The 57,671-nt window shown below is 40.1% G+C and carries 51 protein-coding genes, 1 rRNA gene and 1 riboswitch (1 of these 53 running past the window's edge); of the genes, 44 read left to right on the plus strand and 8 right to left on the minus strand.

The genetic code is table 11. The features are described from left to right. The first annotated feature begins 109 nt into the window (after positions 1 to 109). The 15 genes from rrf to purD all read left to right on the plus strand — a co-directional run bounded on the left by rrf (position 110) and on the right by purD (position 16,320). Positions 110 to 226: ribosomal RNA gene (gene rrf, locus EDD58_RS13310) — 5S ribosomal RNA — on the plus strand. 714 nt (positions 227 to 940) lie between these two features. Then, positions 941 to 2,176, plus strand: a complete 1,236-nt coding sequence (locus EDD58_RS13315; protein ID WP_131926502.1) for a dicarboxylate/amino acid:cation symporter — start codon at positions 941 to 943, stop codon at positions 2,174 to 2,176. A gap of 600 nt (positions 2,177 to 2,776) precedes the next feature. After that, positions 2,777 to 2,878: riboswitch (purine riboswitch) on the plus strand. Positions 2,879 to 2,978: 100 nt separating this feature from the next. After that, positions 2,979 to 3,470, plus strand: a complete 492-nt coding sequence (gene purE, locus EDD58_RS13320; protein ID WP_131926364.1) for a 5-(carboxyamino)imidazole ribonucleotide mutase — start codon at positions 2,979 to 2,981, stop codon at positions 3,468 to 3,470. Beyond that, positions 3,467 to 4,654, plus strand: coding sequence for a 5-(carboxyamino)imidazole ribonucleotide synthase (gene purK / locus EDD58_RS13325; protein WP_424321678.1), 1,188 nt, complete (start codon positions 3,467 to 3,469; stop codon positions 4,652 to 4,654). Before purE ends, purK begins: the two co-directional genes overlap by 4 nt. A gap of 13 nt (positions 4,655 to 4,667) precedes the next feature. Further along, positions 4,668 to 5,966, plus strand: coding sequence for an adenylosuccinate lyase (gene purB, locus EDD58_RS13330; RefSeq protein WP_131926366.1), 1,299 nt, complete (start codon positions 4,668 to 4,670; stop codon positions 5,964 to 5,966). Between the two features lie 45 nt (positions 5,967 to 6,011). Then, positions 6,012 to 6,731, plus strand: a complete 720-nt coding sequence (gene purC / locus EDD58_RS13335; protein ID WP_207903308.1) for a phosphoribosylaminoimidazolesuccinocarboxamide synthase — start codon at positions 6,012 to 6,014, stop codon at positions 6,729 to 6,731. Next, the gene (gene purS / locus EDD58_RS13340) at positions 6,724 to 6,975 is read left to right on the plus strand and encodes a phosphoribosylformylglycinamidine synthase subunit PurS (RefSeq protein WP_131926370.1); all 252 of its coding nucleotides are present in this window, start codon (positions 6,724 to 6,726) and stop codon (positions 6,973 to 6,975) included. The genes purC and purS overlap by 8 nt, the downstream gene beginning before the upstream one ends. Next, on the plus strand, positions 6,976 to 7,659 hold the full coding sequence (gene purQ / locus EDD58_RS13345) for a phosphoribosylformylglycinamidine synthase subunit PurQ (protein WP_131926372.1): 684 nt from the start codon (positions 6,976 to 6,978) through the stop codon (positions 7,657 to 7,659). It begins immediately after the preceding gene. After that, positions 7,643 to 9,931: a phosphoribosylformylglycinamidine synthase subunit PurL gene (purL, locus tag EDD58_RS13350; protein ID WP_131926374.1), complete on the plus strand. Its 2,289-nt coding sequence runs from the start codon at positions 7,643 to 7,645 to the stop codon at positions 9,929 to 9,931. The genes purQ and purL overlap by 17 nt, the downstream gene beginning before the upstream one ends. Further along, positions 9,901 to 11,316: an amidophosphoribosyltransferase gene (gene purF / locus EDD58_RS13355; RefSeq protein ID WP_131926375.1), complete on the plus strand. Its 1,416-nt coding sequence runs from the start codon at positions 9,901 to 9,903 to the stop codon at positions 11,314 to 11,316. The genes purL and purF overlap by 31 nt, the downstream gene beginning before the upstream one ends. Next, on the plus strand, positions 11,313 to 12,353 hold the full coding sequence (gene purM, locus EDD58_RS13360; RefSeq protein ID WP_131926377.1) for a phosphoribosylformylglycinamidine cyclo-ligase: 1,041 nt from the start codon (positions 11,313 to 11,315) through the stop codon (positions 12,351 to 12,353). Before purF ends, purM begins: the two co-directional genes overlap by 4 nt. Beyond that, positions 12,350 to 12,940: a phosphoribosylglycinamide formyltransferase gene (gene purN / locus EDD58_RS13365; RefSeq protein WP_131926379.1), complete on the plus strand. Its 591-nt coding sequence runs from the start codon at positions 12,350 to 12,352 to the stop codon at positions 12,938 to 12,940. The genes purM and purN overlap by 4 nt, the downstream gene beginning before the upstream one ends. A 21-nt stretch (positions 12,941 to 12,961) precedes the next feature. Then, the gene (purH, locus tag EDD58_RS13370; protein WP_243648752.1) at positions 12,962 to 14,494 is read left to right on the plus strand and encodes a bifunctional phosphoribosylaminoimidazolecarboxamide formyltransferase/IMP cyclohydrolase; all 1,533 of its coding nucleotides are present in this window, start codon (positions 12,962 to 12,964) and stop codon (positions 14,492 to 14,494) included. Positions 14,495 to 14,694: 200 nt separating this feature from the next. Beyond that, positions 14,695 to 14,970, plus strand: coding sequence for a hypothetical protein (locus tag EDD58_RS13375; RefSeq protein ID WP_131926383.1), 276 nt, complete (start codon positions 14,695 to 14,697; stop codon positions 14,968 to 14,970). 72 nt (positions 14,971 to 15,042) lie between these two features. After that, positions 15,043 to 16,320 carry a phosphoribosylamine--glycine ligase gene (gene purD, locus EDD58_RS13380; RefSeq protein WP_131926385.1) on the plus strand — a complete coding sequence of 426 codons (1,278 nt, stop codon included), beginning with the start codon at positions 15,043 to 15,045 and terminating at the stop codon, positions 16,318 to 16,320. 189 nt (positions 16,321 to 16,509) lie between these two features. On the opposite strand, the gene EDD58_RS13385 is transcribed toward purD, so the two are convergent. Further along, entirely contained in the window at positions 16,510 to 16,722 is a 213-nt protein-coding gene (locus EDD58_RS13385; protein ID WP_131926387.1) for a hypothetical protein, read from the minus strand. A gap of 324 nt (positions 16,723 to 17,046) precedes the next feature. Here EDD58_RS13385 and EDD58_RS13390 point away from each other — a divergent pair, with 324 nt between their 5' ends. Further along, the gene (locus EDD58_RS13390) at positions 17,047 to 17,604 is read left to right on the plus strand and encodes an RNA 2'-phosphotransferase (RefSeq protein WP_243648745.1); all 558 of its coding nucleotides are present in this window, start codon (positions 17,047 to 17,049) and stop codon (positions 17,602 to 17,604) included. 286 nt (positions 17,605 to 17,890) lie between these two features. Here EDD58_RS13390 and EDD58_RS13395 read toward each other — a convergent pair whose 3' ends face one another. Further along, positions 17,891 to 18,145, minus strand: coding sequence for a YgaP family membrane protein (locus tag EDD58_RS13395; protein WP_131926391.1), 255 nt, complete (start codon positions 18,143 to 18,145; stop codon positions 17,891 to 17,893). A 110-nt stretch (positions 18,146 to 18,255) separates the two neighbouring features. On the opposite strand from EDD58_RS13395, the gene EDD58_RS13400 reads away from it, so the two are divergent. The 4 genes from EDD58_RS13400 (at position 18,256) to EDD58_RS14960 (ending at position 23,051) form a co-directional block, all read left to right on the plus strand. Beyond that, complete coding sequence (locus tag EDD58_RS13400; RefSeq protein ID WP_131926393.1) at positions 18,256 to 20,028, plus strand: adenine deaminase C-terminal domain-containing protein; 1,773 nt, start codon at positions 18,256 to 18,258, stop codon at positions 20,026 to 20,028. 608 nt (positions 20,029 to 20,636) lie between these two features. Next, positions 20,637 to 21,983: an O-antigen ligase family protein gene (locus EDD58_RS13405; protein WP_131926396.1), complete on the plus strand. Its 1,347-nt coding sequence runs from the start codon at positions 20,637 to 20,639 to the stop codon at positions 21,981 to 21,983. A gap of 90 nt (positions 21,984 to 22,073) precedes the next feature. After that, complete coding sequence (locus EDD58_RS13410; protein WP_243648746.1) at positions 22,074 to 22,742, plus strand: 3D domain-containing protein; 669 nt, start codon at positions 22,074 to 22,076, stop codon at positions 22,740 to 22,742. Positions 22,743 to 22,901: 159 nt separating this feature from the next. Continuing rightward, entirely contained in the window at positions 22,902 to 23,051 is a 150-nt protein-coding gene (locus tag EDD58_RS14960) for a hypothetical protein (RefSeq protein WP_165875977.1), read from the plus strand. A gap of 59 nt (positions 23,052 to 23,110) precedes the next feature. On the opposite strand, the gene EDD58_RS13415 is transcribed toward EDD58_RS14960, so the two are convergent. Then, positions 23,111 to 23,977, minus strand: a complete 867-nt coding sequence (locus tag EDD58_RS13415; RefSeq protein ID WP_131926398.1) for a mechanosensitive ion channel family protein — start codon at positions 23,975 to 23,977, stop codon at positions 23,111 to 23,113. Positions 23,978 to 24,094: 117 nt separating this feature from the next. After that, positions 24,095 to 25,072, minus strand: a complete 978-nt coding sequence (locus EDD58_RS13420; RefSeq protein WP_131926400.1) for a metal-dependent hydrolase — start codon at positions 25,070 to 25,072, stop codon at positions 24,095 to 24,097. A 150-nt stretch (positions 25,073 to 25,222) separates the two neighbouring features. Here EDD58_RS13420 and EDD58_RS13425 point away from each other — a divergent pair, with 150 nt between their 5' ends. The 4 genes from EDD58_RS13425 (at position 25,223) to EDD58_RS13440 (ending at position 29,913) form a co-directional block, all read left to right on the plus strand. After that, positions 25,223 to 25,537, plus strand: a complete 315-nt coding sequence (locus tag EDD58_RS13425; protein WP_131926402.1) for a hypothetical protein — start codon at positions 25,223 to 25,225, stop codon at positions 25,535 to 25,537. A 15-nt stretch (positions 25,538 to 25,552) separates the two neighbouring features. Next, on the plus strand, positions 25,553 to 26,764 hold the full coding sequence (locus tag EDD58_RS13430; protein WP_131926404.1) for a WD40 repeat domain-containing protein: 1,212 nt from the start codon (positions 25,553 to 25,555) through the stop codon (positions 26,762 to 26,764). A gap of 37 nt (positions 26,765 to 26,801) precedes the next feature. After that, on the plus strand, positions 26,802 to 27,902 hold the full coding sequence (mutY, locus tag EDD58_RS13435; protein WP_243648747.1) for an A/G-specific adenine glycosylase: 1,101 nt from the start codon (positions 26,802 to 26,804) through the stop codon (positions 27,900 to 27,902). Between the two features lie 202 nt (positions 27,903 to 28,104). Beyond that, on the plus strand, positions 28,105 to 29,913 hold the full coding sequence (locus EDD58_RS13440; RefSeq protein ID WP_131926406.1) for a VanW family protein: 1,809 nt from the start codon (positions 28,105 to 28,107) through the stop codon (positions 29,911 to 29,913). A gap of 50 nt (positions 29,914 to 29,963) precedes the next feature. Here EDD58_RS13440 and EDD58_RS13445 read toward each other — a convergent pair whose 3' ends face one another. Further along, the gene (locus EDD58_RS13445) at positions 29,964 to 30,176 is read right to left on the minus strand and encodes a hypothetical protein (RefSeq protein WP_131926408.1); all 213 of its coding nucleotides are present in this window, start codon (positions 30,174 to 30,176) and stop codon (positions 29,964 to 29,966) included. A gap of 308 nt (positions 30,177 to 30,484) precedes the next feature. Between EDD58_RS13445 and EDD58_RS13450 the strand changes: the two genes are divergently transcribed. The 20 genes from EDD58_RS13450 (at position 30,485) to EDD58_RS13545 (ending at position 50,800) form a co-directional block, all read left to right on the plus strand. Next, on the plus strand, positions 30,485 to 31,153 hold the full coding sequence (locus EDD58_RS13450) for a hypothetical protein (protein WP_131926410.1): 669 nt from the start codon (positions 30,485 to 30,487) through the stop codon (positions 31,151 to 31,153). Between the two features lie 92 nt (positions 31,154 to 31,245). Continuing rightward, the gene (locus EDD58_RS13455) at positions 31,246 to 31,692 is read left to right on the plus strand and encodes a GNAT family N-acetyltransferase (protein WP_131926412.1); all 447 of its coding nucleotides are present in this window, start codon (positions 31,246 to 31,248) and stop codon (positions 31,690 to 31,692) included. A gap of 561 nt (positions 31,693 to 32,253) precedes the next feature. Continuing rightward, positions 32,254 to 32,487 carry a hypothetical protein gene (locus EDD58_RS13460; protein ID WP_165875978.1) on the plus strand — a complete coding sequence of 78 codons (234 nt, stop codon included), beginning with the start codon at positions 32,254 to 32,256 and terminating at the stop codon, positions 32,485 to 32,487. Positions 32,488 to 32,547: 60 nt separating this feature from the next. After that, the gene (proC, locus tag EDD58_RS13465; protein ID WP_243648748.1) at positions 32,548 to 33,423 is read left to right on the plus strand and encodes a pyrroline-5-carboxylate reductase; all 876 of its coding nucleotides are present in this window, start codon (positions 32,548 to 32,550) and stop codon (positions 33,421 to 33,423) included. A 249-nt stretch (positions 33,424 to 33,672) separates the two neighbouring features. Further along, positions 33,673 to 34,212, plus strand: a complete 540-nt coding sequence (locus EDD58_RS13470) for a DUF402 domain-containing protein (protein WP_165875979.1) — start codon at positions 33,673 to 33,675, stop codon at positions 34,210 to 34,212. A gap of 21 nt (positions 34,213 to 34,233) precedes the next feature. Beyond that, a complete protein-coding gene (gene lepB, locus EDD58_RS13475; RefSeq protein WP_131926420.1) occupies positions 34,234 to 34,764 on the plus strand; it encodes a signal peptidase I in 531 nt (176 codons plus the stop codon). 214 nt (positions 34,765 to 34,978) lie between these two features. Further along, the gene (codY, locus tag EDD58_RS13480) at positions 34,979 to 35,758 is read left to right on the plus strand and encodes a GTP-sensing pleiotropic transcriptional regulator CodY (protein WP_131926422.1); all 780 of its coding nucleotides are present in this window, start codon (positions 34,979 to 34,981) and stop codon (positions 35,756 to 35,758) included. 329 nt (positions 35,759 to 36,087) lie between these two features. After that, a complete protein-coding gene (locus tag EDD58_RS13485) occupies positions 36,088 to 37,875 on the plus strand; it encodes an ABC transporter ATP-binding protein (RefSeq protein WP_131926510.1) in 1,788 nt (595 codons plus the stop codon). Between the two features lie 18 nt (positions 37,876 to 37,893). After that, positions 37,894 to 38,301, plus strand: coding sequence for an ATP-binding protein (locus tag EDD58_RS13490; protein ID WP_165875980.1), 408 nt, complete (start codon positions 37,894 to 37,896; stop codon positions 38,299 to 38,301). Between the two features lie 479 nt (positions 38,302 to 38,780). Beyond that, entirely contained in the window at positions 38,781 to 39,740 is a 960-nt protein-coding gene (gene cyoE / locus EDD58_RS13495; RefSeq protein WP_424321679.1) for a heme o synthase, read from the plus strand. A 114-nt stretch (positions 39,741 to 39,854) separates the two neighbouring features. After that, positions 39,855 to 40,853 (plus strand): cytochrome c oxidase subunit II, encoded by a 999-nt coding sequence (gene coxB, locus EDD58_RS13500; protein ID WP_131926428.1) that lies wholly within the window; start codon positions 39,855 to 39,857, stop codon positions 40,851 to 40,853. Between the two features lie 103 nt (positions 40,854 to 40,956). Beyond that, positions 40,957 to 42,822, plus strand: coding sequence for a cytochrome c oxidase subunit I (ctaD, locus tag EDD58_RS13505; protein WP_131926513.1), 1,866 nt, complete (start codon positions 40,957 to 40,959; stop codon positions 42,820 to 42,822). Further along, complete coding sequence (locus EDD58_RS13510; protein WP_131926430.1) at positions 42,822 to 43,445, plus strand: cytochrome c oxidase subunit 3; 624 nt, start codon at positions 42,822 to 42,824, stop codon at positions 43,443 to 43,445. Before ctaD ends, EDD58_RS13510 begins: the two co-directional genes overlap by 1 nt. Positions 43,446 to 43,447: 2 nt before the next feature. Further along, positions 43,448 to 43,762 (plus strand): cytochrome C oxidase subunit IV family protein, encoded by a 315-nt coding sequence (locus EDD58_RS13515; protein WP_131926432.1) that lies wholly within the window; start codon positions 43,448 to 43,450, stop codon positions 43,760 to 43,762. 68 nt (positions 43,763 to 43,830) lie between these two features. Beyond that, positions 43,831 to 44,292 (plus strand): DUF420 domain-containing protein, encoded by a 462-nt coding sequence (locus tag EDD58_RS13520; RefSeq protein ID WP_131926434.1) that lies wholly within the window; start codon positions 43,831 to 43,833, stop codon positions 44,290 to 44,292. A gap of 170 nt (positions 44,293 to 44,462) precedes the next feature. Next, entirely contained in the window at positions 44,463 to 45,200 is a 738-nt protein-coding gene (locus EDD58_RS13525; protein WP_131926436.1) for a hypothetical protein, read from the plus strand. Positions 45,201 to 45,424: 224 nt separating this feature from the next. Further along, positions 45,425 to 46,144 (plus strand): ABC transporter ATP-binding protein, encoded by a 720-nt coding sequence (locus tag EDD58_RS13530; RefSeq protein WP_243648750.1) that lies wholly within the window; start codon positions 45,425 to 45,427, stop codon positions 46,142 to 46,144. A 137-nt stretch (positions 46,145 to 46,281) separates the two neighbouring features. Next, on the plus strand, positions 46,282 to 48,909 hold the full coding sequence (locus EDD58_RS13535; RefSeq protein ID WP_165875982.1) for an ABC transporter permease: 2,628 nt from the start codon (positions 46,282 to 46,284) through the stop codon (positions 48,907 to 48,909). A gap of 152 nt (positions 48,910 to 49,061) precedes the next feature. After that, positions 49,062 to 49,766, plus strand: coding sequence for a response regulator transcription factor (locus EDD58_RS13540; RefSeq protein WP_131926441.1), 705 nt, complete (start codon positions 49,062 to 49,064; stop codon positions 49,764 to 49,766). Then, positions 49,763 to 50,800, plus strand: coding sequence for a sensor histidine kinase (locus EDD58_RS13545; RefSeq protein WP_131926443.1), 1,038 nt, complete (start codon positions 49,763 to 49,765; stop codon positions 50,798 to 50,800). Before EDD58_RS13540 ends, EDD58_RS13545 begins: the two co-directional genes overlap by 4 nt. Positions 50,801 to 50,926: 126 nt before the next feature. Here the strand turns inward: EDD58_RS13545 and EDD58_RS13550 are convergent, their stop codons facing one another. The 3 genes from EDD58_RS13550 to EDD58_RS13560 all read right to left on the minus strand — a co-directional run. Continuing rightward, a complete protein-coding gene (locus tag EDD58_RS13550) occupies positions 50,927 to 51,976 on the minus strand; it encodes an alpha/beta fold hydrolase (RefSeq protein ID WP_131926445.1) in 1,050 nt (349 codons plus the stop codon). A 198-nt stretch (positions 51,977 to 52,174) separates the two neighbouring features. Then, positions 52,175 to 56,635 (minus strand): glutamate synthase-related protein, encoded by a 4,461-nt coding sequence (locus tag EDD58_RS13555; RefSeq protein WP_131926447.1) that lies wholly within the window; start codon positions 56,633 to 56,635, stop codon positions 52,175 to 52,177. 384 nt (positions 56,636 to 57,019) lie between these two features. After that, positions 57,020 to 57,671 carry the 3' portion of a CPBP family intramembrane glutamic endopeptidase gene (locus EDD58_RS13560; RefSeq protein WP_131926449.1) on the minus strand. It continues 356 nt past the right edge of the window, so 652 of the gene's 1,008 nt are visible here — the last part of the coding sequence; its start codon lies off the right edge, out of view; its stop codon occupies positions 57,020 to 57,022.

Below are 57,671 nucleotides of genomic sequence, written 5' to 3' on the forward strand. Positions count from 1 at the left end.
AGATACGAATCGGTCGAGGGCTTAACCTACTTCTTATCTTCTTCTTATGCAACATGTTCTTCCTTCACATTTTCAAGGTGTGAAACCTTCACACTATATTCAATACCTGTCTGGTGATGATGGCGGAGGGGACCCACTCGTTCCCATCCCGAACACGACCGTTAAGCCCTCCAGCGCCGATGGTACTCGGGGTGCAGACCCCTGGGAGAGTAGGACGTTGCCAGGCACTCAAAAAGCACTTGCTTCTAGCAAGTGCTTTTTTGTAACAAAGAAACTGATAAAAAGCTTACTGGGACAATCATCCGATTACAAATAAAACAGTTTAACAAAAACATGTATGTTTAAATAGATGATTGTATAAATAAATAAAAAGAAAATAATCAATAATTTTATAAATAGCTTTATTAACACAAGTTTGTCGGTTAATTTGCCTATAATCTCTGTATCTAGATCAATAAATATTATTGGAAAATAAGGATTAACTATTTTCATATAGTGGAAAATATAATATAATTAGTTCTTAGATGGGATCTCTCTGAGTTTCATGTATCTCCATCTTTTTTTCTCCCTATTACTTGACCAAGTAAATAGTTGACTTGAACAGTGAAAAGTTCAATGGTCTCAATTAGGGTGAAATTGAACGGTGCAATATTCGGGATTATTCGACTTCATTGATTATTTCGAATTATACTTCTAATTTCCTTTTCCTTGGCGAATTTATTGTATTGAATCTGTAGTGTCATTTGGCTGATCTTTCGTTTGAAATGATTTTGCACCGCTTCTGAGTAAATAGAAGGAGCGATCCTGCTTAGCTTCTTCACAAGGAACAAGTTCATGGAAAATGAAGATTGAGCTCTGCACTATAGAGGACATGGTGCAACAGCCTCAAGAGAGATCTTTTTTTGAATTAGATTGAAAGGTGAGTGATGTGATGAAAAAGATGTCTATGACAGTAAAAATTTTAATTGGGATTATTGCGGGTCTTATTACTGGATTGGTATTGCACTTATATTTTCCTGCCGTATTTACAGAGGTAAATGGTTGGGTTTTTGATCCGATTGGGCAAATATTTATTAAAGCCATTAAGATGATTGTGGTTCCACTGGTCTTCTTTTCGATTGCATCTGGAGCGGCTGGAATCGCTGATCCTAAGAAATTGGGACGAATTGGTAGCAAGACCATTATTCTTTATATGTTAACGACTGCGATTGCAATTACCTTTGCTCTTGGAATCGCTAACATTATTGATCCTGGTGAAGGAACTCAGATTCAACAGTCAACGGAGAAACCTGAAATCAAGGAAGCTCCAGATATTAAAGATACTTTGTTAAATATTGTTCCAGCTAACCCTGTGCAAGCAATGGCTGAAGCAGAAATGTTACAAATCATTACCTTTGCCTTGTTCTTTGGAATTGGAATGGCATTACTTGGTGAAAAAGTAAGTCGAGTTAAAGAGTTTATCGATCAAGCGAATGAAATTATGATCAAGTTAGTACAGATCGTTATGCAAGTAGCTCCTTACGCGGCATTTGCCTTGATGGCACGGGCGATTGGAGAAGCTGGTGTAGACCTAATCGCTTCGATGGGCTTGTATATGATTGCGATTATTGCAGCCTTAATCATTCATATGGGTGTTACTTATAGCTTCCTATTAAGCGTCTTTGCAAAAATGAACCCACTTCATTTCTTCAAGAAAGTGGCTCCAGCGATGGAGGTTGCTTTTACTACCAGTAGTAGTGCTGCGACTTTACCAGTGACATTGGAATGTGCAGAAAAAGGGTTAAAAGTTCCTAAGTCGATCAGTAGCTTTGTCATTCCATTAGGAGCGACGATCAATATGGACGGAACAGCAATTATGCAGGGAGTTGCTGCTGTCTTTATCGCACAACTTTATGGCATTCCACTTGATTTACAAGCACAGTTAATCATTATTTTAACTGCAACGTTGGCTTCGGTCGGAACAGCTGCTGTTCCAGGAGTTGGTTTGATTACCTTAGCCATGGTTTTAAATGCCGTTGGTTTACCTGTCGAAGGAATCGCGATTGTAATGGGTGTAGACCGTTTGCTCGATATGAGTCGTACGGCTACCAATATTACAGGAGACCTTTGTGTAGCAGCTGTAGTTGCTAAAGGTGAAGAAAAGCGGGAGAGAAAAACAGAACAAGTCGCCGCTTAATAAAAGAAATAAACTTTTTACAGCTACCTTATTCTAAAGGGTAGCTTTTTTTTGTTAAAAAAATGTTGTGGGTTAGATAGGGTTTGATGTATAACTAGTATCAATACCTCCTTGGTGTAAAATATTTTATGAGCGGTCAGTAGTGTTGATTGAGTAATATTTCCCTTCACTATTGAGCATCGGGGTTCGATTTTCCCCCTCCCTAAGCTAGTACTTTGCAAAGAAGAGGAAAATTTCGCTCCACCCTTTGATTTTGGGAGGAGGCAAAAGGTATAAAAGTCTCTCAAAGAAGAGTTTATCCCCTCTTTTCCTTCATCGAAGAGTTCCGCTAAGTTGTGGTACAAAGTCATTTCGTACGAAAGATCGACTCCTAACTCTGGTACATCGATATGACTGATAGGTGGCGCATGAATCCAAGATGTCAGGCCTCATCGCTCAGTAATCATCAAGGTCGTAACAGATCTTGATTTTTAGGGAAATGAACCTCAGCTTGAATGTATCCATCCTTTATCGCAGTAAAATACGAACGCTGTTTCATTGAACGATGCATAATGTTCGTTTTTATGTTTGACTTTCTGATCGCTTCCTTGTTACACTGAAAAAGGAAGTGATGATCTTTCTCATATAAGCTTAGGGATAGGGCCTAGGCGTTTCTACAAGGAAACCGTAAATTTCCTGGCTATGAGAAAAATCTCGTTTGGGTTCGTGTTGCCTGAACTGTAGATTTTTCCATTCATAGGGAAAAACTACAGTTGAGGCGTTTTTTTATTAAGGTGAATAGAGAACTTGTGAGGGATATGATATGAATCAACAACCAAGTGTCGGAGTGATCATGGGTAGTACATCCGATTGGCCTACGATGAAAAAAGCTTGCCAAGTGTTGGATGAATTGATGATCCCATATGAATCAAAAGTTGTTTCTGCGCACCGAACTCCTGATGAGATGTTTCAATATGCAGAGGAAGCGGAATCACGTGGAATTCAAGTGATTATCGCTGGTGCGGGAGGCGCGGCTCACCTTCCAGGAATGGTTGCCGCTAAAACTGTATTACCAGTTATTGGCGTACCGATTAAAACTTCTACCTTAAATGGTTTGGATTCTTTGTTATCAATTGTCCAAATGCCTGGTGGAGTTCCTGTTGCCACAGTGGCGATTGGAGATGCGGGTGCGGTCAATGCAGGTTTATTGGCAGCAGAGATGTTAGGCATTCATGATGGGAATGTTCGCATCCATTTGAAAGAACGTCGTCAACAGATCAGAGAACGAGTATTAAAGGATAGTGAGCTGGGATGAACATGACAAACACTCCTATTTTACCAGGGCTGACCATTGGTGTGATTGGTGGGGGCCAATTAGGTAGAATGGTTATTTTAGAAGGAAGGAAGCTAGGGCTTCGTTTTATCACCTTAGATCCTTCACCCCATTGCCCAGGTGGTCAAGTTTCAGATCGGCAGATTGTAGCGGCTTATGACGATTCCCAAGCGATGAAAGAACTAGCAAACGCATGTGATGTGATTATCTATGAGTTTGAAAATATCGATGGTGCGATGGTTCGCCGTTTGGAGGACGTGTGTGCGGTTCCACAAGGAAGTCGTCTGCTGGAAACGACTCAACATCGGTTGACTGAAAAAAAAGCGATCCAAGCGTCTGGAGTGCCTGTAGCTCCTTATCGAGCCATCACAGATCGGCATGAAATACTTAATGTGATGCAAGAATGGAACAGGTCTGTCGTTTTAAAAACAACCATGGGCGGATATGACGGAAAAGGGCAATGGATTCTTCAGCAGGAGGAAGATCTACAAACACTACCTGATGAGATGTTCACATCTGGACAGGAATATATTTTGGAGCAGTTAATTCCTTTTGTACGGGAGATTTCTGTGGTTGTTGCACGAAGTACAACTGGAGAAGTATCTGCTTTCTCACCAACAGTAAATCTTCATCGCAACCATATTTTACACCTGTCTGTGGCACCTGCCATGATCGAACAAGAGGTGATTCAACAGGCGAAAGAGTTGGCGATTCAGATTGCTGAACATCTGGAAGTGATTGGTTTAGTTGCGGTAGAAATGTTTATGTTACCTGACGGTTCATTGATTGTGAATGAATTGGCACCTCGTCCTCATAATTCGGGTCATTATACATTTGATGCTTGTGAGACTTCGCAATTTGCTCAGTTTTTACGAGCCGTATTAGGACTTCCTTTGGGGTCAACTCAACTTCATCAAACAGCTGTGATGGTGAATCTATTGGGTGAACATCAAAATGCTTTCTATAGCCAGTTTTCCCAGTTGTCTCAGGAAGTAAAAGTGCATTGGTATGGCAAAACAGAAGCGAAACGTGGACGCAAAATGGGTCATCTGACCTTTCTCACTGACTCAGTTTCAGAAGCCCTTCATCTCATAGAGAAGACGGGGATTTGGGAGCCACTTACCCTTAAGGAACTACATGAGATTGGATTAGAAACAATCAAGTAAAAGGAGTATGAAAATGATTGAACGTTATTCAAGACCAGAAATGACTGCGATTTGGACGGAAGAAAATAAGTTTCGTGCTTGGCTTGAAGTAGAAATTCTTGCTTGTGAAGCATGGGCTGAATTGGGAGTGATCCCTAAAGAAGATGTGAAACAGATTCGCCAACATGCAAAAATCAATGTCGATCGAATCTTAGAGATTGAACAAGAGACTCGTCATGATGTTGTAGCATTTACTCGTGCAGTCTCTGAAACCTTAGGACCTGAATCGAAGTGGGTTCACTATGGATTAACATCCACCGATGTTGTGGATACAGCTCTTTCTTATTTACTTCGACAAGCCAACGAAATCTTACTAAAAGATTTAGATCGTTTCATTGACATCCTTGCTGACAAGGCTAAAGAACATAAATATACGGTGATGATGGGACGAACCCATGGAGTTCATGCGGAGCCAACCACCTTAGGTTTAAAAATGGCTCTTTGGTATGAAGAAATGAAGCGCAATCGGGATCGTTTTGTACACGCAAGTGATTCGGTTCGTTATGGAAAAATGTCTGGAGCTGTTGGAACCTATGCCAATATTGATCCTTTTGTTGAGCAATACGTGTGTGAAAAGTTAGGTTTGCAAGCATCCCCAATCTCAACTCAAACCCTACAAAGAGATCGTCATGCTGAATACATGGCCACCCTTGCCTTGATTGCCACTTCGCTTGATAAATTTGCGACCGAGATCCGGGGATTACAAAAAAGTGAAACCCGTGAAGTGGAAGAGCCTTTCCGGAAAGGGCAAAAAGGTTCATCAGCGATGCCACATAAACGGAATCCCATCGGGTGTGAAAATATTAGTGGTTTAGCTAGAGTGATCCGAGGACATATGGTTTCAGCATACGAAAATGTTCCCCTCTGGCATGAAAGAGATATTTCCCATTCTTCTGTTGAACGGGTTATTTTGCCTGATTCTACGATTTTATTGAACTACTTACTCAATCGCTTTATGAATATTGTTAAGGATTTAACGGTCTTTCCAGAAAATATGAAGCGAAATATGGAGCGTACATTTGGCTTGATTTATTCGCAACGAGTCCTGCTCAGCTTAATCAATAAAGGATTGAAACGAGAAGAAGCCTATGATCGGGTGCAACGGTTAGCGATGCAAGCATGGGAAGAGCAACGCCCCTTCAAACCTCTTGTACAAGCAGATGATTTGATTGCAAAGCATTTAACATCTGAAGAGATTGATGATTGTTTTGACTATCAATATCATCTCTCCCAAGTGGATATGATTTTTAACCGTTTAGGATTGAATGAGTAACTTTGATTTTCACCTTACTTCTCTCTAAGAAAGGAGCTAGACATGATGAAAGAAGAAGCGATGTTGTACGAGGGGAAAGCCAAGCAGCTATTCCATACCGATGATCCTCAAGTGTTGCGTGTTCAGTATAAAGATTCAGCAACTGCATTTAATGGGGAAAAAAGAGCAACATTGGCTGGAAAAGGTGAGATGAACAATCGGATCAGCGCCATTTTCTTTCGATATTTAGAGGAAAATGGAGTAGCTAATCATTTCATCAAGACCCTTTCTCCATTGGAACAGCTTGTTCGTAAAGTAAAGATCATTCCATTAGAAGTTGTTGTTCGTAATCGAGTGGCTGGAAGTTTAGCTAAGCGAATCGGGATCGCAGAAGGAACCAAATTAAAGCATCCGATTGTGGAATTCTACTATAAAGATGATGCTTTGGGTGATCCTCTGTTAAATGAAGATCACATTGCTGTAATGGATTTAGCCACACCTGAGCAAGTGGAAGAGATGAAGCAAATCGGGCTCCAAGTGAATGATCTGCTCCAACTATTAATGTCTAAGCTCCAAATCATTTTAGTTGATTTCAAAATTGAGTTTGGTCTCGATGAGGAAGGTAAATTACTTTTAGCCGATGAGATTTCTCCGGATACTTGTCGTTTCTGGGATGAAGATACAGGTGAAAAATTGGATAAAGATCGATTTAGACGTGATTTGGGAAATGTGGTTGAGGCATATGAAGAAATTTTTTCACGGCTAGGGGGCCAAAAACATGTTTAAAGCGACCATTTATGTAACGTTAAAAGAGAGTGTTCTAGACCCACAAGGAGTGGCAGTTCAAGGAACTTTACATGCACTGGGTTATCAAAAAGTGTCTGATGTACGGATTGGAAAGCGGATGGAAGTCCTCATCGAGGCTAAGGATCGTCAAGAAGCAGAAGCACAAATCGCCGAAATCTGTGAAAAAGTACTGGCTAACCCAGTGATTGAAAACTTCCGTTTTGAGTTGGAGGAGGTGGCATAAATGCGCTTTGCCGTTCCTATTTTTCCAGGTTCCAACTGTGATATTGATTGTATCCATGCGGTGGAGGATGTTTTACAAGAGTCGGTGACAGCTGTTTGGCATCAAGACTCGGACTTATCTTCTTATGATGCGATTATTTTACCAGGCGGCTTTTCTTATGGTGACTACCTTCGGTGTGGAGCATTGGCTCGCTTTTCTCCTGTGATGGAGGGAGTTCGACAAGCAGCCGAACAAGGAAAGTTGGTCATCGGGATCTGTAATGGATTTCAAATTTTGGTGGAAGCAGGTTTATTACCAGGGGCTTTGATGCGAAATGACCATCTGAAATTTCGCTGTGAAATGACAACTCTTCGGGTCGAACAGATCGATACTCCATTTACCAATCTGTATCAACGTGGTGAGGAGATTCGGATTCCTGTGGCACATGGGGAAGGCAATTATTTTTGTGATCCTGAGACACTTGCAGAGTTGAAGAAAAATAGTCAGATTCTCTTTACCTATGCAGATCAAAACCCGAATGGATCGATCGAAAATATAGCTGGTATTTGTAATCAAAAAAGAAATGTATTAGGAATGATGCCCCACCCAGAACGAGCTATCTTTGATTGGATGGGCTCTGCGGATGGCACTCGTCTTTTTAAATCTATGCTTCAATATTGGAAGGAGAATGGCAGTGCAGCCTAAAGAAACGGTCGTTCAAACACTCGCTCATGAACCTACACCAGAAATGATTCGTGATCAACAGTTATATAAAGAGATGGGTTTGATGGAGAGCGAGTATAATCAAGTCATCGGTCATTTAAATGGTCGTTTGCCTAACTGGACAGAGATTGGGATCTATAGTGTGATGTGGTCTGAGCACTGTAGCTACAAAAACTCAAAGCCCCTTCTGCGTCGTTTTCCTACGAAAGGTTCTCGTGTTTTACAAGGGCCCGGAGAAGGAGCTGGCGTGATTGATATTGGGGATCAACAAGCAGTCGTTTTTAAAATGGAATCCCATAACCACCCATCTGCAGTGGAACCATTCCAAGGAGCGGCTACAGGAGTTGGTGGGATTATCCGTGATGTATTCTCTATGGGCGCTCGTCCGATTGCTCTTTTAAACTCATTGCGCTTTGGTGATTTAGAATCTCCACGGGTTCGTTATCTTTTTGAAGAAGTTGTCGCAGGAATTGCTCACTATGGAAATTGTATAGGCATTCCGACGGTAGCTGGTGAAGTCGTATTTGATGGAAACTCATATGAAGGAAATCCACTCGTTAATGCGATGTGTGTGGGAATTCTCAACCATGATGATTTACAAAAAGGGATTGCGACTGGTGTGGGAAATCCGGTGATCTATGTAGGAGCGAGTACGGGGCGGGATGGCATTCATGGAGCGACGTTTGCTTCTGAAGAATTAAGTGAGGACTCCGAAGAAAAACGTCCAGCGGTTCAAGTTGGCGATCCATTCATGGAGAAGTTGTTACTTGAGGCTTGTCTGGAAATGGTGGAAGCTAATATCTTATTGGGTATTCAAGATATGGGTGCGGCTGGATTGACTAGTTCAAGTGCTGAAATGGCGGCCAAAGGTGAGCACGGACTTGATCTCAACTTAGATCTTGTTCCACAACGTGAAACAGGGATGACACCATATGAAATGATGCTTTCCGAATCTCAAGAACGGATGCTTGTCGTTGTAGAACAAGGACGTGAAAATGAGATTAAAGCCATTTGTGATAAATGGGGTCTTCAGTCAGCGATTGTAGGTCGAGTGACTGCTGGAAATCGCTATCGGATTTTCCACAAAGGTGATTTGGTAGCTGATATTCCAGTGAATACTTTAGTTGATGATGCTCCTGTTTATGAACGAGAAGTAAAGGTTCCGGCTTATTATCAAGAAAATGAACACGTGGATGTCCTTTCGTCATTGACGAAGATTGATCCACAAGAAGCATTACAAAAAGTATTATCTTCACCCAATATGGGAAGTAAAAAATGGGTTTATCAACAATATGACCATATGGTTCGGACAAGTACCGCTGTTTGCCCGGGTTCTGATGCGGCAGTCGTTGTCGTTCGTGGTACAGAAAAGGCATTAGCGATGTCTGCAGATGGCAACGGACGTTATGTTTATCTAGATCCTGAGCAAGGGGGACGGATTGCCATTGCAGAGTCTGCACGAAATGTGGTTTGCTCAGGAGCCAAACCGTTAGGTGTGACAGATTGCCTCAACTTCGGTAGTCCTGAAAAACCAGAAGTTTATTGGCAGCTTTCTAAATCGATTGATGGTATGAGCGAAGCTTGTCGAGTCTTAGAAACGCCAGTCGTTGGTGGAAATGTGAGCTTGTATAACGAAATCAAAGGTACTCCCATTTATCCAACTCCAATTGTAGGCATGGTAGGTCTAGTTGAGAAACGAGAGCACATCACGACCCAAGCTTGGAAAAAAGATGGTGATGTGATCCTTCTTCTTGGTGATACCCAAGCAGAGTTGGGTGGAAGCGAACTGCAATACCTGATCACTGGAACGATTAGTGGTCGCCCACCACATCTAGACTTACAAAAAGAGAAAGTGGTTCAAGAAACGGTGTTACAGGCGATTCAAAAAGGCTGGGTACGCTCCGCGCATGACTTATCTGAAGGTGGACTAGCTCTAGCTCTTGCAGAAGCATCGATGGATGGGCAGTTAGGGGCTTCGATTCAGTTACAGACCGATCTTCATCCGATTGTTCAGCTATTTAGTGAAACACAATCTCGTGTCCTTCTATCTGTAGCTCCTGAGCATGTGGAAAAAGTGAAACAACTAGCCAATGAGCTAGGTATCACTGATACACAAATCGGTCATGTGACCCAAGAGCCTCGTCTACAGATTGAAGTCAATGAGCAAACAGTGATCCAAGAAGAGATTCAAGTGTTAACCCAATGGTGGGAGGAGGCGATCCCATGCAAGATGAAAGCATCTTCGACGAACTAAATGAAGAATGTGGAGTTTTTGCGATCGTGGGTCATCCCGATGCAGCGCAATTTACCTATTATGGTTTACATGCACTCCAACATCGTGGACAAGAGAGTGCAGGGATCGTTGCTACGGATGGAAAGCAATTTTCTTTTCACCGTGGAATGGGTTTAGTAACAGAAGTTTTCAATCAAGAAAATATAAAAAAATTTAAAGGGCATGTGGCGATTGGTCATGTACGCTATTCCACAGCAGGGGGAACAGGGCTAGCCAATGCCCAACCCCTTGTTTTCAATTACGCGAAGGGCGAATTGGCAATTGCTAGCAATGGGAACTTGGTTAATGCCGAGCAGTTAAGAAAAGAGTTAGAAGAGACAGGCTCTATTTTCCAAACAACTACAGATACAGAAGTTTTTGCGCATTTAATTGCTCGTTCCAATGCTCCCTCCATTGAAGAGGCAGTCAAAGAAGCATTAAATCGTGTTGTGGGTGCTTATGCTCTTCTCATTCTAACGAATAACCAGTTGATTGTGGCTACAGACCCACATCAACTTCGTCCTCTTTCTTTGGGAATGTTGAGCGATGCGTATATTTTTTCCTCTGAAACTTGTGCTTTCGATCTGATTGGTGCAGAGATGGTTCGTGATATTCAGCCAGGAGAATTGTTGGTCATCGATCAAGATGGATTGCGAACCAGTTATTATTCAAAGCCAAAAGAGCGGGCGATTTGTTCATTTGAATATGTGTATTTTGCTCGACCAGATAGTGATATTGGTGGGGTGAATGTACATGCCGCTCGTAAACGGATGGGAAGACAGTTGGCGGTCGAAGCACCCGTGGAAGCAGATGTGGTGACAGGAGTTCCTGACTCAAGTACGTCTGCGGCGATTGGGTTTGCAGAAGCTACTGGGATTCCATATGAATTAGGTTTAATTAAAAATCGTTATGTGGGAAGAACGTTTATCCAGCCGAGTCAAGAGCTTCGTGAGCAAGGGGTTAAGATGAAGTTAAGTGCAGTTCGCGGTGTCGTTGAAGGAAAACGGGTGGTTATGGTTGATGATTCGATTGTACGTGGGACCACGAGTCGTCGAATTGTGGGTCTATTAAAAGAAGCAGGTGCGACTGAAGTTCATGTACGGATTAGCTCCCCTCCAGTAACCCATTCCTGTTTTTATGGGATTGATACACCTGAACGTCAACAGTTAATTGCCTCCACACGATCCGTTGAAGAGATTCGTCAGGAGATTGGCGCAGATTCACTTGCTTTTATCAGTGCAGAAGGAATGGTAGAAGCGATTGGAAGTTCACATATAGGGAAGAATCAAGGACACTGTCTAGCTTGCTTTACAGGTGATTATCCGACAAAAATCAAGGGTGGAATGGTTCTGGAGGGAAAACGATGAGTGAAGCATATAAACAAGCAGGTGTCGATATCGATGCAGGGAATGAAACCGTTGATCGTATTCGCGCCCATGTACAAAGAACCCGTCGTCCTGAAGTATTAGGGGGAATTGGCGGGTTTGGTGGGTTGTTTGCCCTCTCTTCTCAATATAAGAACCCAGTTTTGGTGTCAGGAACAGATGGAGTGGGTACGAAGCTGAAGGTTGCGTTTGCACTAGATCGTCACGATACAATCGGGATCGACTGTGTAGCAATGTGTGTCAATGATATTGTTGTTTCAGGTGCGGAACCATTATTTTTCCTCGACTATTTAGCAACGGGGAAACTTTCTCCAACTCAAGCAGAAGCAGTCGTAAAAGGAATTGCTGATGGTTGTGAACAAGCAGGTTGTGCTCTGATCGGAGGAGAAACGGCTGAAATGCCAGGGATGTATGCTGCTGGAGAATATGATGTGGCCGGTTTTTGTGTAGGTGTTGTAGAAAAAGAAAACCTAATGACGGGAGAAACAATTCAGCCCGGTGATTGTCTCATTGGGTTTGCATCGAGTGGATTACACAGTAATGGATTTTCGCTGGCTCGCAAGATTTTATTGGAAGATCATCCTGTAAATTTAGATGAGCTTGTCCCTGGGACGAATCAAACGTGGGGAGATGCTTTGTTAGCTCCTACTCGCATCTACGTGCGTACCTTTTTAGAGTTAATGAAACAATATACGGTTAAAGGTGGGGCTCACATTACAGGTGGTGGATTGATTGAAAATGTGCCTCGGATGTTGCCATCGGGATGTCAGGCACAGATTGATCAGTCATCATGGAAAGTCCCTACCATTTTCACAGAGATAGCCCAACGAGGGAATGTATCTGATGAGGATATGTATCGCACGTTTAATATGGGAATCGGTCTAGTAATGATTGTACCTGCGAACGAAGCGGATGAAGTGATGCAAGTGGCTAATGCCATGGGTGAAAAAACAATGCTTATTGGGAAGATCACAGAAGGAAGTCAAGGAGTTGTTTGGTCAGGAGGAGCCACAGAATGAGTATCGCTGTTTTTGCATCAGGAAGTGGAAGTAACTTCGAGCAATTGGTTTGTTCTTCCAAAGGAAAAGAGTGGCCGATGTCCATCTCTATACTCATCTGTGACAAGCCACAAGCAAAGGTATTGGAACGGGCTGAGCGATTAGGAATTCCGGCTGTTCTGATCGAGCCTAAGCAGTTTTCTGATAAAAAAGCATATGAAGAAGCAATTTTACAAGTTTTACACCAGTATCGAGTCAAGTGGATCTTCCTAGCAGGATATCTTCGCATTATTGGATCGACGTTATTAAATGCTTATTCAGGCAGGATTGTAAATATCCACCCTTCACTATTACCCGCGTTTCCTGGACTTCATGCGATTGAGCAAGCTTACCAATATCAAGTGAAGCTTTCAGGGGTAACGGTTCATTTTGTAGATGAAGGCTTAGATACAGGACCGATTATTGCTCAAGTCCCTGTTCCATTGTATGAAACGGATACCTTGGAAAGTTTCGCACAACGAATTCACCAAGCCGAGCATCAAATCTATCCTGAAGTGGCTGTTCAGCTTCTTGCCAGTAGTGCTCACCCATCAATCCAAATCAAGTAGGGAGGAACTGTTTTGACTCGCATTCGCCGCGCTCTCATCAGCGTTTCAGATAAAACAGGCATTGTTGAATTTGCTAAAGAATTAACTCGTTTAGGTGTAGAAATTATTTCAACTGGTGGAACTTATCGTACTCTCCTCGAATCTGAAGTTCCTGTGACAGCTATTTCAGAAGTGACCCAATTTCCAGAAATCCTTGAAGGTCGTGTGAAAACATTACATCCAATGGTTCATGGAGGATTACTCGCTTTACGTGATCGCCCCTCGCACCAAGCACAATTAGAAGAGCACCAGATCCAACCGATCGATCTAGTAGCTGTCAATTTATATCCATTCCAACAAACGATTTCAAAAGAAGATGTCACTATGGAAGAAGCTATTGAAAATATTGATATCGGTGGTCCATCCATGGTACGCTCTGCTGCGAAAAATCATCGTGATGTTACGGTAATTGTTGATCCTGTGGATTATGACAAAGTATTAGCAGAAATTAGCGAGACTGGAGAAACGAACGAGAAGACACGTCAGCAGTTGGCGGCTAAAGCATTTGGTCACACAGCAGCCTATGATTCGATTATCGCTGGATATCTCAATCAACAGCTCGGAGATCAGTTCCCTGAACAACTGACAGTTACTTACCGGAAACAACAAGGGTTACGATATGGGGAAAACCCTCACCAACAAGCTTCCTTTTATCGTGAACCGATGGCGTCAAGTGGACTCATTGCCACAGCTGAACAGTTACATGGAAAAGAACTATCCTATAATAATATTCAAGATGCCAATGCAGCGATTGAACTGGTTAACGAATTTTCCGATCCTGCAGTAGTGGCTGTTAAACATATGAATCCGTGTGGTGTTGGAATAGGCCCCACAGTGGATGAAGCTTATCAAAAGGCGTATGAGGCAGATCCAGTTTCGATTTTTGGGGGCATTATCGCTAGTAATCGACCCATCAATGCAACAGTTGCTACCAAAATGAAGGAAATCTTCTTGGAGATTATTATTGCTCCTTATTTTGAAAAAGAGGCTTTAGAGATCTTAAAGACGAAGAAAAATTTACGTCTGATTGAGTTGGGACTCGACTTGGCGAAGCCACCATCTGTAAAATTAACTAGTGTGGGTGGTGGACTTTTAATTCAAGAAACTGACACTGCCACCGTGAGTCAAGAAGATTGTGAAGTGGTTACCGAACGGACACCTAGTGAAGAAGAGTGGAAACAACTCCTCTTTGCTTGGAGAGTAGTGAAACACGTCAAGTCAAATGCGATTGTCTTAGCGAAAGGCTCACGTACACTTGGAGTAGGAGCTGGACAAATGAATCGGGTTGGCTCTGCGGCGATCGCCATCCAACAGGCGGGATCTGAATCTGTAGGTTCTGTGATGGCAAGTGATGCATTTTTCCCTATGCCAGACACGGTGGAGAACGCAGCCAAAGCGGGAATTACTGCGATCATTCAGCCGGGTGGTTCCATTCGTGATGAGGATTCGATTCAAGAAGCCAATAAACATGGAATTGCGATGGTATTTACTGGCGTTCGCCATTTTAAACATTAATTTTATAGATTTTATCCCCATCCTTTGTATTAGGACAAAGCGTCCCCAAAACAAAGGATGGCTCCTTTTTATCTGCGGAAATTAGGTGCTTAGCCCTAAAAATGCTCTATGGATCACTTTCAATCAGTTGTAGACATGCTTCGTATCGAAAAGGGGTTCCTTTGCGTATACTATGAAAAAATGCAAAGGGGGAAGCCCTCGTGCGTCTACTTACTTGGGCGATCTTTTGGATTGCTAGTGTTATATTAGTAACAGGTGTCATTTCCTTTATTTCTTCTAGCTTTGACTGGACATTATGGCAAACTCAACTGCGAATGGCTGCAGGACTCTTTTTCTTGATCTCTTTGGTTGTGGGTGGAGTGTTAACTACTGATGCAGCATATCGAAAACGCTCACGAGCTTTTTATCGAGAAGAATGGTCGTTTATTTGTATTATTGTCACTATCAGTCTATTTGGTATAAGTTTATTCATGTAGGATTCGCCCAGTAAAGGTATGGGCGATGTTTATGTGTAAAAAGAGACAAGCATTGGGGGAGGGGATGTTTTTTTGCGTATTTTAGTAGTAGGTAGCGGAGGTCGTGAACATGCGATCATCTGGAAGTTGTCACAAAGTAAGAAGGTTTCAACCATTTTTTGTGCTCCAGGGAATGGAGGGATTAGGCAATTAGCCACTTGTGTCCCTATAGAGGCTACGGATCTAGAAGGTTTAGTTTCTTTTGCTAAAGAAAAAAAGATCGACTTGACTGTTGTCGGACCTGAAATCCCATTATTAGAAGGGATTGTCGATCGTTTTCAACAAGAAGGTTTGGCCATCTTCGGACCCTGTAAAAAAGCTGCTCAAATTGAAGGAAGTAAACGATTTGCTAAGGAAATGATGAAAAAGTACAAGATTCCTACAGCAAAGTTTCGCTCTTTTACCAATCCTGACAAGGCCAAATCCTATATTAATAAACAAGGAGCTCCCATCGTCATCAAAGCAGATGGACTAGCAGCAGGAAAAGGGGTTGTCGTTGCTGGAACCATCGAGGAAGCCGAAGAGGCGATTTCAGATGCCATGGAAAAGCAGGTTTTTGGTGATGCAGGAAATACAGTTGTTATTGAAGAGTTTCTCCAAGGTCAAGAAATTTCACTCATGGCTTTTGTAGATGGTTCCACGTATAAGCCGATGGTCGTTGCCCAGGATCATAAACCTGCATTTGATGGGGATGAAGGTCCAAATACGGGTGGAATGGGTACTTATTCGCCTGTCCCACAAATTCCAGAGGCTGTAGTTCATGAGGCGATTCAAACGATTCTCGAGCCAATGATTCATGCTTTTCAACAAGAAAAGATTCATTATCAGGGGATTTTATATGTTGGGTTAATGGTTACCTCAGACGGACCTAAAGTAATCGAGTTTAATGCTCGTTTTGGTGATCCGGAAACCCAAGTTGTTTTACCAAGACTTCAAACAGATTTATTGGAGATCTTGCTAGCAGTCACAGAAGGACGACTTGATGAACAAGAGGTACATTGGGTTGAAGAAGCAGCTGTCTGCGTGGTGATGGCCTCAGGAGGATATCCAGGGGCATATGAATCAGGATATATCATCTCTGGTTTGCCTCGTAAAAGAAAAGATAGTGTTTGTTTCCATGCAGGAACAAAGAAAGAGGGAAGCAATATTTTAACAGCAGGTGGGCGTGTCTTAGCGGTGACTGGATTAGGTCAGGATCTGATGGAAGCACGAGAGAAAGCTTATCAGCTAGTTAAACAAATTCATTTTAGTCATGTCTACTATCGTACAGATATAGGTCTTAAGGCACTGACGACGGTTGATGAAAGTTAGTCTTGAATTTAAAAATCATATGAAATTTATGATCTTAAAAACTATAAATACAAAGGTTTACTAACATTAGGTTTAAATTATATTTCTGCAATTTTTATTAGAAACATACTGAAAAGACAAACAGAAGTAACCATTATTGGTTACTTCTGTTTGTATAAAGGAAACGAAGGTGATCCCTATGTTCATGTGTTAGCCGATTTTTGTGGTTTCTTTTTCGCCTTGAATACTAATCCCGTTGACTGGAATCTTAAACCACCATCCACCTTGTGTCTTTTTCACTGGTTGATACCCAGCTTTTTTCAAAGAACGAGCGACTGTCCAACTGGCCGTATAAACGGTGGCGAGGTTGGTGGACTCATCAAACTGGATCACTGTTTCTTTTTCCATTTCGCTGAGCGACATTATTCTCACACTCCCAAACCGGTTTGGATTTTAAAAACCGATCATATGTTCTTGCTTGTAATCTTATTTTACACCACGTTGCCCTCAGTTTGCCACCTTCGATCTCTTAAAAATCAATGTACCCTTTTTTTCGACGGAAAGTTACAAGATGCCTTCTTTTTTTAAAATAAAAATTGACAAATTTTTTGACAAAACATTATCAAGATTCGATTTTTGTCGAAATTATATGTTAAACTGGTATGTGCTGAGGGCATCTGTCTTCAAGATTAACCCATTTTTTGAGTTGAAGGTTATTTAACAGCATGAAAAAGGTGGATCTTTATGGTGAGCAAAAGACATACCAGAGTGAGTAAATTCCTAAGTCTTATATTGAGACATCAACCCGAATTGGTCAACCTTTCTTTAGATGAAGCAGGTTGGGTTAATGTATCCCAGCTATTAGAAGGGTGTAGAAAAGCTGGGGTTAAAATCACACTTGAAGAGCTTAAAGAGATTGTTAGAACGAATGATAAACGTCGTTTTTCGTTTACACGGGACTTTAAATATATTCGTGCCAATCAAGGTCATTCTGTTGAGGTACAATTGGGTCTCCAGCCAACATCCCCTCCTATTACCTTGTTTCACGGAACGGCTAAGCATTTTCTCCCATCGATTTTTAAAGAAGGTCTACTGAAGAAAAAGCGACATCATGTTCACTTATCAGACCGGAGGAGTGCAGCAGTTGAGGTAGGAAAACGTCATGGATTTCCTATTGTGTTACAAATTGATGCTGGGAAAATGGAGCGAGAGGGAGTTGATTTTTATCGAACAGAGAATGGAGTATGGTTGGTAGATCATGTGCCACCCAAATATATCTGCTTTCCAACCGATCTAACTGAGTAAGTAGAGAGTAAAAAAACCATTTACTTCTGAATATACCATGTCAATCTTAATCAATAGAATAGGAATTGTGAACCAGACTTGTATTTTGTTCACATAACAGACATAATACTCAGAAAAATGTTTTTGTACATCTACCCCCTCAACTCATCTTGGAAACTATTATACAAAAAAGTCTGAATATAGACAAGGGATTTTCTTTTCTTTTTTCATAATACCTAAAATAAGTTCTCCCCTTAGAAAAGGGGAGCGAAAAATAAGGGTAAAAAGGACTTATTTAACTTGAAAACTATTGATCTTGAGAGAACATGGAGTCCAACGAGAGAGAAGGATTTGAATGATCCGTTTGCTTGGAAAGTGTTGATTTGCCAAATAAGGCAAGCATAGGACAATATCTTGTAATCCCTTCAGCCACTTTCATTGCTGACATCATGGCGAATAGAAAAGGGAATCCTCTTCTAGATCGGGAAGCACTCCAAGCTAACCCCACTAACCCACAACTGATGCGAATGATCGCGTCAATAGTACCTACATTTTTTTTCACTGATTTCAACTCCTTTCCGGCTCCGCAAAATTATTATTTGCTGATCAGGAGGGCTTATTCAAAGGAAAAAGGGAAAGTTATTGAAATAACTGGCGATTGGAGGGAGATTTTTGCGAATCACTTGCACCCAAACAGAAAAAAAATATTTGATGGATGTCGTAATGGGCAGAGATGTACCAACAGTATTGATCCGGGGTGGACAGATTCTAAATGTGTATACAGGACGGGTGGAACAAAAGGATCTAGTTCTTGCTGGAAGATGGATCGCATATGTAGGTGATTATACAAAGAGTGGTTGTATTTTCAATGAAAATACGAAGATTATTGATCTTGATGGACAAGTAGTTGTACCTGGTTATATTGAACCTCATGCTCATCCTTTTCAGTTATATCATCCACTTAGCTTAGCTGAAAAAGTGTGTGCCCATGGAACAACTACTTTGATTAATGATAATTTAGTTTTCTTTAGTCAACTTGAAGTGAATGAGTTCATTGCATTGATTGAGGAAATTGATAAGCGTTCTCCTGTTAAACAATTTTGGTGGGCAAGACTTGATGCCCAAACACATCTTTCCACCAAACAAAAACATTTATTTGCGAAAGAACGGGTTCAACCTTTAATCGATCATGAGCTAGTTTTACAAAGTGGTGAATTAACTGATTGGATGCCACTATTGTTGGAAGATGAAAAAATGCATGGTTGGATGAGTCAGACTGAACAAAATAGAAAAAGGATCGAAGGGCATGCTCCAGGAGCCTCTTTTCTAACATTATCTCGATTAGCAGCTGCGGGAGTGACAGGAGATCACGAAAGTATCTCTTTTAAAGAAGTATGGCAACGTCTCGAGTTAGGATATATGGTCACACTTCGACATAGTTCGATCAGACCCGACCTTCCTGTGTTGATGGAGCAATTAAGTAAAGAAAAAGATGTACCTTGGCACCGGCTTATGATGACGACGGATGGGGCAACTCCACCTTATTTAAAAAAGGGTTTTAGTGATTATCTGATTCGTACAGCGATTCAGCATGGATGCCCACCGATTCAAGCTTATCAAATGGTGACTCTTTTTCCTGCGATTTATTACCAATTGGATTCGCAATTAGGAGGAATTGCTCCCGGAAAATTGGCTGATTTCAATATTTTATCTTCTCTTGATGAACCAACTCCGCTTCAAGTCTATGTAGAAGGTGAAAGGTTAGCCGAGAATCAGAAGGTACTCCATTCATTTTTCGAAATGGATTGGAAGTCATATTCAAAGTTAAAGTGGAAGATGAATGTCAAAATCAAGCCTACTGCTTTACAAATTCCTCAAAAGGAACGCCAATCATTTCCAGTAATGAACTTGCAAAATCCTGTGATTACAAAAATGACGATCGAAGAGTTACCATTGGTGGATGGAAATGTACACTGGGATGATGATGATGATCGATGTTACACTTTTTTAATCGACCGAAAAGGGAAGTGGATGACACCTGGTGTAATACGAGGTTTTGGCAAAGGGATTGATGGAATCGCTTCCAGTTACACTAGTTCCAATGATTTATTATTAATCGGGCGAGATGTGCATGCAATGGCTCAAGCCGCCAATCAAGTGATAAAACAAAAGGGTGGAGTGGTTTGGGTTCAAAATAACCAAATCATCCACCAAATCCAATTACCGATCGCTGGTTCGATGAGTCCACATTCAGTTGATCAGTTGATTGCCGAATTAGATCCACTGATTGAAAATCTTCATCAGTTTGGACATCCGTTTGATGATCCCATTTACACTTTCTTATTTCTTTCATCGACTCATCTTCCACAACTCCGCCTAACTTCTGATGGATTAATGAGAGTTAAAGATAAAAAAGTGTTGGTTTCTTCATATCCGTTACCTTAATAAATCATCTGGTTACTAATCTTGTTTATATGGAGTGATTAGAAAATCTGCTGTGTAACCAATCACAGCAGATTTTTTCTGATCGAATAGTGAAGAAACGGGGATACAGGAAACATTATATAAAAGATGGAAAAAATACAAATAAGAAGAATGTGTTGAAACCAAAAGTAATCTTACTACGTTATGATATTTAAGGATATCTGTGTGATCTCATTCCATTGATACTTAAACGTTCTGTAAGCAAAATGAATTTCAAAAGCAATAGGAATCACCAGAAAAAGAAAGGGTGAAAAAGGTATAACAAAGGTAACCAGTTGATTAAAATAAGAAGAGTTTGTTGTTGAATTCGACTAGAGCAAACCCACTTGAATCAATTGACTAAAATACTCATAGAACCAATGAAGGATGAGTTCTGAATTTTTTGCTGTTGTTTGATGAACAGAGTTTAAGTTGAAATACCAAAGATAAATGGGTAAAATTGATACCCATAGTTGGCTGTGTTCGAATGTCTAGGCTTTGTTCGAGTAATCCTTGCTCTTCAGTAACGAGATCGCTATAATACAATAGGCGCTTTTCCTCATCTTTATAAAAAAAGGGAGTTCATTCTCTTGAAACCGGATATAAACAGAAAATTTGTCATGGGGTTAACCCAATTTTTATACTTATCCATTTTACTCTCACCCTTTGCTCCTCCAGTTGCCCTATTGGTGATTGGAGTTGCAACGATTTTACTATACAAGCAGAAGTGGAATTTTCTTGGTTGGCCAGAGGGGATTTTTTTGGGCTTTATGATTCTTTCTTTCGTGAGTTGGTTGTTTAACCCCTCTTGGTTCTACTGGATTCCGATTGGCATCATTCCAATTGCATTATTCGGAGCTTATTTCTTACTTACTTTATGGATTCGAGATATTGTGAAATGGACTTGGCAAGATGTTGAAAAAATGTATATTCACTTTTGGTTAGGAGGACTATATGTTGCTGCCATTGTGATTATTCAACAAGTGGATTGGGCTGTTTTAGATTCCTCATGGTTAGGTAACATATTAAAATTTTATAATGAGTTTCGTTGGCAATCAGAGCATTCAGTCAGAAGTGTAGGTACTGCTGGTAACTCCAACTTAGCAGCTGCGATGCTCATCTGTTTTACCTTGATGAGTATCTATGCTTCATCAGTTTTGCAAAAGAACTGGCAAAAGTTAGTTTCGTTTGGTGCTTTACTCCTTTTTTGCATCGCTATTTGGTGTACAGGATCACGTGGTGCTTGGGTTGGCTTAGTGCTCGGCTTAATTGTTCAAGTCTGGATGACAGGACATCGGAAGCGAACTGTAGCATTGACACTTTTTTTGATCATACTTGTATCTATCTATCCACAAGTAATCCCACGAAAAGATTCCCTGATTAGTACAGCTGAGGTTCGTTTTAGTGTTTGGTCAAATGCTTTTAAGGTTTTCCAAGATTATTGGCTCTTTGGAACGCTTCCTCTTCATTTCGGTCAAGTATTCTCAGAAAAAGCTGGGTTTTATGTTTACCATGCCCATAATGTAATTCTTGGGGTTGCATCTGAATTTGGAGTGATTGGATTAGCTTTATTCACATCATTAATTTTTACTACCTTGCGTCGTGCTAGACGGTGGAGAAAAAATGCAAATTCCAAAGAAGAAAAAAGACTTGCAGGTATGTTAATCTCTCAGGTTATTGCACTTTTGGGACATGGAATGTATGATTATCCGATCATTGCCCCACAAGTTGGCTTAATGTTTTTCTTAAGCGTTATCATTATTCATACTCAATATGAGCGTCGTTGTTTGAATCGACCCGAATGGAGCAGTCCAGACACTGAGCTGAATCCAAGATCACTTGCTTTGTCAAGGGCATCAGCCATCTTCCTTTACACCCGAAACCAATTGCGCAGTGTTTTTAATCACTGGATTGGAGCAGTGAAAAAAAGAGCCTAATCATGTGTTTGATTAGGCTCTTTTTTTGTATAAAATATCATTTTTCTGACAATGCTGTTACCATCTAGTTTTAACAAAGAGGTGGTAATGATGGGGAGTAGAAATTTACTTTTGCTTAGCTGTTTATCCATGTTAGTCATGGCTCTTGTCTTCTATCAGGGAAATGATTATCTCGTACCAGTAGACGCTAAAGAAAAAGAGTCGATCTCGATTACTGTCAAAAAAGGGGATACTCTGTACCGATTAGCTCGGACTTATGGAACGACCGTTGAGCAGTTGGCTAGAGAAAATAAGATTAAAGATCCAACTCGTATTCAAGTAGGGCAGGTTCTTTATCTATCCGGGACTAAGTTGAAACCATCATCCGAACAAAGACAGAAACAACCTAATACCCTTCAACAGAAAGATTCTGTTCCAGTTAGTTCTAGCATACCTACGCTTTCACGGGGACGGATGTTAGGCAATTTTACCTTAACCGCTTATACGGCTGGGCCTGAATCTACAGGAAAAAAACCAGGTGATCCTGCGTATGGAGTAACCTCAAGTGGTGCATTAGTTAGCGAAGGAGTAACAATCGCTGTTGACCCAAAGGTGATCCCAATCGGTTCACGCGTTTATATCGAGGGGATTGGTTATCGAGTGGCTCAAGATACAGGTTCAGCGATCAAAGGAAATCGTATTGATTTATATGTAAATGACCTTAAAGATGCACGCCAATTTGGGGTGAAAAAAGATGTACGTGTGGAAATAGTAGAATAAATGATGGGCTCATCACCTAGTGCTCCTCTGAGTACTAGGTTTTTTTATGAGAGTTACCGATGGATAACTGTTCAATTATCTTGGGATGAGTTAAGTTCTAGGAGAAAAATATGGTATGATCTAAAGAGTACTTGATCGGAGATTGAAGGAGGGTGTCCATTGGCTAAAAAGAAAGTCAAGATTAAGCGTGTCGCTGAGGTTGATGCAAATGGTGTTTTGATGCGTGATATGAAGCAGACAGCCATTTGGATTACGGTGGCTATCGTTGTCACAGGGATTTTAGCCGTTGCTCAAAAAAACCTGTTTTAAGATCGTGAGAGATAAAGATCAGAAAGAAAAAAGCAGGTGGACATTATCCAGCCTGCCTTTTATCCTTTTGCAGAAGAGATTGTTTCTTTTTCTTGAAGTACCTCATCTAGTTGTATGGGATTATAAATAACACTTCGTGGATAAGCAATTTGGATCCCATAACGATGGAGAATTAAAACCGAAATCTTTCTCATTTCTCGTTCAAGAGACCAATACTGCTCAGGATCACATAGAGCAGTGATCGTAAATTGAATTCCGGTTTGATCCATGTTGGTAACACCCATGATTTCGGGTTCATCCACAAGAATTGATCCATACTTTTCATTGACATCCTCGACAATTTCCTCTAATGCTTTGTTTACAATCTCGAGATCCGCTTCATATGGAACGGTAATGGGGATAATCGCACGCATTTTTTCTCGGTTATAGTTAGTGACTTGGGATATATTCCCATTAGCGATATAATGAAGGCGTTGGTTAAATTCCCTGACTTTTGTGATTCGTAATCCCACTTCTTCAACGGTTCCTTTGATCTTTCCGTTGATTTGTACAAAGTCTCCTACTTCTAATTGACCTTCAAAAATTAAGAAGAAGCCAGTAATAATATCTTTCACTAGGTTTTGGGCTCCAAAGCCAATCGCTAAACCCAAAATTCCAGCACCAGCCAACACTGGCAGTGGGTCAAAACCTAGGTTGATCATAATGGTTAAGAGAGAAATAAAGTAGATGGCGTATCTTGAAACTGATTTGATCAACTTTTGTAACGTTTGTGCTTTTTTACTTTCGATTCGACTGAGTGAAAAAATCTGATCAATAATTTTGTCAATAAATCGAAGCGCCAGTAAGGTTAAAACAATGATTATCAATAATTCTCCAAGAGGAATGAGCAAAAAATCAATGGGGTTGTCGATCATCTTGGAAACCATTGATTTTGTTTCTCCTGTGATTTCGCCTACTGAAATTGATGAATTTGAAGGTACTGTTTGGGTCAGATCCGAAAACAAATGGGGTTACACCTCCAGAGTAATTGTTTGGCACAACCCTTATGATACCAAATTTCGTATTTTCTTTTCCAATTGACCTTCATTCATCCATCCCACAAAAGAATGGAAAGGTTTATATTCTTTATCGATAAGAGCTACAGCAACAAAGGGAAAGTGTTTCTTATAGTGATAGCGAACATCTAGCCAACGAACTTCGAAACCATAAGAACGTTGATACACTTGTGGATAGCCATAAGATGTAAATGAAAGAAACGCGTCGATAGGATCAGTTTGTTTAGACGAAATGACAGCAGGATGATGAATATTCTCTGTCGTTAATTGACCTGTCCAAGTTAGCTTTTTATTAACGAGTGTGCCCATCTTAACAAATTGGTGATGCTCCACAATCACATTCCAAACGTTCCAACGGATGGTCGGTGTAACAGTCACTTTTCCCATCGGCTCTATTTGTAGTTGAATCCATTGAACCAATCGGTAATGAACCCAAGTCCGCCATAGAACATAAACAATGATCAGGCCGTAGATCAGGGCGAAGATCGAACCTGGATCTAAAGGTGTAATCCACCATGCCATAAAACCGATGACATGAATAGTAAAAATAAATGGATCAAATATATTGATGATGTTCCATGAAATCCAGCGATAAGATAAGGGACGAATCGCTTGAGTCCCGTACGTATTAAAACAGTCGATAAAAATATGGATCAAAACAGCCAATTGAGTCCATATCCACAAATGAGTCCATGAAGAATTTGGGAATATAAAAGAGAGCAATAAGGTTAATAAAACTGGCCATAGAAGAAGCATAGGAAGAGAGTGGCTCCAACCACGATGATTTCGTATATAGGTAGCATTTCCTTTGAAGCGATAAATGGTATCGATATCAGGCATTTGAGATCCAATGATCGTACCAAGTAAAACAGCTTGAGAAGTATCAGCGTGATTGACTACAGATGGATCGATATGAGCCAATCCAAAAAGTCCAACTCCCATCACAAAGTGTGTACCTGTGTCCATGTCTCTCCACCTTTTTTAGAAGCTAGGTCTTTTTACTGTCTTTTAAAATTAATTCTTGATCAAAGATTGATGAATCTTCATCTTTTCATCTTACTAGTATTTATCACTATTTGTTAAGATAACAGTATAGAAATAAGGAGTTGAGTGGTTATGAAAGAGAAATCATTTACTATTTTTATTGAATATCGAATCAAGGAAGATATGTGGCTTTCTTTTGTTGAGATCATTCCTGAGATTCAACATGAAACTGCCAAACTTTCTTCTGTTACTTCACATGAATTTCTAACTGGATCAGAGCAACCTTTCCGAGTTGTTGAAGAAGTTCGATTGACAGATTGGGAGATTTATCAGCAACTTCGTCCGTTTCGTACAGATGGAGAACATCCTCTTTTTTCTAAATGGCATTCAATGATTCAGGGTGGAAAAGAGAAAATTCATATCTGGGCTTTTGAACCCATCTTATAGAAGGAAGTCACATACATGAAGGTTCATAGGCATACACGAATCGGATTCATATGTCTAACTCTTATTGGAATCCTTTATGGAGGACTTTGGTGGAGTCAGAATCAATATTATTCCCATCCTTCCCACAGAAAACCACTCCAATTCGATCAATTCGAACCCTTAGTGGAATATGATCACTCAGTTTACTTCCTAGCTCAACGTGGACAAATTTCTTCGTTATGGAGATTTCAAAAACAGACAGGTGAGCTAAAGCAAGTAAGGGTGATTTCGAGAACTGACCCATCTAAAATCAAAGCACAGGCGATCGCTTCTCTTTTTAAGAATATCATTCCTGACTATGAGAACAAAGAGAACAAAGAGTTTCAAGTCCTCGCTTTATCCCCAAGCGGAAGCTCTTTTGTCATGTTAGACTCCACCTTTGAAACCATCATATTACATAATAAAGATGATGATCGGTCTTTAATGCTTCCACCTCTTTCCCACTTTCATGATGAACTTCTGTTACGAGACGGGATTGTGTGGTCAAAAGATGAGGATTATCTCCTTTTATGGGATCAGATGATTATTCAGCGGTCTAACGGACAGATTAAAGGTTTATTACAAGGGAAATGGGGGAGTTGGTCACCTACTTCCAATCAGCTTCTATTTGTTGATCAGAAGGGGGATCTCCGCTTACGAGATATAGAGTCAGGAGTAGAGAAAGTTGTATATACGGTAGACGAACAAGAGAAGATTTGGTCACCTCCTGTTTGGGACCCATCAGGACGATATTTTGCATTTGCCACAGGACGTTATAAAGATGGAAATATGAAAGTTGAACGAGTTCATGTGATGGACTTACAACTGTTTCATTATGTAGAAAATGAACGAAACTCACTACCCACTCATCTAACAAATATAGAGTTAAGCCTAGATGGGGCATTTCTACATTATATTGCCGATGGAATGATTAGGATCGTTTATTTACCCAGTCAAGAGTTACGTGTATACGATGGTTATATGCAAGAGAAAGAGAATAAGTTCCCTACCTTTGGATTTGATTCAAATGGGATCTGGTTAGCGTCAGCGAAAGACTTTCTATTCATAGGACCCTCTATGCAGGAAAAAACAATGATTCAATTTCCTGAGTCATTAGCAGGTTTTTATTTAAGTGATAATCGGCATCATCTTTTAGCTATTGAATTACTTGCCCATGGATATCGTGTTTCTGTGGTTCAACTACCATAACAGCTATACATCGACATCAAATAGGGGGCTTACATCCATGGAACCAATGAATAAGGCAAATAATCAAGTACTCTTGCCATCTGATCAGGTGGTAGAGGTCGTTCAACAAAATTTATTGGAATGGTATGGTGAAAATAAGCGCGATTTACCATGGAGAGAAAATAAGAACCCATATCGAATCTGGGTCTCTGAAATTATGTTGCAACAAACACGAGTAGATACTGTGATCCCATACTATGAAAGGTTCCTTAGTCGCTTTCCTACGATCGAATCGTTGGCAGCAGCGGCTGATGAGGATGTGATCAAAGCTTGGGAAGGTTTAGGATATTATTCCCGAGCCAGGAATCTTCATTCTGCTGTCAAAGAAGTCGTTGCTGAATATGGTGGTAAGGTTCCCGATAAAGTAGCTCAAATTTCCAAACTAAAAGGCGTAGGACCATACACGACTGGAGCTATATTAAGTATTGCCTATGATAAAAAAGTTCCTGCTGTAGATGGAAATGTGATGCGTGTCTTTTCCCGGCTTTTTACGATCGAGGATGATATTTCTCAGCAATCAACGAGAAAGAAGATGGAGAGGATTGCTGAGAAACTGATTCCCGAATCATCGCCAGGAGATTTTAATCAAGCTTTGATGGAGCTTGGGGCTATGGTTTGTACTCCGCAGTCTCCCAAATGTTTATTTTGTCCAGTTCAGTCTGTGTGCAAGGCTTATCAACAAGGAAGAGAATCAGAATTACCCCGAAAGAAAAAGGCAACTTCACCTAAGTCTGTAGATGTTATTTTTGTTTGGATTGTATCAGAAAATAAAGTTCTTATTGAAAAACGCCCTGAACAAGGACTTTTAGCTCATATGTGGTCACTGCCAACGATTGAACAGGCTAAAAAAGAAAATTATTTAGAAGTATTTAATGAATTCTGTGACACAAAAAACATTCAGCTTACGAATCTAATAATTAGGGGGAATCTCGATCATATTTTTAGCCATATTCATTGGAAGATTACACTAGTTCAAGCTGATTTAAAGAAATCTGTTTCCTTACCTGATGAGTGGGAGTGGATTGCTTTGAACCAGCTTCATACTAGGGCATTTCCTAACGTTTACCGAAAGGCACTTCAGCAACTAGTGTCTATATAGGATATGATCTCGTTAGGAGCTTTCTAAACTGTTTACTAGGTTTTAGGCTGTTGTTTGTATCGACAACGATGTTGTGATTTCTGATTAAAGGCATTAAGGCTATCTTTTTTGTTTCAAAAATGATGAACAGTTAGTTTGTAACAAGCTTAAAGCATATTGAACTAGTTTTATATGATTACTTTAGGCTAGAGGAGAGAGACGGTTGGAAGAAAACAAAAAGGTAGGGTCTGAGAGCGAGACTGATCAATCCAAAAAAGTGGAACAAAGTTCACAAGGGGAGAGCTCTGTATCTGCACACCAACCTGAAAAAAACAATTCACAGATTCAATCGAGTGAAAATTTTTTAGAGAAAGATCAACCTAAAGATGAGTTAGATTCTAAAACTGACTCTAAGACTCAAGAAAAGCCTGTTTCAGACGATCAATCCATTAACCAATCGTCTGAATCAACAGAGGAACAAAATGATCTACCTCCTTCAGATCATTCAAGTGTTGAAGAGCCTAAAATGTCTTTTTATTGGGGATCTTCGACCGAACAGAAAGAAACATCAAAGGAGTCTGATAAGTCAATCGATTCCTCCTCGGAAAAAAATAATGAGGAGCAGACTCATTTAACGATAGAAGAATCTAAACCGAGTCCAGTTACAGCACATGAACCAGTGAATGATACCAAAGAAGAGGTTAAGTCTTCTTCACCCAAAGATGATCGTGCCTTTAATACGATGGAATTCAGGGCGTTTGACCAATGGAAAACTGAAGAAGGAGCCCCATCTTCTACGAAGGAAAATCAAGAAGAGGTTAAGTCTTCTTCACCCAAAGATGATCGTGCCTTTAATACGATGGAATTTAGGGTGTTTGACCAATGGAAAACCGAAGAAGGAGCTCCATCTTCTACGAAGGAAAATCAAGAGTCAGAGTTGCCAAGTGATGCTCAGGCTCCAGCGAAAAGTCCTAAACAAGTTAAGATTCCAAAGCAAACGGATCAAGCAAAACCGAAGCATGATCCTAAACGAAAAAAGCTCATTGGTGGGATTGTTGCTGCTTCTCTATTTGTAGTGGGCTCGATTGTAGCTTATACATTGATTCCTTTTGGTGATGGAGCTCCAGCAGTCGCAGAAGCACCTACGCCACAACCCGCTAACTTACAGCTATTGTTAGATGATCAGAAATATGAATTGGATTTATATCAAGTAGGTTATAATGGTCAAGATCTAGCAACAGTAGACGAAATGAAACTGCGTACTTGGTTGGATGAAGTGAAGAAAAAAGTTGACCAACCCGCTGAAGATGCGAAGTTAAAATGGTTTGGAAAAGAAATCACACCAGAAAAATCAGGTCGTAAAATGGATGTTGAAGCCGTAGAGGCGTGGCTTTCTGATCTAAAACTACTTGTAAATAAACCACAGCAAATTCCAATGGTCCCGGAAGAACCATTGGTTACAGCAGAAGACCTTCGTCAGGTAGATCAAAAGCTAATGGGTAAGTATCGTACTACATTTGATGGAGGTAATACGAATCGAACCACTAACATTCGTTTATCGTCTAAAGCGATTGATAATCTAATTCTGATGCCAGGGGAAGAATTTTCATTTAATCGAGTAGTCGGAGAACGGACTACTGCACGTGGTTACAAATCAGCAGGTGTTATCGTCAAAGGTGAGTTTAGTGAAGGAATTGGTGGGGGGATTTGTCAGGTTTCTTCAACGCTATTTAATAGTGTGGATGATGCAGGTTTAAAAATTACCCGTGTTCAACACCATAGTGCTGAAGTAACTTATGTTCCACCAGGTCGGGATGCTACGGTCTCTTGGGGAGGACCAGACTTCCGTTTTAAAAACAATCTAAATAAACCTGTTTTAATTAAAGTAAATGTCGGTTCGAATGCTATGACGGTATCCACTTACACAGCCCCTAATGCTAAGAAATATAAAGTCAAAAAAGATGATCAGCCAGACTCTTTTGTAGCTAAGAAAGAATCAGATCAGAAAGAAACTTCTACTGATAAAAAATAAGAAACTTTTCGAACCTAGTATTCAGATTTGCGAATACTAGGTTTTTTACTTTATATATCATGAATGGAGTGGGTTTTATCTAGATGAGCTAATCCACCCCGTCTTTCAATTTCCTTAATGACATCTCTATGAAGGCTTACCCCTTGCTCATTCATGAATGGGGACATCTGAGACATCATATAGTGATGATATGATAACTCTTCCATAGCCCAATCCGGAATCGGAGTCATATTTAATTCACTTAAATCTCTACCTAGATACATTGAGATCACCTCTTATTTAGTATGAAATAAACCGATCTTTTCATACCCTTAAATAATAAAGAAATCATTGCTCCAAAGTAATCGTTTGAACTGAAGAGAGAATACTCTATGGGATTTGTTTCGTAAAAATGTCTTCATTCAATTCAGTGGGATACTGAATATGGAAAACGGGGTTTGGGTTTTCTTGATTTGGATAAAATAATAATAGAAAAGAAAACTTCTAAACCTTTCGCATTTTTGTAACGATCAATCATTAAGATGAAAAAAAGGTTGAAGGAGGAAAAGATTAAGAAGAATGGGGTGGGAGGATGGGAGTAAGAAAGAGTTGGTTTCATTGGCTTTTTCGGGGATCAGCTTGTCTTCATTTCACATCTTCGTTGTTCATGTTATTTGTTCTGATGCATGTTGTAGGTGGTTCATTTGGGGTGCGGATGAATTATTTTTTGTACAATGAGCACTGGGTTATTGTATCTTGGTTGAGTTCCTTACTTGCAATTTTCTCCATGGTGGCTACCTTTTCTATTTTCACTTTTGCATTGGATCAATCCTATCGCATCATCTTGCGGTGGGCATGGCTGATCAGTGTGATTGGAGCAGTTGCGATATTGTTAAATCACTTCATGCAGGTGACCATCATCGCAAACTTATTTAAGTTGTTTTGGCAAATGCCTTCGTATGACTTGGCTAACCACATGCAGCAATGGGATGATTTACTTAGTCTAATCATGAAGCTATATGCTCCAACTTGTTTTGCGATCAGTGGTTTGATCTATACAGCTGTCATGTTTCGGACACACTTTTTCTCAAAGGTATTAAACTGGTGGTCCTTATCGATTTGGGGAGTGTTATTGGGAGGGACGGTTGTATTTAATTACATTCAAGAGTGGTTTCCTTACTTTATTGGGAGTTCCATCTTTATGTATATTCCTTGGTTGTGGATTGTAGGCGGGAAGATGAAACCACAATTTTCCAACTAAACCTAGATTTTAACTACAGATTGCAAATAAATAGTTTCTAAAGTAAAATAAAAAGGCTACGATATTGTGAAACTTCCTATGGAGGGGTCTGTATGCGTCTACGTTCTTTTCAACTATCCGATGTCCATGATGTTTCACAGATATGGCAAATGACAGCGTCTCAAGAGCGTGAAAAAGAGACTTTAAAAGTACTTGCTGAACAATTGGGATATGATCGGGATCTTGTCATTGTAGCGGAGGCTCCTAATGGACAAGTCATTGGGGCAATTGTGGGTACAATCGATGGGAATAGTGGTTTTTACTACTGTTTGGCTGTTCATCCTGATTATCAAAAGAAAACAGTGGGTACACAACTTGTCGATGCCTTAGAACAGCGCTTTGTTCAAAAAGGTGTGAAGAGGATTTGGATTGCAGTTGATGAAGGAACTGAGAAGTTATTACCTTTCTATCGACATCTGGGTTATACCAATAGCTGTTCAACCCGATTGGAGAAAGATCTATTGTTCTCTACCAACAAGCACAGGCATAAAATCAGTTAGTTGTTTTGGTCTATTATTTCACATGATGAACTAATTTTATTAAGATCTGCCAGGTGATCGGCAGATTTATTTTTTGTCTATTTTTATCCAAATCCACTCACAAATATTAATAATGCCGTAGATCAATTTATTAATCTAAGCATAATACATTTGAATGCGTTTTCATAGAGGGAATATTTGAACGTTGTGTATCGGTTCACAAAGTTGATCATCTGAATAAAGAGAATTACAAATTCAACGATGTGAAGTGGAACTATTCTTACATTTATAATATAGCAAACCGTTAATTTTTATGCAATCATGTAGTAGTTTGTAGGCTTTGTTTTAAGAGTTAATATTATTTTATTTTTCTATAATTTAGGAGTGTTAATTATTAAATAATTGAAGTAATTAGGTAATAGACCCATTCATATAATTATATAAGGCTTGTAGAGTATGTTTTTCATTGATTCACTATATGAACAAAGCCATAGTAACTGAAGATACAAATTTATTTTTACTTATCAATGAATTTAAGTTTTTCGTCATAGATCTAGAATAGGGTTTTATGAATATTAAGTTATGAAAATGAATGAAGTATTTGACAAAATAATATTTATCACAGATAATGGTGAAAATACAGATATTTTGAAACGCCAAGACGGGGACTTGAAGAGAAATCTGATCTGTACAGAGAGTAAAATCCACAGGTTGAGAGATTTTGCCATGATCATTCTCGTCAATCCCATCCCCCAAGCGGCTGATACTTATCAGATCGGGATTTTCCGTTATCAAAGTGAGATCAATCTCCATTAGTGGAGCGCTTGTGCGCTAATAAAGGTGGTACCGCGGAAGAACCCTCTTTCGTCCTTTAGGATGAAAGAGGGTTCTTTTGTTTTTTATCATGTAGAAGGAGTGATTCAAATGTTAAAAAATCGTAGTTTTGGGTTTATTGGAGCTGGTTCCATGGCAGAGTCGATTCTTGCAGGTTTATTTGGAAAGAGTGAGGTGAAACCCCATCAAGTAGCAATCATCAATCGTTCTGATCAACAGCGTTTAGAGTTACTAAGCGAAAAATTTGGTTTTGATAAACAGAGGAATATTACTGAAAAGATTAATGAAGCAGATATTATTTTATTAACCGTGAAGCCTAAAGACATGAATGAGGTCATGCTAGAATGGGGACAGCGATTTCGAAAAGGACAGCTAATCATTTCGGTGGTAGCTGGGATTTCTACTTCGTTCATCGAAAGAAACATAGCTGAACAGGTGGGAGTCATTCGTGTCATGCCTAATACATCTTGTGCAGTAGGGTTATCAGCAACGGCGATCTGTCGTGGTCGATGGGTAGAAGAGTGCGAACTTGAACTGGTTCGGTATATTTTTTCTTTAATGGGTTCTGTTGAGATTGTAGAGGAGAAAATGATGGATGCCGTAACAGGTTTATCTGGAAGTGGACCTGCTTATGTTTATTATTTGATTGAGTCATTGGAAGCTGCTGGAGTACATGCTGGGCTTCAGTCAGAAACAGCACGACATTTGGCGATTCAAACTTTACTAGGAGCTACAGAAATGCTTGTAAGGACAGGAAAGGAAGCTGCACAATTGAGAAGAGAGGTGACTTCTCCAGGAGGAACAACCATGGCGGGTTTGAAAGTACTAGATCAATATCGCTTCCAAGAAGCTTTGGTTGAAGCTGTTCATCGTGCGGCAGAGCGCTCCAGAGAGATGGAGGAATCTTATACATCCTAAAGAGCTAGATCAAGAAGATTTAGCTTTTTCTTTTACTGCTTGTCCAACTTGCCTATTTTAAATATAATGATTCTTTAGATTCCAATAGGGATGTGGACAAGCTTTTTGCGCCGTGGCGATCGGTTTGTGAATATGTGTAACTCATCTCAATAAGATTTTGAAGATCGACCATAATAAATTCTGAGTTTTAGGTGTTTTATAATCTTCTCATTTTGGCAATAAAGAATGATAGGTGGTGAAGTGATTGAGATGAGCAGGCTGACCCGTGGTGATGTGATCCAAGTATTAAGTATGAAGCATGGCAATCACTTTCATCGCTTTTGGACGGAGTCCATTGTTTTACAATCAGGTGATCCACTAATCATTGCAAACAAAGATGTAGTAGTATTAGAAAGTGGAGAGAGAGAACTTATTTTTCCCAATCTTTCCATCTGCTACTTTTCAAAACGAGACTGGTTTAACATCGTGTTGATTTTTGATCAACAGGATCGTCTTGAACAGTACTATTGTAATATGGCTTCTCCTTATCAGCTTGATATTCAGAGACGAGTGATCTCTTATATTGATTATGATCTGGACTTAATTATTGATCCCAGATTTAATTACCGTTGGGTAGATGAAGATGAGTTTATCAAAAATCAACAGATGTATCATTATCCAATTTCTATCATCGAGGAGGTTAACAAGGCGCGTCTTCAACTAGAACAACGGGTCAGGCTTCAAGAAGAACCATTTACTCCAACATTTGCTACTGAATGGTATCATCAATACCTTTCTTTAAAAAAGTGAAGCAATGATGGAGTGAAAGATATGAAAGGAAAAAAGGTTCCAAGTTTATATTACTGGGGGTTATCCTTAATCCTTTTAAGCTTGTTGGTGATAGGATTGAACCATTTCGGAGTCGCCCTATCTGTTGTTAATGGAACTTCCATGCAGCCAACTTTACATCATGGAGATCGTCTGTTGATTAACAAGTTTAAGTTTTTATTGGATCAACCTGCTATTGGAGAGGTGATTACCTTTCAAGACCCTTCCAATGATCACCGTTTTCTAGTAAAACGAGTCATTGGGATTCAGGGAGATCAAATAGAAATTAAAAATGGGGTGTTATTTCGTAACAATCAAAGGGTAGATGAAACATATATCGATTCATCGATTGAAGATGGTAATTTTGGTCCAATCGTTGTTAAACCAGGAACAGTATTCGTTTTAGGGGATAACCGTCATCGGTATGCGAGTAGAGACAGCAGGTATGATAGTGTAGGTCTTGTTCCTGTTCAGCTCGTTCACGGAAAAGTGGAGTTTATTTTGTGGAGACCTTCATTAGCTGCATCACTGTAAATGAGCAGAAAACAATTTTAAAAACGAATAAAAGTCAAAAACTGTTCACAATTACTATTTTGCGTATTTGGTTAAATATCGCATAATAGGAAAAGTACTCAATAGATACCCACCCCCGTGTCTATCCTGTAAAGCGTCCAGGAATCTGTACGGTTAGATGATTGGGCAGCCCATTAAACATACAATTTTTTCGATTTTTAGGAGGACTTTAGTCATGGAATTACTTGCCAAAACAAGACGGATCTCAAGAATTTTACAAAAAAATGTAGGACATCACCTTGTAGATTTTGATGAGGTCGCTCAAGCGCTTTGCGATGTTATTTCTTCCAACATCTACGTAGTTGGACCAGAAGGTAAACTTTTAGGAATGGCGATCAACCACGATTTTGAAAGTGAGCGTATGACTCAATACTTAGAAAAAAGGGAGTTTCCCGCTGAGTATGCTCGCTTATTATTAGAAGTTACTAAAACATTGCCAAATCTCGAAGTGGATAGCCCTTATACCGCTTATCCAACTGAAATGAAAGACATTTTCCGCGAAGGTTACACCACTTTGGTACCTGTGATTGGTGGCGGAGATCATTTGGGTACTCTGGTTTTATCCAGACTTAGCCGCCCATTTGAGGAAGACGACCTCATTCTCGCTGAATATGGCTCAACGGTTGTCGGTATGGAAATTTTAAGAGAACGTGCAGGACAAGTCGAAGATGAAGCTCGGAGTCGTGCAGTTGTACAATTGGCAATCAATTCACTTTCTTTTAGTGAATTAGAAGCTGCTGAGCATATTTTTAATGAATTAGACGGATTGGAAGGGCTTTTAGTTGCAAGTAAAATTGCGGACCGTGTGGGGATTACCCGGTCGGTGATCGTAAACGCTTTACGTAAACTAGAAAGTGCAGGTGTGGTTGAGTCTCGTTCTCTTGGGATGAAAGGGACCTATATTAAAATCTTGAATCCAAAACTATTACCAGCTCTTGAAAAAGCTCGTCATTAATCCACAAAATGAAGATCGAAAATCCCCAAAAACAATCTTTGTTTTTGGGGATTTTTTTATGTGAATAAGTCGGAGCATTTATATACTATAACTCGTTAATGTATAATATCCTTACTTCGACACTTCAACCACTTAAAAGCATATAAATTTAAGTGGTTAATGGCACAGACCTTTTCCTATACTGGGTCACCACCTAATTGGTTTCCTCTGTACTCATTTTCAATAAATTATATATTGCTCTGTGAGGTTTCCAAACCTGTTAACATCTTTTTTTATGAGATTTGCTATAATGGTGAAGACCGTTGAAAATGAATAGGAGCTGAACGATGTTGGAAAGTATACGCCGTTATCTCCAGTTTGTAAAACCTTACTGGAAAGAGATCTCCTTAACAATGGTCGTTGGAGTGCTAAAGTTCGGCATTCCTCTATTACTCCCTCTTTTACTAAAATATGTAGTGGATGACCTCTTGTTATCCAGCTTATCTACGCAAGAAAAAATGGAGCGATTGGTCTGGGCACTCGCCGGGGCTTTCTTTATATTTACAGTGGTTCGCGCACCTGTAGAATATTTTCGGCAGTATTTCGCTCAGTGGACGGCCAGTCGGGTTCTATTTGATATTCGAAACCGCTTGTTTGACCACATCCAAAAGCTTTCCTTGCGGTATTACCATAATCAGAAAGTAGGGCAGATTATTTCCCGAGTGATCAACGATGTTGAGCAAACCAAAGAATTTGTCATTACCGGAATGATGAATATTTGGCTTGATTTTACAACTTTAGCCATCGCTATTGCGATTATGATTTGGCTTGATCCTTGGATGACCCTTGTTTCATTAGCTATTTTCCCCTTATATGTTGTCTCCGTTAAATATTTCTATCAAAATATGCGGAAATATACAAAAGAGCGTTCACAAGCATTAGCTGAATTGCAAGGTCATTTACATGAACGGGTACAGGGGATTTCTGTGATTCGTGCATTTCATTTGGAAGAAAGTGAGCAGAAGTCCTTTGTGAAACAGAATGGAAACTTTCTTGATAAAGCGATCACCCAGACCAAATGGGTTGCGAAAACATTTTCTGTGATCAATACCATTACAGATTTGGCTCCTATTATCGTTATAGGTGTATCTGCATATCAAGTGGTTCAAGGGAATATGACGATTGGTGAACTGACCGCATTTTATGGATATATGGGTCTTATCTATAGTCCAATTCGTCGTTTAGTTAACTCGTCTACCACTTTGACACAAGCTCATGCATCCATGGATCGTGTTTTTGAGTTTTTGGATGAAAAGTATGAGATTATCGATCATCCTCAAGCGAAAGATGTGGCTCGTGTGAAGGGTTCCATCCAGTTTTCAGATGTTCATTTTCGTTATCATGAAAATCAAGAGTCAGTATTACGGGGAATCAATCTCACCATTCAGCCAGGAGAGACAATTGCATTAGTGGGACCTAGTGGTGGAGGAAAGTCATCCATTGTTTCCTTAATTCCTAGATTTTATGATGTGACTCATGGACAAGTGATGATTGATGGACGGGATTTGCGAGACTTCACTCTAAATAGTTTACGAAAGCAAATCGGAATGGTCTTGCAGGAAAATATTTTGTTCAGTGGTACAATCGCAGAAAATATACGAATGGGGAAAGTTAATGCGACGATGGATGAGATCATTGAGGCGGCTCAAGCAGCGAATGCACATGATTTTATCATGGAGTTACCCAATGGGTATCAAACAGAGATCGGTGAACGAGGTGTTAAGTTATCGGGGGGACAGAAGCAACGTGTGGCTTTAGCTCGAGTATTTCTTAAAAATCCAACCATTTTAATTTTAGATGAGGCGACTTCAGCTCTTGACCTACAATCGGAATATTTAATTCAAGAGTCTCTAGACCGCCTTTCCAAAGATCGAACAACGATTGTCGTTGCACACCGGTTATCTACCATTACACATGCGGATCAAATCTATTTAATTGACCATGGTCAAGTGAAAGAACAGGGAACACATGAAGAGCTCATGGTTAAAAACGGAATGTATGCGCAGCTATTCAATGTGCAAAATCTCAATTCACCATCACAAGTAGATGATCAAAAGATCAAAATGGATGCTCGTTAATCGATGGAGGGAAAATGGATGCGTAAAACATTCCAGATTGATTATGAGTGGGATATCGTTCCAATTCGAAGCGACGTCCGCGAGATGGCGAAAGAGGTTGGATTTGATGATTTGGATCAGGCACGAATCGTCCAGTCCATCTCAGAATTAGCGCGAAACGTCATCCAGCATGCCGAAAGAGGGACATTAACCATTTTTAAGGTAAAAGAAGACGAAAGAGTTGGTTTGCGAATCCAAGTCAAAGATTTGGGTCCAGGAATACCTGATTTTGATCAATTGATGCGACATCAGTCCCGTCAGATCGGTGAGGCTTCAGGTTTACAACAAGTAGGTCTGTTAATGGATGAGTTGATTAGTATTCCTGTAGAATTAGGAACTTGTGTGGAAGCGACGAAGTGGGTGAAACCAAGTAGGGTCGTTGAGTAGATCATGGGACCACCTCTTCGGAAGCCGAGGTGGTTTTCCCACACGAATTTCCAACATTTATTTGAACGTGATCATAGAATGTTCACATATATGCCAACTGAAACGAAGTCGATTCTATTAGACTAAATAGTGAGTAATGATCTAGGATAAACCAAAAATATGAGTTGCACCTTGTTTCCATATTATGAACCTTTAGGACCTATGCTTGCATGAACCATCATCATCATCTAAAATGGGGTTGGTATTAAGCAATATAAATACATTTCTTACTCAGGGGTGTTAGGAGATGGTAATGTAAGATCATAGGTAAAGCACCTTTGGTATTACATTTTTTGTGTGTTTGAACTACATTTTTGGTATCTCCTATATTGAGATGGTTTATCGTGATACACATCTCTTCACGACGAATGAGAGTGAAAACGTTTTATCTCTCGAAAGTTGAAGAAATGCGACTCTGTTTATTTGGAAAGGAGGTCTGTATGGTGGAACGATCCATGACACAGCAGACCACTGCAGATCGGATCATCACAGCAGAGCCGTTTACCAAGGTGAACAAAGCCACTTGGCGTGATTATATTGAAATTACAAAGCCAGGCATTAATAAGAGTAACTTATTTGCAACATTTGCTGGATATTTCCTAGCAGCTGGCTTCACCGCTTTTAACTTTGTAACTCTTTTGTTTACATTGTTGGGAACAGCCCTTGTGATTGCTGGAGGATGTACACTCAATAACTTTTATGATCGTGATATTGATCCATTGATGCAACGAACACGAACACGATCTGTACCAGAAGGTAGAATTAAACCCACTGTTGCATTATGGTATGGTATTATCCTTACTATTATTGGTCTAGTTGTTCTAGCAGTTGGTGTTAATCCACTATCAGCAATTCTGAGCTTTATTGGGTTCTTTGTCTACGTTTTTATCTATACCATGTGGCTAAAGAGAACTAGTACGTTAAACACTGTTGTGGGTGGTTTTTCTGGAGCATTTCCACCAGTGATCGGCTGGGTTGCTGTTACTAATAATCTAGACCTTTCCGCTTGGATTCTGTTTACTATCTTATTTATGTGGCAACCTCCTCACTTCTTTGCACTTGCGATGCGAAAAGTGGAGGATTATCGTGCAGCAGGGATTCCTATGCTTCCAGTAATCAAAGGGTTTGCCGAGACAAAAAAACAAACATTTATCTTTGTCCTACTACTAGTCCCCGCATCTGTCCTACTATTTTTTACTGGGGCTGCTGGCTGGTTTTACCTTATGATTGCCATATTGCTAGGTGGAATATACATTGCCTTAGCATTGAAAGGATTTCGATCATCCGAAGATGATGAGTGGGCAAAACGAATGTTTTTCTATTCATTGATTTATCTAACCACTCTACTACTTGCGATGATTGTCGATGTGGTAATCAGAGGTTTTATACAATTGATGTAACTTTCAAACTAGGGAACAGTGCTTTTATAAAGTTTTAAATAGATCTAGCAATGCACTGTGAAATTATAAATTGGTTCAATTCGAGCCAGTAGAACAGAAAGTGAGGTTAGGATAGTGGTGAGTCGATTACGTACGTGGCAAGTCCTTTTAGTGATTTCTCTATTAGCACTTGCGCTTTCAGGATGTAGTGGAGATCCATCACTCAGCGCCTTAGACCCTTCGGGAGATAATGCGAAGAAGCAATTAGATATCATTGTTTGGAGCTTCCTCGTTATGCTGGGCGTTTTTATTGTGGTTTCGACCATCTTAATCTATGTACTGATTCGCTTTAGAAAGCGGAAAGGTGTAGAGCGGACGCCAAGTAAGAGTGAAGGTTCATGGAAAGCTGAGGTTACTTGGACTGTTATTCCGATTATTCTATTAGCTATTCTTGCAGTACCTACTGTGACATATACCTTTGATCTCTCTGAAGTACCTAATAAAGAAGAGACTGTGTATATCAAAGTTACTGGATATCAGTATTGGTGGGAATTTGAGTATCCTGACTTAGGGATTAAAACAGCTCAAGAAATGCACATTCCTGTAGGTAAAAAAGTTCGTATAGAGCTTCACGGGAAAGATGTACTTCACTCGTTCTGGGTACCAGCATTGGGTGGTAAAACAGACGTGATTCCTGGTCGCGAAAACGTGATGTCTTTACACGCTGACAAAGCTGGCGTTTTCCAAGGAAAATGTGCTGAACTTTGTGGTGCAGGACATGCACTGATGGACTTTAAAGTTTATGCAGATAGTGAACAAGACTTCGATAAATGGGTAGCCAAAATGCAAAAAGCTCCTGTAACCACTGAAGCTGATAAAAAAGGTGAAGAAGTCTTCAAACAAAACTGTATGACCTGTCATGCTGGAGTAGATCCAAAATATAAAGGTCCTGATTTAAGCAAATTTGGTACTCGTGATTCGATTGCTGGATTCCTTCCACATAATGAGGAGAATCTAAGAGCTTGGTTAAAAGATCCTGAATCATTTAAACCAGGTAGCTTGATGCCGAAAATTGACTATCTAAGTGATGAAGAGTTCGATGCTTTAACCCAATATCTCCTTGATCGTAAATAATGAAAAATAGAAAATATGCTTTTGAGTTAATTAAGAAGGAGGGTTTACTTTGGGGACGCTGATTATTGTAATCGTCCTAGCCTTGTTCTTAACGGCGATCTTTATGGGTGGCTATAATGGTAAATTTAATAGCCGAGTAAAGAATAGTACGGTCTGGGACTGGCTCACCACAGTCGATCATAAAAAGATCGGGATTATGTATTTCTTGTCAGGCTTCTTTTTCTTCCTGATTGGTGGAATTGAAGCATTGTTTATGCGTTTACAGTTAATGAGACCTGGTAATGACTTGTTTATCGGGGACACTTTTAACGAGTTGTTAACCATGCATGGTACTACAATGATTTTCTTGGCAGCTATGCCTATGATCTTCGGTTTGATGAACGTGATATTACCACTACAAATCGGAGCACGTGACGTTGCTTTCCCATTCTTAAACTCTTTGGGCTTCTGGCTATTTACAGCTGGAGGAACGTTACTAAACCTCAGTTGGTTTTTTGGTGAAGTTCCAGATGCAGGTTGGACTTCATACACATCTCTAGCGTTAAATGACTTTAGCCCAGGCGCGGGTGTGGACTATTATGTTCTAGGTCTACAGATCGCTGGGATTGGTACATTGATCGGTGGAATCAACTTTTTGGTTACCATCATCAATATGCGTGCACCAGGTATGACATACAGACGGATGCCAATGTTTACTTGGACCAGTCTCGTTACTTCTGCCTTAATTATCTTTGCGATGCCACCATTGACGGTTGCGTTGTTACTCTTGATGTTTGACCGTTTATTTGGAGCTGCATTCTTCGACTACACGATGGGTGGAAGCACTGTAATCTGGGAGCACTTATTCTGGATCTTTGGTCACCCTGAAGTATATATTGTTATTTTGCCGATCTTCGGTATTATGTCTGAAGTGTTTAGTACATTCTCGAAAAAACGACTCTATGGATATGACTCCATGGTTCTTGCAAGTGCCATTATTGGATTCTTAGGATTTATGGTGTGGATTCACCATATGTATACAGTAGGTCTTGGACCTTTCTCTAACTCTATCTTCGCGGTTGCAACGATGACGATTGCGGTTCCGACCGGGATTAAGGTATTTAACTGGTTGTTTACCATGTGGGGCGGAGAGCTTCGGTTCAATGCAGCTATGCTTTGGGCGATTGGGTTTATCCCTACCTTCGTAATTGGTGGTATGACTGGGGTTATGATGGCTTTACCACCAGCTGACTACCAATATCAAGATACGTATTTCATTGTTGCTCACTTTCACTACACATTGGTGGGTGGTACCGTACTAGGTCTCTTTGCTGGAGCATATTACTGGTGGCCCAAAATGTTCGGTAAGATGTTAAATGAAAAATTGGGTAAATGGCATTTCTGGATTTTCGTTCCTGGTTTCCATTTAACTTTCTTCCCACAACATTTCCTTGGACTTTTCGGTATGCCACGTCGGGTATTTACCTATCAAGCAGGTGTAGGTTTAGAAACACTTAACTTGATTAGTACTATCGGTGTTTTCTTAATGACTATTGGTACACTTATCTTTATGTGGAACGTGGTTAAAACCTTTAAGAGCAAAGAAACTGCTCCTGCAGATCCATGGGGTGGAAGTAGCTTAGAATGGGCAATTTCTTCTCCACCACCAGCCTACAACTTTAAACAAACACCATTAGTACGTGGTCGTTATGCTTTATGGTTGGAGAAAGAGGCTGGTAATAAAGAAGTACCTGTGGCAGAACCACTAGGTCCGATCCATATGCCATCAAATTCGCCAATTCCTATACTAATGTCACTGTCGCTATTTGTTGCAGGATATGGATTTATTGCTCGAGGAGATTTCTCGATTGCGATCATCGGTTTAGTATTATTCTTCCTCACGATGTTCATGCGTTCATTTGACAATGACCATGGGTATCACATTGAAGTAGAGGAATTAGAAAAAGACGGTAAGGGGGTTAAGGCATAATGGCAGCGCAAACGGATGTAAATTCAAATAACCCTCGTGTCACCCATATAGAGACCTCAACCCTTGAAGGTAAGAATAAAGTTCTCGGTTTCTGGCTCTTCTTGGGAGCTGAATCAGTTTTGTTCGCTTGTTTGTTTGGTACCTATCTTGCTCTTCGTAGTGCATCGATGGATGGACCTACAGGGGTTGAACTGTTTGACCTCAATCTGGTTGCAGTGACCACTGCAATTCTTTTAACAAGTAGTTTAACTAGTGTATTCGCTGTTTCTGCGTTGCACCAAATGAAAAAACGCCTGACACTGATTTGGCTTGGCGTTACCGTACTATTAGGCTTGGCGTTCCTTTGTCTAGAGATTTATGAATTTGTTCATTATACTTCTCTAGGTCATACGATGATGAGTAGCGCTTTTGGTTCTTCGTTCTACACTCTTGTTGGAACACATGGTGCTCACGTGACTTTTGGAATCCTTTGGATTTCTACCGTGATTTATCAAGTAGCTAAGCACGGAATCAATAAAGTAACAGGACCTAAAGTATTTCTAGCTACTCTTTACTGGCACTTTGTTGACGTTGTTTGGGTATTCGTCTTCAGTCTCGTTTACTTGCTTGGAAAGGTGGGGTAAGCATGACTCAACAACCAAATTCGACATCAGTTGCTACGAAACCCGCATCTAAAAATTCGAGTGTAGTCAAATACTTGCTCTCGTTTATATGCATGATTGGTCTAACTGCTGCAGCCTTTTATATTGTTGCGAATGGTGTAGTCGCTAATGATATGATTTTTCCAATGCTTTCTGTCTTAGCAGTTCTACAAGTATTGTTGCAGCTATTCATTTTTATGCATCTAGACCAAAAAGGATCTAAAATATATTCGATTTTCCTGTTCTTGGGTATTTTCATCGCAGTATATTCGGCTGCTGGTATGGTATTAATGGATTAAGGATTGAAGGAAGCCCTCTTACCGGCGATTGGTAGAGGGCTTCTTCTTTAAAGAGAGGAGAGAAATCAATGGATGGAAGCACTCTGGCACTGATCAGTACCTCTTGTACGGCTTCAAGTGCAATTTGTATGGCTGTGGGCTGGTCAATGATACGCAGAGGAAATAAAAAGGCACACCGTAACTTAATGATTTCATCGGTCATTCTAGCTGCACTCTTCTTTACGCTTTATATGTATCGAACAATTTTTATCGGAAATACGGATTTTGGAGGCCCAGCTGAATATCGTAGTTATTATACAGCATTCTTGACTTTCCATATTATCTTAACCATTCTTTCACCGATTTTAGTTGTGATGACCTTGATTTATGCTAAGAAAGAGAACTTTGAGAAGCATAGAAAGATCGGACCATGGGCAGCCAGAGTTTGGTTTGTTACAGCGATCACAGGTGTAGCTGTTTATTTACTTCTATTTCAGATATTCCCAGAGGGTGAAACAACTAATATGTTTCGAGCCTATTGGGGGTTCTAATTGAATTGTAGGTTAGACAATTTGCACGTTTGAAGCAGATCCAAATCCACAGGTTTGGATCCTTTTCTTTTTACTGATCATACTGCTGATATGTAAGTTGATAATAAAGAAAGAATTCCTTTTATTTTCAGTCGGAAGTATAATAGATTCGTTGGGAAAGGAGGAAGTTTATGTTTAACGAAACACCTAAAACGGTGATACAGGATACAGAAGCCAAAATGCTTCATTCGATGGTTCCACGTGTGAAATTGTCAGATGGTCTAGTTATTGGTGGAGTTACGGGTATTGGGTATTTTGCTGCTTACTTATCCGAAACGGGATATAAGTCATACTTTGGCTTACCATCCCTGTATGCTGATGTGAGTCTTAATGCCATTATTTTATCTATTTCATCGATTGTAATTGTCCTATGGATGTTGTACTTAGCTATTAATCATTCTACTTTTTCTAGATACGGAAAGTTTACGGTCCCTGTAATCCTGCCTCTAGGAATCGCAATTTTTCTAGGAATCAAAATTGATTTTGAAATTAACATCCCGATCTGGTTATTAGTGATCACTCTTTTGTTGTTTGTGTTTATTACGGCCGGAATGATTGCTTTCGCAGTTAGGAAAAGCTGGTTTTATGCGGGTCTTTTATTCATCATTTTTGTTATTGGGATTTCGCGGACAAGTGGGTATATCGTGGCTGCTAATCAGACAGAGTATCTAGTGACTTTAGAACCCCAACCTTATGTAGTTGTAGATACTTATAAGGATGCATTGATTTTAATGCCCATTGATCTAAAAACAAAAAAATTGTCTACTGAATATCGTTTTGTTGATCAAAAATCAGAAATGGATGCGACTATTCAACTCCAAAAAATGAAGTTAGGTTCCCTGCAAGTGATTTCAGTTGACGATAAATAGAATGCCTAGCTAAAGCCGATCTGTTTCTAACTGACAGAGCGGCTTTTTTGTGGTTAAGAATATAGGGGAGAACGTTTCCTCATCGATATGGATGAGACCCTCTCTGCTAAAATAGGTTTCTTGACAAGATCTTGATAAGTGATTGAATCCCTTTGGATATCTCTTATTTAAGATAAGAGAAAGTAAACAGTTACTAAAAATATTAGTCAAAAGGGGAAATGATTGTGATTCAGGCATCTGAGCTGTGGAAAGTATTTGGAAAAGGAGAGCAACGGGTTGAAGCCTTACGAGGATTGAATTTATCGATTCAGGCGGGAGAAATTGTTGCAGTGATGGGACCTTCTGGTTGTGGAAAGACGAGCCTTCTAAACTGTTTATCTGGGCTTGATCACATCACACAGGGTTCTGTAGAGATTGCTGGACAAAATATTCATCGGTTGAAAGAAAAGAAACTGGATCAATTTCGTGCGGAACAAATGGGTTTTGTTTTTCAGGCATATAATCTCATCCCTGTGTTGTCAGCAGTGGAAAATGTGGAATTACCTTTATTAGCACAGGGGATCCCTGTGAAAAAAGCAAGAGTACAAGCAGAACAAGCATTAGGAAAAGTAGGACTTCGTAATCGGGCTCATCATCTACCGACCGAGTTATCAGGAGGACAGGCTCAACGTGTTGCGTTAGCTAGAGCGATTGTCAATCAACCGAAAGTCATTTGGGCAGATGAGCCAACGGGTGCTTTAGACCGTGAAACTAGCCAAATGGTGCTTGATTTATTTGATCATATTAACCGAACGGAGCAGACAACGATTGTAATTGTTACTCATGATCCAAAAGTTGCTGAACAGGCTAATCGAATTGTGTATATGGATAGTGGAGTAATTGTAAAAGAAAGATTGACCCAGCGTCCGACCACTACAAAGGTAAAGGCAGGCGAACAGAGATGAAGATAGGGGTTATCATTATGGCTTCATTATGTTGTTTGCTAATTGGAGTGACACTCTTTCTTAGTTTCAAGTATCCACACCTACGAAATATGGCTTTTCGAAATATCCGTTTGAGAAAGACCACGAGCATACTAACCATGATCGGATCAATGGTCGGAACTGCTCTCATCACATCAGCTTTATTATTGCAGACATCTATAGAAATGAGTATTGATCAATACTTTGATAAGCATTTTGGTCCGATCTATTCAGATATTTATGCATCCCAACAAAAGGATTTACATCGGGATTATTTTGAAGAGAGAGACCTGAAGGAAATTGAAAAGGATATCTTTAAACAGAGTGAAGAATTTAAAGGGTTTCTGCCTGTAAACAGTCTTTATGGGACGCTTCTTAAAGTAGATTCAAAGGGAAAACCTATCTTGCTTCAACCTGCTATTTATTTAAAAGCCTTTGATTTAGATTTAGCTAAACAGTTTGATCCAAAAGGAATGAAAGATATACAAGAACTACCCACTAAAGATGAGATGATCCTTTCAAAAGCAACAGCTGATCATTTGGAGTTAAAGGTGGGAGATTCTGTACAGTTGCAGGTTCCTGAAAAAAACCCAGTCTCTTTAAAAGTAAAACAAATTGTGCCAGAACAAGGATTAACAGGTTATCGAGGATCACAGAATGGAACCGGTACAGGTATGATTTCAATGGAGTTGGCTCAAGAGCTAACAGGGATTTCTACGGGATATACCAATGTCTTAGTTGGTTCTAATCCACAAATAGAATGGTCGAGTGGGTGGATTTCTATCTTAGATGATTGGGAGCAATACCATGTTTTTAGTTTGGCGTTAAATCAACTAGAAGGGATTTTAAAGTTCATTCCATTGTTTGTAATTGCAAGTGTGAATGCGATTATCATTGGAATCGTGTTAATGTTAAACATTTATAAAATGATTGCGGATGAACGTAGACGAGAGATGGGCATGTTACGCGCAGTGGGGATGAAGCGAAAAGATCTAGTTCGTATGCTTCGTTTAGAAGGAATGATCTATGCTCTAGGTTCAAGCTTTCTAGGAACATTAGCTGGGATTGGAATCTCGAAGCTAATCTTGCAGGGAATTGGTAAGGTTTTTCAACAAGCGATCCAGTATCAGAGTCAATTGAATGTCCAATACCAATTTTATATTGATGCCCCATCACTGATTACGGGTTTCTCAATCGGAATTCTATTGGGTTATATTAGTATGGTTTGGATTGCTTGGAGAGCGACTAAAACTCCTATTGTACAATTATTGCAGGATCTATTTGCTATAAAAAAGACAGATGGGAATGGGTGGAATCAAACGCTGATTCAGACCCTATTTGCACTCTGTTTTGGAATGATTTCATTGGTTCTTGTAGTGATTACCATGCGCCCAGCTTACCAAGTTTGGCTAGAACAACATGAACAACAAGCCGCTCTTGTTCAAGTGATTCTTTCTTTAACGATCATTATTAGTTCGATTCTGTTTGTATTTATGGGATTACCGTTTATTTATAAAGGACTACAAAAAATGATGTCCTTCTCCTCACGGTTATATGGAGTTCTTGGTCTAGCTTTTCGTTATCCACAGTTGAACAAAAAGAGAACTCTTCTTCTACTGAGTATGTTTACGATGGTTTTATTTATGACAGGTTTTTCAGGGATCATTAATGCTACATTCGCTCCATATTTTGCACAGTTTGATCCCAGAAAGGCGACAGGTGGATTTGATGTACTAGCAGAAACGGATCGAGCTTTAACCCAAGAGCAGGTTGACCAGATGATCAAGCAATCTTCCTATATCAAGCAAAACGATTTATCTGTTGTGACTGTGGTTCATCATTTTCCATTGGAGAGTGATCGGTTACTGTCACGTGAATTAATCAATGGTGTGGATGAACGATTTGTGCAACATCAACAAATTAAATTGCTTTCACGAGATGATGGTTATACATCAGATCAACAGGTATGGAATGAGTTGAAGAAAAACCCTGAAGTGGTAATCATTTCAGAATCTATTAACATGGGTAGTGAGAAAAAGTATCAAGTGGGTGATCTATTTGAAGTGGCACCTGGTGTATCGAAAAAAATGATCGGGATTGCCGAAACGTCAAAAGAAAGCTATGGTTTTGCTACTTCACAAGGAGTTTGGATTCATCAGAGTGAACTGGATCGAATCGCACAAAACAAGCTAATTACAACAACGATTTTGTTTAAAGTACAAGACTCAGATCGTCTTGCAATGACTGCTAAAGAGATTGAAAAGGAGATGAATCAGCAAGGGATTTATCCCACTCGTAATCCACAACAGCTTTTTGTTGCCTCTCAATCTTTTATTCGAGTTTTACTTTCTCTATTAGAAGGATTTAGTGCTTTGGCAACAGTGATTGGGATCGTTGGTTTAATGGTTGTCATGTTCCGAGTGGTTCGCGAACGAAGACAACAGATCGGGATGTTGCGAGCTATGGGAGTTCATAAATCATTTATCTTCTGGAGTATGATTTTAGAGGGAACTGTGATTGCAATGACAGGAATTCTGTTAGGATTGCTGCTAGGTACTTATGTAGGGATAACAATCATTCAAACTGTTTTAGCTGAAGGGAATACAACCATACCGTTAGTTTTCCCATATCTAAAGTCGACCACTTATGTCTTAGTATCTTTGTTTATGGTCGTACTTTGCTCAGCCCTACCCGCCCGTCAAACACTCAGACTCACACCTGTCGAAGCGACCCGATATGTCAGTTAAGCATTGGGTTTATAGAGGTTGGATAGCAATTTCTATGGTTAAAGTTCATTGGTAATCATTGTCTCGTTCATCATTAGAGTAGTAAGGAGTTGAATGATGAACGAGCTATTTTTTTCTTGTAAAATGAAAGGAGGAAAAAAGGAGGAGCTTGGATGGAAAAAAGAATATATGTGATTGATGATGAACCCCAAATTATACAAGCTGTAAGTCAATATTTAAATCAAGAGGGATTCATCACTATTGGAGAAACGAATCCACAAAAAGCTCTCGATCGATTGCAAAATGGTTTAGAAGTGGATCTTATTTTACTTGACTGGATGATGCCTAAACTCAATGGGATGGATCTATGTAAGCAAATTCGGACTTTCTCACATATCCCTATTATTTTCTTAACTGCTAAAACGGACGAGTATGAGATGTTATTAGGATTGGAATTAGGAGCTGATGATTATATCACTAAGCCCTTTTCGATGAGAGAGTTGGTGACCCGTATTCGAGTCGTATTGCGTAGAACACCAACGATTTCTTCCCTCAGTCATCGTGAACATCAAGAAATGATCGTGGTGGATGAATTAAAAGTGTCGCCTTACTCACACCAAGCATGGCTCGGTGAACAAGAAATAGATTGTACCCTTTCAGAGTTTAAAGTCCTATCCACGCTTGCTTCGCATCCAGGTCGAGTATACAGTCGAGCACAACTGATAGAGGTATCTTTAGGAGAAGAATATTTGGGCTATGAACGAACGATCGATACACATATCCACAATTTGCGTAAAAAGATGAAAAAAATATCCCCTAATTTTAATGGGATTCGGACAGTTTTTGGAGTGGGCTATACTCTAGGTGATCGCAAATGAGAGCTTGGATTCACCGTTATGGACTGGGGATGCAAGCTTTTTTTCTTTTATGTATGTTTGTCTCTGTTTGGATGGGACAGGTGGGAATGGTCTCCAATGATTCCCTCTGGGGTTGGTATTTATGGGGTAGTTTATGGCTTCTAGGAGCTACTTTCCTACTCTGGTTTCATCTCAAACAAAGACAGCGTTTACAGCTAGTTAGAGAGTTAGCTGAACAGATCCAGATGCGCCCCCAACTGAATCAGATCCACGTAAATACAAATGACGAGATATCCTTATTGCTAAAATCAGTTCAACAGCTAGGAAATCGTATATCAGAAGGAGAGGAGCTGCGTAGTCAATTAGTTGCGGATGTCGCTCATGAATTACGAACTCCTTTAACGATTATTCGGGGACAGTTGGAATCCCTAGTGAATCAAGAAAAAGTAGATTCAGTTCAACTGTTTCCCATTATTGATGAGACGATCCGTATGTCCCGTTTGATTCAAGATTTGCAGCAACTTAGTCTAGCAGAGTCTCGTAAGATTCAGTTGCAAAGAAAATGGATTTCTTTCGAAGATTGGTTGCAGGAGATGATTGAAGTTCTTGCCATTGAAGCTGAAGAAAAACAGATTCAGCTATCGATAAAGCATCTGATTCAGGGAGAAGTATATTGGGACCCACTCAGAATGAAACAAGTACTCATCAATATCCTTGGCAATTCACTTCAATATACACCCGATGGTGGGCGGGTCGAGATTGAAGCTGAAATCAATTATGATATGGTACAAATGGTGATCACTGATTCAGGACCTGGAATTCCTCATGAAAAACTCCCTTATATATTTAAACGATTTTACCGAGTCGATGGTTCGCGAAATCGATTATCTGGTGGGACAGGAATTGGTTTAGCGATCGCCAAAGAGTTTGTGGAGATTCATCAGGGATGGATTGATATTGAAAGCGAGTTAGGAAAAGGTTGTGTAATAACGATCCAGGTTCCCGTATTTCCTGAAGAAGAGAAGTCCACTCCATTCTTTGATTCCGAGAGATGACAAAAGCCATGAAAGAATCCCTTGAAAAGTTGTTTTCTCTATATCAAGGGATTCCGCTAAAAGTAGCACAAATTGATTTCATAAGTGATTTCAGATGAAAGGTTGACTCCATGGATCAGCTCAAGATTAGAGAGGTAAAACAGGCGCTTGGTTTTGGGATAGAAAAAGTAAATTGCCCTTTCTCTTGGCTAGATGGATATTCTCTTTGATGCGAAGGAGTTGAACCATGTAGGGGATGGGTTCTTCAATATGTGGGAAATGAGCTGAATTGTGGTACCAAATGATCTCCTTGATCGGAGCTTCGATATAGTGAAAGTAATGTTCTTGAATTTGGACTGGATTGACGACATCATAGCGTCCCATCATGAGGAAGAACGGAACTTCTAGCTTGGGAACCTGTTTATAAAGGTTTACTTGTTTGAGCTCAAGAGATAGGTATTTGGACGATTTGCTTTGGCCTTGTTTCCATTTCCACCAATCTAGCCATGTATATTCAGAGGAAATAAAACCAGAGAGAATCATGTGTGAGAAAGAGCGAAAGCGGATTACTCCACCGAAACTATTTAACCAGTGGTATAAGATTTTTCGTTTCTCACTTCTACGATAGGGAGGGTCACCGATTAGATAGAGTTGCTTAGTGGCTCGATGGTGAGCCGTTTTCACGGAGTGATCTAAAGTTAGTTGGTAAGAAACCCATTCACTTTCTTGTGGTTCCACAAGCTGACTCATTCCAATATAAGCGTGTATAAGTTCAGGATATAAACTAGCAGTCAAGATCCCGATGATACTTCCCCAGTTGTGACCAACTAGGTATATTTTATTTTGCTGAAAACGATTTAATAGATATTGGATTAACTCATGTGTATCTGAGACGAATTGATCAATGGTGAATGTCGCAGGGGAGACATAGGAATTAGACTTTCCGGCTCCACGTTGATCCCAGTGGACGATGACAAAGTGATTTTCCAGTTCTTCTTGATAACGGCGAATAAACCCGATTTGACCGAATCCGGGACCACCATGTAAAAAAAGAAGAATAGGTTGATGGCGATCTCTTCCGCGAATCATAATGGTTTGTTTGATGCCACCAATCGTTACTTGTTCGATGATAGCGATACTTCCCTCAAGCTCTTTTTTTCGATCATCGAGGAAGAGAGGAGTATGACTTTTAAACATCGATAAATCCCATCCTTTTTCGGTGCACACAAGATTTACCCTCTAAGGGCTTAGTTGCGCACCCAATTTTTCAACCACTTAATAATTCATGATTAACTTTTGTATACATTCTACTTTTAACTAGATATTTCCTTTTTTGGATCATGTGTTGAAAAAAGAACAACCTGTTCAGAGGGATCAGGTTGTTCTTTTTGAACTTTATTCTGTAGAGATGGAAGGGTCTGCTTGTTGTTGGACAGGGATGATCTGGACAAAATGGTCTGAGAGATTTTCCAATAATAGTTGTATTTGTTGTGCAGTGGAGAGTTGACCAGAAGCGATTAATTCTACTAGGTAAGCATTCAATAGTTCTTGAAGATCTTGTACACCTTGATCGTAGAGTGGTCCCAACGCCACCTTTGCTGCTTTAGCGATTCGTCGCTGAATGGCTTCTTGATCTAACCCTAACTGAGGTTGGAGTCGAAGATAGACCACTCCTCCGGTCATTCCAGAGCAAATCCAAGGACCTGGATCACCAAGCACAACAGCTCGCCCATTTGTCATATACTCAAAGGCAAATCCTTTGATATTGGCTCGATTGGCAATCATACCAAGATCATCACGGAGTGGCTCTTTCAATTCACCAGCAATGATCAAGTCTGCACCCGAAAGGCGAATCCCTGCTCGTGAATCGGCATCTCCTTGAACAATGAACAAGCCTTGTTGTGCACCATAACAAAATCCTTTTCCAACTGAGCCATTCATCCATTTAAGCTTTTTATTGGGGGATTTCAAGATGGCTACTTTTCCACCAAAAGCAGTTTTTGCTACACCATCCTGAGCTCCGCCGTGGACTGTGACTTGGATTCCATCAGCATGAAAGGCGGCAAATCCATTGCCTGGGATAGATCCATTCAAGTATTCGAGTGAGGTTGGAGGAAGTGAACGATAACTTCCATCCAGTCGGTGGCGTACTCGTTGACTAGATAAGTCACTCACTAATACTCGATGAGCACTATGAATGCCAGTATAAGAAGTGGGAGCTTCATTCCGATGACTATGAGGTAAATGGTTTTCTTCCAACCCAGCTGAGATCATAGTAGGTGTAATGGAAGACTCAATCGAACTGACTTGAAGTAGATCAGATAGGTCGAGTCGTTCTTGTTCCCTTGTTTGTATGAGTAAGTCAGAGCGTCCCACCAAGTCTTGAGTTCGTGTAAAACCAAGTTGTGCTGTAATTCGCTGAATCTCTTTACTTAAAGTAGTAAAGAGTTGTGTCAATCCTTCGATCGAACGATCCAATTCACGAGGTACAAATCGGCGGAATCCATGCTCCTCTGCCTCAGCGACAGTTTCTACTTGAGTGGCGATTCCTACATGGCAAGTATCTAGATGACATCCCCGACATGTAGTACATCCAATGGCTAACATAGCAAGTGTGCCAAATCCGACTCGGTTTGCACCTAAGCAGATGATTTTGATCACATCAAGTGCACTTTTGAGCCCACCATCAGCCCAAATCTCGACTTGATGGCGAATTCCAGCTTCAAGTAAAGCGTTGTGAGCGGCTTTTACACCGATTTCAACAGGTAGACCCACATGTTGTAAAGCATGAACTCGTGCTGCTCCTGTTCCTCCATCAAAGCCACTCAGGGTAATGATGTCTGCTCCTGCTTTGGCAATTCCGACTGAAATAGTACCAATGTTAGGCACAACAGGAACTTTGACAATTACTTTTGCAAATGGATTGGCTGTTTTTAATTCCGTGATGATCTGTGCTAGGTCCTCAATCGAATAAATATCATGATTATTCGAAGGAGATATTAAGTCGTTACCTGGTGTCGCATTTCGTGCTGCTGCTACTTTTTCAGATACTTTTTTTCCGGGGAGATGGCCACCTTCACCAGGTTTGGCTCCTTGTCCAATCTTGATCTCTAGGAGATTGGCTGAGTTGGCTAGTTCAATATTGACACCAAATCGTCCAGAGGCAATTTGATGTCCACGTGTGTGTGGATATTTCCCCAACATATCTTTAATTTCGCCGCCTTCACCATTTAAGCTAACCATATTAAGTCGCTCAGCAGCTTCGGCGTATGCTCGAAAGGCCACTTCGTTTTGCGATCCAAATGACATAGAACTAATCACAAAAGGAAGATCATGGTGACCAATGGAACAATCTACGTCATCGGGGTGAATGTGATTTGTTTCAGAAAAGCGAAAGTCAGACAAATGACGCAAACTGATTGGGCTATCTCGTTCTAATTCATGTAGTTTAAGTGCAAAATCCTCGTAGCTGATCGACCCTTGAGCTAATTGCCCAATCGACTTCCAGATTCTAGGCCATAAGTGAAATAAGCGAGCTGGCTTCGCTTGTTCACTATGAAAGTCAGCCATGCGTTCTTCTGCATCTTTTTCCAGCTGATCCCAGGAAAGTCCCGCTTTGTCTGTGCCACAGTAGTTTACAATTTGCAGTAGGTCTGCAATCTCAGAGTGAAGACCGATAGATGAAAATAAGCGTGAGTATCCACGAAGCTCATGAATACCTAGGGTGGAAACGATTTTTTCTAACCCCTTATAGAGTGCTTGATATAAGTGAACAGATGATAATGCCTCTTTTTCTTGGATTGTTGCAAACATCAGATATGGAGAAATTGCATCAGCTCCAAGACCGATTGCGATGGCGAGATCATGTAAATTACGGATGGCACCAGATCGTAGTACGATGCTGACAGAGCGACGTAAATTTTGTCCTTCAGATTGTGTCGTATGTTTGAGGGCTAGATCTACTTTTGAAAGAGCTAGGTAGGGGTCCAGATAGAGTGAATTTTGCTGATGACATTCTTCGTCGTCAAAGACCAAGAGTGTAGTTCCATTTATAACGGCACTCTTTGCTTCCTCAGCCAATTCAGTTAATCGTTGCTGGATTCCTGTGGCTGGGGAATAGGTCAAAGAGAGTTTTGTAACTTGGTTTTTTTGATTGAAAAATTGAACCAAATCATCAAAAGAAAGGGTTAAGCATTGGTTACATACTTCAGCTGCATGTGGACCTTCCAAAAGAATGGGAGAGGGTAATTCGATCCGGGTGGCCTTTTGCTCAGTAGGCGATTGGAGAACAGGTCGTTGACCGATCACGACTCGAGTTGAAAAATGCTCCATTTCGCGCTCACGATCGATAGCTGGATTGGTAACTACAGCAACACTTTCTTTGATATAGTCGGGCAGATTTTGTCTCACTTTTGCCAGAGCGGCTAATGGTCCATCATGCCCCAAGGATCGGATCGGATCAACGCCTGTGTCAGCCATTTGCTTGACCATTTGGAGATGTTCTCGTTCCCAACCAAATGCTGCATAGGCTTGATCTGTAACAGATAAACACGTTGATGCTAACCCGTTTCCTTGCGGTGTAGTGATAAAGTCACGGAAATCGGAAATCTCCATTTGTGAAGTGGTTCGCTCCCAAACGAGTTGCTGTAGCTGATGATGGGGGATTAACTTAGCTGTAGGAGTCAATTGGACACCAATGGTTTCTCCAGGAGCCAGAGGTTTTGGCTCACTAACCATGTCCAATCCGGGAATAATCCCTTGTTCCGATGAGAAATAATAGGCTCGCTCACTTTCGATTTGCCAGAGTGGACGTAACCCTAACGCATCCACACGGAAAGCACACTCATCGCCATAACGTGAAATAATTCCAGCTGGTCCCTGAGCAAAAGGTCCCCAGATTTGTCGATAGTACATATAAAGGTTTTGAAGGTGTTTCGGAAGTGATTTAATTTCGTTGATAATGGGTGGGAAGACCATTTCGATGGCCTCAAATAAACTATATTGATACTTGTGAATCAATGTTTCAATTAAACGATTGACATCTTGTGAGTCACTACTTTCTTCGGCAAGAGGAACTCCAATCATGAGAGCCTCATCACGTAATTTGCGGATTGTATTAATCTCACCGTTATGTCCAAGAAGAGAGAATGGTTGAACTCGAAAAAAATTAGATAACGTGTTAGTTGAATAGCGGTTATGACCTAAGGTAACTAAGGATTGAAAGTCAGGGTCATGAAGATCGACAAAATAGAGAGGAAGTAGACTGGCAGCACCCATAAGCTTGTAGATTACGGTTTGCTCGCTAAAAGAGGCAACTTGAATGGGAAAACGTTTTTCTGCTTCGATCACCCAATCGAAGCAACGACGAGTAAGTTGCTCAAACGACTCGGGGAGCAATCCAACCTGCCAAAAATGAGGTTCATCAGCTTGAGCAATTGTTCCAAGTACCGAACTATTTACTTGGTCAAATTTTTCAGCTAAAATTTGGAACCTATGAGCTCTAAAGAGAGAGCGAATCTGGGACTTTACTTCCTCTGTCCCTAGTTCCAAGTTTTTAGGAAGAAACAGATGAGCGACAACAAAGTGAGGATCTTCGGCCAACTCAGCGGAGCATCCATTTGCGGCTAACTGCTTTGCCCATATTTTACGTGGAAGATCTGTAAGGATTCCGCATCCGTCCCCTTCGCCATTAATAAAACCAGAGCGGTGTTCCAACTTGATTAACGCTTCAATGGTGTCCAACATATTTTGTTGTTTGGCAACTCCGTCTTTCTCGATGGTGGTAACAATTCCACAGCTGTCGTACTCTTCAGATAACAAATCTTGAAAACGACCCAATTGAGAAATATTTGTCATAGGAACGGTCAGGGTTGACCTTTCACCTCCGATAAAAGAATCATTTACAAATCATTGATACTCCTTGGATCAATATGCTACTCATATGACTATATAGAGGAGTATATTAAATAGAATAACATGAATTTTTTACGCAAACAAGATTGAATTAACATTTTTATTTATCATAACGTTTATTTATACGATGTGCTTTTTCTTTGGAAGTGTGTATATATGCGTTAAATTAAAGAGGAAGAAGGAATTCATAAAGAAAGCGCTTTCATTTCTGTTTTTATAATTATAAACTAATTATAAAAAAATACATCAAAAACGCTCCTCTCGTCAACTTCAACAGAGGAGCGTTTTATGCTTCAATAAGTAGGCTTCCTAATTCATAAATTCCGATTACCAATAATTTAGAATATCAAACACCAAAAAAGTCGTATTTAAAACCATATGTAACAGGATCGGAGCCCATAAGCTTTGATATAAATGTCGGAAAATAGCAAATACGATCCCTGAAATAAACAAAGGAGCAAATAACGGAATGTCTACATGATCCAGTGCAAAAATAAATGAAGGGATCAGAATCCCAATCAAGGCTCCCCAACGCTTCGTAAATAGTTGTTGATAGAAACCTCGATATAAAATCTCTTCATTGATGGGGCCAATGACTCCAATGCATAACCACTGTACAAGAATATACGCCCAACCTTTTTCGATCGAATGTTGAATATCTTCTTCAATCGAGTTCATTCGTTCTGACCCAAGATCTAGAGAAAAAAGTTGGCTCACGGCTTCCGTAATGACCCCATCGACAATGAAATAAATAAAAAAGTAGCCTGAGATCGTAAACAAAGGAAGAAGGAACCACAGCCATCGAAATGGGATTTGAATGCGAAATCCGATCACAGAGAATCGTCCCCAAAATAAGGCAATTGCTGTAACTAAATAAGAGATATCTATGAAGAATTGAAAAAAGGTATTAATAATATAAGGATCAATCGAAATGACATTTAAAACACTAAGCAGATAAAAAAAGACGAGATAAATAATC

Origin of the sequence: Hazenella coriacea, assembly GCF_004341825.1 — a bacterium.
Taxonomy (GTDB): domain Bacteria; phylum Bacillota; class Bacilli; order Thermoactinomycetales; family Thermoactinomycetaceae; genus Hazenella; species Hazenella coriacea.

Bases quoted from the DNA above. Each gene is read 5' to 3' on its own strand.
- purF (WP_131926375.1), top strand. From the start codon at position 9,901: ATGCAAGATGAAAGCATCTTCGACGAACTAAATGAAGAATGTGGAGTT.
- EDD58_RS13445 (WP_131926408.1), bottom strand. From the start codon at position 30,176: ATGTATCTAGGTAGAGATTTAAGTGAATTAAATATGACTCCGATTCCG.
- EDD58_RS13550 (WP_131926445.1), bottom strand. From the start codon at position 51,976: ATGTTTAAAAGTCATACTCCTCTCTTCCTCGATGATCGAAAAAAAGAG.
- EDD58_RS13420 (WP_131926400.1), bottom strand. From the start codon at position 25,072: ATGGACACAGGTACACACTTTGTGATGGGAGTTGGACTTTTTGGATTG.
- EDD58_RS13470 (WP_165875979.1), top strand. From the start codon at position 33,673: ATGAGCAGGCTGACCCGTGGTGATGTGATCCAAGTATTAAGTATGAAG.
- EDD58_RS13385 (WP_131926387.1), bottom strand. From the start codon at position 16,722: ATGTCGCTCAGCGAAATGGAAAAAGAAACAGTGATCCAGTTTGATGAG.
- purK (WP_424321678.1), top strand. From the start codon at position 3,467: ATGAACATGACAAACACTCCTATTTTACCAGGGCTGACCATTGGTGTG.
- EDD58_RS13315 (WP_131926502.1), top strand. From the start codon at position 941: ATGTCTATGACAGTAAAAATTTTAATTGGGATTATTGCGGGTCTTATT.
- cyoE (WP_424321679.1), top strand. From the start codon at position 38,781: ATGGTGGAACGATCCATGACACAGCAGACCACTGCAGATCGGATCATC.
- purB (WP_131926366.1), top strand. From the start codon at position 4,668: ATGATTGAACGTTATTCAAGACCAGAAATGACTGCGATTTGGACGGAA.
- purC (WP_207903308.1), top strand. From the start codon at position 6,012: ATGAAAGAAGAAGCGATGTTGTACGAGGGGAAAGCCAAGCAGCTATTC.
- EDD58_RS13525 (WP_131926436.1), top strand. From the start codon at position 44,463: ATGTTTAACGAAACACCTAAAACGGTGATACAGGATACAGAAGCCAAA.
- EDD58_RS13430 (WP_131926404.1), top strand. From the start codon at position 25,553: ATGAAGGTTCATAGGCATACACGAATCGGATTCATATGTCTAACTCTT.
- purQ (WP_131926372.1), top strand. From the start codon at position 6,976: ATGCGCTTTGCCGTTCCTATTTTTCCAGGTTCCAACTGTGATATTGAT.
- EDD58_RS13520 (WP_131926434.1), top strand. From the start codon at position 43,831: ATGGATGGAAGCACTCTGGCACTGATCAGTACCTCTTGTACGGCTTCA.
- lepB (WP_131926420.1), top strand. From the start codon at position 34,234: ATGAAAGGAAAAAAGGTTCCAAGTTTATATTACTGGGGGTTATCCTTA.
- EDD58_RS13540 (WP_131926441.1), top strand. From the start codon at position 49,062: ATGGAAAAAAGAATATATGTGATTGATGATGAACCCCAAATTATACAA.
- mutY (WP_243648747.1), top strand. From the start codon at position 26,802: ATGGAACCAATGAATAAGGCAAATAATCAAGTACTCTTGCCATCTGAT.
- EDD58_RS13415 (WP_131926398.1), bottom strand. From the start codon at position 23,977: ATGGTTTCCAAGATGATCGACAACCCCATTGATTTTTTGCTCATTCCT.
- EDD58_RS13490 (WP_165875980.1), top strand. From the start codon at position 37,894: ATGCGTAAAACATTCCAGATTGATTATGAGTGGGATATCGTTCCAATT.
- EDD58_RS13510 (WP_131926430.1), top strand. From the start codon at position 42,822: ATGGCAGCGCAAACGGATGTAAATTCAAATAACCCTCGTGTCACCCAT.
- EDD58_RS13555 (WP_131926447.1), bottom strand. From the start codon at position 56,635: ATGACAAATATTTCTCAATTGGGTCGTTTTCAAGATTTGTTATCTGAA.
- purM (WP_131926377.1), top strand. From the start codon at position 11,313: ATGAGTGAAGCATATAAACAAGCAGGTGTCGATATCGATGCAGGGAAT.
- EDD58_RS13545 (WP_131926443.1), top strand. From the start codon at position 49,763: ATGAGAGCTTGGATTCACCGTTATGGACTGGGGATGCAAGCTTTTTTT.
- codY (WP_131926422.1), top strand. From the start codon at position 34,979: ATGGAATTACTTGCCAAAACAAGACGGATCTCAAGAATTTTACAAAAA.
- purS (WP_131926370.1), top strand. From the start codon at position 6,724: ATGTTTAAAGCGACCATTTATGTAACGTTAAAAGAGAGTGTTCTAGAC.
- EDD58_RS13515 (WP_131926432.1), top strand. From the start codon at position 43,448: ATGACTCAACAACCAAATTCGACATCAGTTGCTACGAAACCCGCATCT.
- purN (WP_131926379.1), top strand. From the start codon at position 12,350: ATGAGTATCGCTGTTTTTGCATCAGGAAGTGGAAGTAACTTCGAGCAA.
- EDD58_RS13450 (WP_131926410.1), top strand. From the start codon at position 30,485: ATGGGAGTAAGAAAGAGTTGGTTTCATTGGCTTTTTCGGGGATCAGCT.
- EDD58_RS13410 (WP_243648746.1), top strand. From the start codon at position 22,074: ATGGGGAGTAGAAATTTACTTTTGCTTAGCTGTTTATCCATGTTAGTC.
- EDD58_RS13455 (WP_131926412.1), top strand. From the start codon at position 31,246: ATGCGTCTACGTTCTTTTCAACTATCCGATGTCCATGATGTTTCACAG.
- purE (WP_131926364.1), top strand. From the start codon at position 2,979: ATGAATCAACAACCAAGTGTCGGAGTGATCATGGGTAGTACATCCGAT.
- EDD58_RS13460 (WP_165875978.1), top strand. From the start codon at position 32,254: ATGAAAATGAATGAAGTATTTGACAAAATAATATTTATCACAGATAAT.
- EDD58_RS13425 (WP_131926402.1), top strand. From the start codon at position 25,223: ATGAAAGAGAAATCATTTACTATTTTTATTGAATATCGAATCAAGGAA.
- EDD58_RS13535 (WP_165875982.1), top strand. From the start codon at position 46,282: ATGATCGGATCAATGGTCGGAACTGCTCTCATCACATCAGCTTTATTA.
- ctaD (WP_131926513.1), top strand. From the start codon at position 40,957: ATGGGTGGCTATAATGGTAAATTTAATAGCCGAGTAAAGAATAGTACG.
- purL (WP_131926374.1), top strand. From the start codon at position 7,643: ATGGCAGTGCAGCCTAAAGAAACGGTCGTTCAAACACTCGCTCATGAA.
- proC (WP_243648748.1), top strand. From the start codon at position 32,548: ATGAAAGAGGGTTCTTTTGTTTTTTATCATGTAGAAGGAGTGATTCAA.